Below are 45,315 nucleotides of genomic sequence, written 5' to 3'. Positions count from 1 at the left end.
AATTCGTTTCGCCACGAAGCAATTGGGTGTGTTGTTGGGCGGGGACCCGGCGTATGCACGAGGCGATAGCAGGGGACCCCTCCTTACGTCTGGGCGGTGCGGTGTCGGCGTTCGGCGTGCCACCAGCGGACGAGGAGCACCGCGCTGGCGATGAAGCCGAGCGCGGCGGGGGTGGCGGCGAGCCAGTTGACCTCGCCGGGGCTGGTGACGGCGGCGCCGACCGCAGCGTAGCCGAACGCCGTCGGCGCGGAGGCGATCACGCTGCCGACGAGGAACGGCAGGATCCGCGCGCCGGTGGTGCCGTAGCCGTAGCTGACCAGGCCGAAGCCGGAGATCGGCAGCAGCCGTACGGTGATCACCCCGAGCACGCTCTGCCGGGTGAACCAGCGATCCAGTCGGGCCAGCCGACCCCGGACGCGTTCGGCGACGAACTCCCGCCCGAGCACCCGACCGACGGTGAAGCCGATCGCCGCCGCCAGCAGGGCGGCGCCCAGCGCGTACGCGGCACCCTCCAGGGCGCCGAAGACCGCGCCCGCCGCGAGCGTGATGAAGGTGCGGGGGACCAGGGCCACCAGCAGCAGCGCACCGCCGAGGACGCCGGCGACCGGGGCGAGGCCGCCCAGCCGGTCGCCGAACTGCGGCAGTGCCGTCGGGTCGGGGTGGGGCACCAGCACCAGGGTCACCCCGAACCCGGCGATCAGGAGCAGCAGCAGACCGAACCGGACGACCGACGGCGTGGTGGCGACCGGTCGTACCGATCGCCAGTAGCGCGCGAGCCGCCGGCCGGCCGGGGTCATGCCCGGGCGGCGGCCACCGCGGCCCGGCGTTCGGCCCGCAGCCGGTCGGCCCAGGTGTCGTCGAGCGGCGGGAGCTGCTGCGCGCCGGTGGCCCAGCGCAGCAGCAGGTCGGCCAGGGCCGGGTTGCGGGCCAGCGCGGGACCGTGCGAGTACGTGCCGAGCAGTTTGCCGCGCCACGCCCCCTCGGTGGCGCCGTCGTTGCCGATCCCGGCGGTGACCCGGGCCAGCGGGGAGACCTCGGCGCCGAGACGGGTACGACCGCCGTGGTTCTCGAAGCCGGTCAGCGGGGGCAGGCCCAGCCGGGCGTCGATGTCACCGGCCAGTTCGCCGACGGCGCGGGTCTCGCCCCGGTCGGAGGAGAGGTCGAGCAGTTCGAGGCCGCGGTACTGGGTGCCCTTGGCGAAGAACGAGGTGCCCAGCAGTTGGTATCCGGCACAGACGCCGAACACCACCGAACCCTGGGCGACGGCCCGGTGCAGGCCGCCGTCGGCGAGCAGCCGCTGGGCACCGAGCGCCTGCGGACCGTCCTCGCCGCCGCCGATGAGATAGATGTCGGCGGTGGTGGGCATCTGCTGGTCGGAGCGGACCTCCAGCACCTCGATCGGGAAGCCGCGCTGCTGCGCCCGGCGGGCCAGGATCAGCATGTTGCCCCGGTCGCCGTAGGTGGACAGCAGGTCGGGGTAGATCCAGACGATGCGCAGGGTCTCAGTTGACACGGTCCAACTCCGCTCGGATGTCCTGGAAGGCGGTGTAGTTCGCGATGACCTCCAGCCGCCCCGGCGGCACCGCCCGGAGGGCGTCGTCGAACGTGCGTACGTGCTGGAACGGCACGCCGTTGACGTCCAGCCGGACCGCCAGGTCGTACGCCCGGTCGCCGGTGATGAGCACCTGACGTCCGCGCAGCGGGGCGAAGTCGACGTCGAAGAGCCAGGAGGTGTCCATCCCGTCGGGGTCGCGGGCGTTGATGGACAGCAGTGTCGGGGCGTGCTCGGCCATGTCGAACGCCTCCAGCCAACTGGCGGGGTTCTTCGCCAGCAGCAGTCGGACCAGCCGACCGTCCCGCTCGACCTGGGCGTACCGCCCGGCGACCGAGGTGACGTCGCCGAGGCGGGGGACCGCGTCGAACGGGCGTACGCCGAACTCGGCGGCCAGGGCCAGGGCGGTGGCCGCGTTGCCGATGTTGACCTTGCCGGGGAGCTGGAGCTTCACCTTGTACCAGGCGCCGGTGGGGTCCAGGACCCCTTCGTCGTCGACCGTCCACTGCGGCTGCGGCCGGCGCAGCGGGCAGCCGCTGCACCACCACTGCTCACCGGAGCGCTGGATGGTCGAGCCGCACTCGGGGCAGACCCACGAGTCGTCGTGCCAGCGCTGACCGGCGGAGAACCAGGTGACGTGCGGCGGGGTGATCCGCTGGTCGTGGGCGGCCGGCGGGGTGGCCGCCCAGACCACCATCGGGTCGTCGGCGTTGGCCACGATCCGGATGTCCGGGTGCCGGACCAGGGCCGCGCGCCAGAGCTGCGCCATCATGGCGACCTCCTTGGCCCGGTCGAGCTGGTCGCGGGAGAGGTTGAGCAGCGCCACCACGTGCGGCTCGGTCGCCTCGATCACCTGCGCGAGGTAGTGCTCGTCGACCTCCAGCACCGCGTACGGTGTGCTGCCCGCCTTGGCCAGGGCGGAGGTGTGCCCGGTGGGCATGTTGGCGCCGAAGGAGTTGGTGGCGACCCGGCCGAGCACGCCGACGGCCGCGGCGGCCAGCCGGGTGGTGGTGGTCTTGCCGTTGGTGCCGGAGACCAGCGCGATGGCCCGTCCGGCGGAGAGGTGTGCCAGCAGGTCCGGGTCGATCTTGAGGCCGATCCAGCCACCGATCACCGAGCCGTCGCCACGGCCCGCAGCCCGCGACAGGGCTGCGGCGGTCCGTGACACGGAGCTGGCCACCTTCGCCCGTAGGGGCATCTTCGCGTCCGTCACGCGAGCGAGGTTACCGGACCAGACCACCCCTCAGATCGCCGCCGACGGTGTTCCGTTCTGTCCACTTCGTCGGTGAGTGGGCCCGCAGGGGTCCGGCTAGGCCCGAGTCGATCTATGTCGGATAGCGGACCCCCTCCGGCGCCCCGCCGCCCTCCACTCCGCTCCACCCCGGCTGACGTGCGGTTTTGTGGCGCGCAACGGCGCGCCGCGCGGTCGATTCTGGTTGCGGGTGGAGGGAAGTGGAGTAGAGTGGGGCGCATTGGTGGGGCCGGGAGGGGCCCACCGGCCCGGGGGGTCAACGGCGCGCGAACGCCGTTAAGGGCGAGGGGGTTGGGCCGATGTTTCTCGGCACCCACACTCCGCGCCTGGATGACAAGGGCCGGTTGATCCTTCCGGCGAAGTTCCGGGATGAGCTGGCGGGGGGTGTCGTGATCACCAAAGGGCAGGAGCGCTGCCTCTACGTCTTTCCGACACCTGAGTTCCAGCGCATCGCGGATCAGTTGCGCGCGCAGCCGATGACGCACAAGGCGGCCCGGGCCTACAGCCGTGTCTTCTTCGCCAGCGCGCACGACGAGATACCCGACAAGCAGGGCCGGGTGACCATCCCGGCACACCTGCGCAGCTACGCGGGGCTCGACCGGGACCTGGTGGTCATCGGCGCGAGCACCCGGGTGGAGATCTGGGACAAGGTCGCCTGGGAGACCTACCTCGCCGAGAGCGAAGACGACTTCGCCGACATCGAGGAGGGGGTGCTGCCAGGCGGTCTGTAGGGCGTGGCGACGCCCGGCGTACTGCGAGATCTCCAGCCGCTTTCGAGCTCCTGGCATCCCTTCCCCGGTGCCAGGCACACGATTCGCCCGCAGGACCACGGTCCGGCGGACGAATCGAGAGCGGATGGGGATCTGGCGGTACGACGGCACGGCGTCGTCCGACGAACAGAACGCGTACACGAGACCGGTTCAACCAGTGGGGGTCGACATGGGGGAGCTACGCGGCACGCACGTGCCGGTGCTGCTCGAGCGGTGTCTCGAGCTGCTCGCCCCCGCGCTGGGTCGAGGCGGCCGTACGGTCCACGTCGACGCGACGCTCGGCCTGGCCGGGCACGCCGAGGCGGTGTTGCAGGCGCATCCGGAGACGATCCTGGTGGGCCTGGACCGGGACACCGAGGCGCTCGCACACGCCCGGGTGCGCCTGGCCCGGTTCGCCGATCGCGTCCATCTGGAACACGCGGTCTACGACGAGTTGCCCGAGGTGCTGGACCGGTTGGGCTACTCGTCCGTGGACGGTGTGCTGTTCGACCTCGGTGTCTCCTCGCTGCAACTCGACGCGCCCGACCGCGGGTTCGCGTACGCACAGGACGCGCCGCTGGACATGCGGATGGACCAGACCCGGGGGGTGACCGCCGAGGAGGTGGTCAACACCTACCCGCATCCGGATCTGGCCCGGGTGCTGCGGGTGTACGGCGAGGAGAAGTTCGCCGGACGGATCGCCTCGGCGATCATCCGGGAACGGGACCGGGGCCGGATCACCTCGTCGGCGCGACTGGCCGAGCTGGTGCGGGAGTCGATCCCGGCACCGGCCCGGCGAACCGGGGGGCACCCGGCAAAGAGAACGTTTCAGGCTTTACGGATCGAGGTAAACAGAGAACTGGCAGTGCTGGAGACGGCGCTGCCGGCCGCTCTGGACAAGCTTTCCGTCGGCGGTCGCATGGTGGTCCTCTCCTACCACTCGTTGGAGGACAGGCTCACCAAGCAGGCGCTCGCCGGCCGGGTCCGCAGTACGGGCCCGGTCGACCTCCCGGTCGAACTGCCCGGGTCGGAGCCGACGTTCCGGCTGCTCAGCCGGGGCGCGGAGCTGCCCGGGGAGAGGGAGGTCGCCGCCAACCCGCGAGCCGCATCGGTGCGGCTACGGGCGGCGGAACGGATCGACCCGCAGGCCCGGCACCAGGGGCGTACCGACCGCGAACGGTACCGGCGCCGGGTCAAGGCGATGCACCAACCGGGGACGGGGTCGACCGCGGAAACCGGAGGGGGACCGCGGCGGACGCCGGGGGACACGGACGAAGAGGGGGAGGGAATATGAATGTGAGCAAGCGCCGGGACGTCGCCGGCGTCGGGCAGCGCACACCGCGGTCGGGGGGCCGGATCGCGGCGGAGCGGACCCGAGTAGCCGGGACCGACACCCGGCGGCAGGACCGGGTGAGCCGGCTGGACGACACTCGCGCCCGGGGGGCGCGCGAGTTTCCCGTCCAGGGCACCGCCGCACTGCGACCGGTGGAGCGGGCCACTGCCGGCAAGCCGGAGCGGGCCGAGTCGCCACGGCTGCGGGTCGCCCCGCCGCCGCCGGTGCGGGTGCCCCGGGCACCGTTCGCGGCGCTCGTGGTGGTGCTCGTCGTCGGTGGGGTACTCGGCATCCTGGCCGTCAACACGAAGATCAACGAGAACGCGTTCCGGCTCGACGAGCTCCAGCAGCAGCAGGCCAAGCTCGACGTGGAGCAGCAGCAGCTGAAGAAGCAGATCGCCGAGTCGGAGTCGCCGGGCAACCTGGCCGCCCAGGCCCGCCGCCTGGGACTGGTCGAGTCGGGTGAGCTGGCGTACATCCGGCTGCCGGACGGCAAGATGATCGGCGTGCCGCAGCCGGCCGGCGGGCAGGTGTCGATCACCAGCCAGCAGGGCTCGGAGGGGTAGGCCGTGCCCTCGAGATCAGACGAACCGCGCCGGGACGCCACAGGCTCCCGGCGCGGTTCTTCCCGTAACGGGGGCGGGTCGGGCGAGCGCGGAGGTGAGCCGGGTGTCGGCGGCATCTCCGACGCCCGCGCGTACACCCCCCGGGGTCGTACCGTCCGGGACGGCGGCGGTCGGGCCGAGCAGCGGCGCAACCCGCGTACCAGCCGGACCCAGGACCCGTTCCGGCCGGCGTTGCAGGTGCTCGACGGTGGACGGTCCGCCGCGACCCGTGGCGGTGCCCGGGCGGCAGCCGCACCCCGGCGGGAGGCCACCGCAGGCCGGACCACCGTGGTCCGTACGGTCACCGACCGCACCCCACGGGCTGAGGCGCCGGCCGGCACGCCCCGGCGTCGCGTCGGCGGCCGGGAGCCGCGCCGGGGCGACCGCCCGGCCGGGCGTCGACCGGCCCGCAAGGCGCCGCGTCCACCCCGGCTCGCCGACCCGGGACGCCGACTGCGGTTGGGCACCGCGCTGGCGCTGGCCCTCTTCGTCGCCATCGGCGTGCGGCTCGTCGTGCTCCAGGCCGTCGACACTCCGGCGTACGCCGACGGCGGCATGGCCGAGCGGCTGCGGACCGTGCCGTTGCCCGCGCCGCGCGGGGCCATCCTGGACCGCGACGGCGCCGCCCTGGCGCACAGCGTCGAGGCCCGGTACGTCTACGCCGACCCGACCAAGATCGAGGACATCGCCGCGACCGCGCAGACGCTCTCCCCGCTGCTCGGCATCCCCGCCTCGGAGCTGGCCGAGAGGATGAAGCCGCGCAAGCGGATCAGCGGCGTCGACTCGCAGTTCGAGTACCTGGCCCGAGGTGTGGACGTCGGCCGGGCCCGGGAGATCATGGCGCTGAAACTGCCGGGGATCGCCGCCCATCGGGACGAGCGTCGTGAGGTCCCCGGCGGCGACCTGGCCGCCAACCTGATCGGTTTCACCAGCCTGGACATGGTCGGGTTGGAGGGTCTGGAGGCGCGCTACGACGACCTGCTGCACGGCGAGGACGGTCAGCGTGTCTTCGAGATCGGCCTGGGTGCGTTGGCCGCGCCCATCCCCGGTGGCTACAGCCGCACCACCAAGGCCAAGCCAGGCAGCTCGATCGTGCTCACCATCGACCGGGACCTGCAGTACACGGTGCAGCGGATCCTCAGCGAGCAGATGGCGGCGGTGCAGGGCAGCACGGGTGCCGCGGTGGTGCTCGACGCGCGGACCGGTGAGGTGCTGGCCCAGGCCAGCCATCCCACCTACAACGCGGCGAAACCGCAGGCGAGTGACCCCACCGACCGGGAGGACGCGGCCACCAGCTTCGTCGTCGACCCGGGTTCGGTGCACAAGGCGATCACGTTCGGGGCGGCGTTGCAGGAAGGTGTGATCACCCCGGACACCGTCTTCCCGGTCGCCAACGGAATCCGCAAGGGCGACACCTGGTTCCCCGACACCCATCGTGCCGACGGGCGTCGGATGAGCGTGGCCGGAATGATGGCCCACTCCTCCAACGTCGGCACCATCCAGATCGCCGACCAGCTCGGCCCGGAGCGGCTGCTCGACTACCAGCAGCGGTTCGGGCTCGGCAAGCCGACCGGCGTGGGGATGCCCGGCGAGGCGAGCGGTCGACTGCTGCCGGTGCAGGAGTGGAGCGAGTCGTCGCACGGCTCGGTGCCGATCGGGCACAGCGTGGACGCCACCCCGTTGCAGATGGCCGCCGCGTACGCCGCCATCGCCAACGACGGCACGTACGTGCAGCCGAGGCTGGTCAAGGAGACGATCGCGCCGGACGGGACGCGTACCCCGAACAAGGAGCCGGTGACCCGCCAGGTGCTCAGCCCGGACAACGCCGCAGCGCTGCGGACGATGATGGAGGCGGTCACCACGGTGGACAACGCCACCGGACTCGCGGCGGCGGTGCCCGGCTACCGGGTGGCGGGCAAGACCGGCACCGGGTGGCGGCTGGTCGAGGGGAAGAAACAGCCCGGCGACGTCGCCTCGTTCATCGGGATGGCGCCGGCGGACGACCCGAAGTACGTGATCGCGGTGTTCGTGCACAGCCCGAGTGGCGGCGGTGGCCGGGTCTCGGCGCCGGCGTTCAAGGAAATGATGACCTTCGCGCTGCGGCATTTCCGGGTGCCGCCGTCGGGCGACCCGGCTCCGAAGTTCACCGTATTCCCGTAACTGTCGTCATCGTCAATTCCTCGGGTCACCCGGCGCCACACCGGCGACCCGAGGAATTGACGTACGCACATCCGTCGGTGTGTTTTCGGTCTTTTCGCGGTGACCGTGCCCGGGTGCGTCGTCTTTTCGGATCGCCCCCGGCGTGAATGGTCGTCGGTGGCGGAAGCCGCCCGGAATCACCTCCCCTGCGGAGGCGGGCGGTCGCCGAGGCACCCGGCCGTCGGGTGCCCGTCCGTGCCGCCGGGCGTACGCCTACCGCGTGCACCGGCCGCGACCTGCGGTTCGACTTCGTGCGGCGGAGATTCAGGCGCGCCGTGCGGCCGGACCCGGGCGACCGGGTAGGGTCTGACGCCGTGCGCGGCAATCCTCGTCCCCGTACCGTGACCGGAATCCGGCTCGGTGACCTAGCCGCCCTGCTCACCGTGGCGCCCTCCACCAGCGCCGATCCGTTGGTGACCGGGGTGACCCACGCCAGTCAGGAGATCCGACCCGGCGACCTGTACGCGGCCCTGCCCGGCGCGCGCCGACACGGCGCGGAGTTCGCCGCCGGTGCGGCGCAGGCCGGTGCGGTCGCCGTGCTGACCGACCCGGCCGGTGCCGAGTCGGCCGCCGGCACCGGGCTGCCGGTGCTGGTGGTCGACGACCCGCGCGCGGCGTTGGGCCCGGTCGCCTCGACGATCTACGGCGACCCGACCGCGCACCTGCTGACGATCGGGGTGACCGGCACCGCCGGGAAGACCTCCACCGCCTACCTCGTGGAGTCCGGGCTGCGCGCCGCCGGCCACACCACCGGCCTGATCGGCACCGTGGAGACGCGCCTGGGTGACCTGGTGGTGGAGAGCGTGCGGACCACGCCGGAGGCCACCGACCTGCACGCGATGCTCGCCGCCGCCCGCGAGCGCGGCGTCACCGCGGTGGTCATGGAGGTCTCCAGCCACGCCCTGGCGATGGGGCGGGTCGGCGGGGTGCGGTTCAGCGTGGGTGGCTGGACCAACTTCGGCTCCGACCACCTGGACTTCCACGCCGACGCCGAGGACTACTTCGCGGCCAAGGCGCGCCTGTTCGACGGCCGCTGCGCGGTGGAGGTGCTCAACCGCGACGACCCGGCGCTGGAGCCCCTCTTCCGGCCGGCCACGGTCAGCTACTCGGCGGCCGGCGACCCGGCTGCCACCTGGTGGGCCGACGAGATCGACGGCGACGGGTACGCCCAGCGCTTCACCGCGCACGGCCCGGACGGGCTGACGCTGCCCGCCGGGGTGGCGCTGCCCGGCCGACACAACGTGGCGAACGCCCTGCTGGCCATCGCCACCCTGGTCGCCGCCGGAGTCGACTCGGTGACGGCCGCCGAGGGGGTGGCCGCCTGCGGTGGCGTACCCGGGCGTCTGGAGTCGGTGGGCGTGGCCGGCGGGGTACGCGGGGTGGTCGACTACGCGCACAAGACCGACGCCGTGGTGGCCGCGTTGGCCGCACTGCGCGAACTCAGCGCCGGCCGGCTGATCTGTGTGATCGGTGCGGGCGGCGACCGGGATCGGGGCAAGCGCCCCCTGATGGGTGCCGCTGCCGCGGAGGGAGCCGACGTGGTCGTGGTGACCGACGACAACCCGCGTACCGAGGAGCCGTCGGCGATCCGCGCCGAGGTCCTCGCCGGTGCCTACCAGGCCGGTACGGCGGCCCGGATCATCGAGGTGGCCGGGCGGCGCGCGGCGATCGACGAGGCGGTCCGGATGGCCGAACCGCAGGACGTGGTGGCGCTGTTGGGCAAGGGCCACGAACGCGGCCAGGAGATCGCCGGCGAGACGTATCCGTTCGACGACCGGACGGAGCTCGCCGACGCGCTGCGGGCCCGCTTCGGGGACCTGGCGGGTCAGCCGTGATCGCGCTCAGCCTGGCCGAGGTCGCCTCGGCCGTCGACGGGCGGCTGGTCGACGCCGACCCCGCCGCACAGGTGACCGGCAGCGTCGAGTTCGACTCGCGCAAGGTCAGCGCCGGTGGGCTCTTCGTCGCGTTCGACGGCGAGAAGGTCGACGGGCACGACTACGCGGCGGCGGCCGTGGCCGACGGTGCGGTGGCGGTGCTGGGCACCCGCGAGGTGCCCGGAGTGCCGATGATCGTGGTCACCGACGCGCTGACCGCGATGGGCCGGCTGGCCCGGGCGGTGGTCGACCGGCTGCCCGAGCTGACCGTGATCGGGCTGACCGGTTCCTCCGGCAAGACCACCACCAAGGACCTGATCGCCCAGCTCACCGCCCGCCTCGGCGAGACGGTGGCACCACCCGGCTCGTTCAACAACGAGCTGGGCCACCCGTACACGGCGTTGCAGGCCGGGCCGACGACGCGCTACCTGGTGATGGAGAAGGGCGCGCGGGGCATCGGGCACGTGCGCTACCTCTGCGAGGTGGCGCCGCCGGGCATCTCCGTGGTGCTCAACGTCGGGGTGTCGCACATCGGGGAGTTCGGCTCCCAGGAGAACATCGCCGTCGCCAAGGGCGAGCTGGTGGAGGCGCTGCCGGCCGACGGCCTGGCGGTGCTCAACGCCGACGACCCGCTGGTCGACGCGATGGCGACCCGTACGGTGGCCCGCGTGGTCCGCTACGGCGAGGCGGCGCACGCCGACATCCGGGCCGAGGACGTGACGCTGGACGAGCGCGGTCGGCCGGCGTACACCCTGGTGACGCCGGAGGGCACCGCGCCGGTGCGGCTCGGGCTCACCGGGCGGCACCAGGTCTCCAACAGCCTGGCCGCCGCGGCGGTGGCCCGGGAACTGGGCATGCCGCTGACCGAGCTGGCCATCGCGCTGGGCGCGCTCGGACTGGTCTCCACCCGTCGGATGGACGTCTTCGAACGCACCGACGGGGTGACCGTGATCGACGACTCGTACAACGCCAACCCGGCGTCGATGGCGGTGGCGCTGCGTGCGCTCGCCGGCATCGGCAGCGGGAGGCGTACCGTCGCGGTGCTCGGCTACATGGCCGAGCTGGGTGACTTCGAGACGCAGGGGCACGCCGACATGGGCCGTCTCGCGGCCGAGCTGGGCGTCGCCCGGCTGCTGGTGGTCGGTGAGGCCGCGGCGCCGATTCACCACGGGGCGACATCGGTAGGTGACTGGGGAGGAGAGTCGGTGTTGCTCACCGATCAGGCGGCGGCCGTCGAGGTGCTGCGTAGCGAGCTACGACCGGGCGATGTCGTCCTGGTGAAGGGCTCCCGGTACCGGACCTGGGAGGTGGCCGACGCGCTGCGCGTCGACGCGGCCGCAGACGGCGAGGGTGACGCTTCGTGAGAGCGGTCATCGTGGCCATCGGGGTGGCCTTCCTCGTCTCGCTGTTCTGCACCCCGATCGCGATCAAGGTGTTCACCCGGCTGAAGGCGGGTCAGCCGATCCGGGCCGAGGGCCCGCAGATGCACCAGGGCAAGAAGGGCACCCCGACCATGGGCGGGGTGGTGTTCATCCTCGCCACCGTGATCGCGTACGTGGCCGGTCACCTGGCCCTGACCACGCTGCCGGACGCGCAGATCGCCCAGGTCGAGCCGACCATCACCGCGCTGGTGCTGCTGGGCCTGATGGTCTTCTCCGGCGCGGTCGGCTTCGTCGACGACTTCCTCAAGGTGCGTAAGCGGCACAGCGGCGGGTTGAGCGCCCGGGGCAAGCTGCTCGGCCAGATCCTGGTCGGTGCGCTGTTCGGGGTCGTGGCGCTCTACTTCCCGTCCACCATGACCGACGCCAGCGGGGAGGTGACCAACACCGAGACCGTCGGCAGCACGACGCTCAGCTTCATCCGGGACATCCCGGCGCTGGACGTCACCAAGATCGGCGCGGTGGTCATCTTCATCTTCGTGGTGATGGCGGCGACCAACGGCGTCAACCTCACCGACGGCCTCGACGGCCTGGCCACCGGTGCCTCGGTGATGGTGCTCGGCGCGTACGCGGTGATCGCGTTCTGGCAGTACCGGCACTGGTGTGCCGACCCGTCGTACACCGCCAACCCGAACAACTACTGCTACGCGGTCCGGGACCCGCTGGAGATCGCGTTGATCGCCGGCGCCGCCGCCGGTGCCTGTGTCGGCTTCCTCTGGTGGAACACCTCACCGGCCCGGATCTTCATGGGCGACACCGGCGCACTCGGTCTGGGCGGCCTGATCGCCGGCATGGCGATGTCCACCCGCACGGTGCTGCTGCTCCCGATCATCGGTGGTCTGTTCGTGATCATCACGATGTCCGTGGTGATCCAGATCATCTCCTTCAAGACCACCGGCAAGCGGGTGTTCCGGATGTCGCCGCTCCAGCACCACTTCGAGCTCGCCGGCTGGAGCGAGGTCAACATCGTGGTCCGGTTCTGGATCATCGCCGGCATCGGTGTCGCCATCGCCCTGGGCCTGTTCTACAGCGACTTCCTGGCCAACATGGGCTGACCCCCACCCACCCCTCACCATCCCGTCCCCGCCCCGCCCGCCGCCCTCACCCCCGACGCCCCACGCTCACGCTCGCGATCATGGAGTTGTGGCATGGACGAATGCGGACATGCCAGACGAAAAGTCGACCACAACTCCATGATCGCGCGGGCGAAGGCGGGGTGTGGGGGGAGGGTGGGGTTGGGTTGAGTGGGTGAGACGGGTGGCGGAGAGTGGTTGGCCTGTGGCGGAATGTGGCTGAACGCAAGTTCGACACGCCGACCGGCCGGTACCGCCGGTGTCAGGTCCCCGGAGCAGCGATGATGGCGCTGTGGGGGAGGTGCGAGAAGACGACGGCGCGCGGCCGACCCGGCGGTCGTCCCGGACAGGGCCCGCCGAGGGATCGTCCGTGGCGGTCGGGACCGAGGACGCGGCGCGACCCGGCGGCACGCGCGGGGCCGGGGGCGCCAAAGCCGGGGCCGCGACGACCGGAGCGGGTACGGGTCGTACCGGCGGATCGGGTGCGGCCGGCGGGGCACCGGACGGTGGGCCGTGGCGGGGTCTGGACGCGGTGGGCGGGTTGGCCGCGCTGCGTGGTCTGTTGTCCCGGCCGCTGGCCTCCTACCACCTGCTGCTCGCCAGCGCCGGACTGCTGCTGCTGATCGGCCTGACCATGGTCTTCTCGGCCACCAGCGTGCGCGACTACGCGCAGGGCGGGAGCGCCTCGACGTCGCTGACCAGGCAGGCGATCTTCGCGGTGATCGGCATCGTGGTGTTCTGGGCCTGCCAGCGGCTGCCCGCCAGCACCTACCGGTCGCTGGGTCGCCCGGCGCTGGCCGTCTCGGTGGGACTGCTGGTGGTGCTGAACCTCCTGGAGGCGTACGGGCGGCTGACCGACGGCGAGCCCCGGATCGGCCCGCTGGAGGCCGACCTGCTCTGGCTGTACGTGTTCGGCTTCGGCCTGCAACCTTCCGAGCTGGCCAAGTTCGCCCTGGTGCTGTGGGGGGCGTACGTGCTGGCCCGCAAGGGCGCGGCGCTGGGCTGGTGGCGGGAGCTGGCGACCCCGTTGTTCCCGGTGGTGGCCCTGATGTTCGTCCTGGTCGGCTACAACGACCTGGGCAGCATGCTGTGTCTGCTGGCCCTGGTGGTCGGCCTGCTCTGGGCGGCCGGGGTGCGGTTGCGGATCTTCGCCGCGCTCGGCGCGATCGGTCTGGCCGGCATCGGCCTGTTGGTCGCGGTGGCCTCGCTCGGCGCCGGGTCCGGCGTCCGCGGTGAGGAGAACTACCGGCTGGCCCGGCTCACCGTCTTCTTCAACCCGCCGCCGCTGGACGACTGCCGCGACGCGCTCTGTTACCAGATGGTCCAGGCCCGCTACGCCATCGTCAACGGCGGCTGGTTCGGCACCGGCCTCGGCCAGGGGCGTACCAAGTGGGCCTGGCTGCCGGCGGCCGAGAACGACTTCATCTTCGCGGTCATCGCCGAGGAACTCGGCGTGGTCGGCTGCGCGGTGGTGGTGGTCCTGTTCGCCGTGCTCGCCTACACCGGCCTGCGGATCGCCCGCCGGGTGGACGACCCGTTCCGCCGCCTGGCCGCCGCCGGGGCCACCGCGTGGCTGGTCGGCCAGGCGTTCATCAACATGGGCGGCGTGATCGGCCTGCTGCCGCTGACCGGCGTGCCGCTGCCGTTCATCTCCGACGGGGGCAGCGCACTGGTCGTCACGCTCGCGGCGGTCGGCATGCTGGCCTCTTTCGCCCGGGCGGAACCCGATGCGGCCCGGGCACTGCATGCCCGTCCGCCGGCCCGGTGGGTCCGACTAGTGTGGGCTCCGTTGCCGCCGCTTCCCGGCCGGCGCCGCCGCGCGGCGCCGCCGACGGCTGCCCGTGGGTCCGTACCCCAGGCACGCAAGCGGCGCAGGGACGACCAGGCCGCACCGCGTGGCACCCGGGAGAGCCGGGGCCGTGGCGGGTCGGCGGACGAGAGGAGACGTTGATGGGTCCGCTGCGTTCGGTGGTGCTCGCAGGAGGTGGCACCGGGGGGCACATCTACCCGCTGCTCGCCTTCGCCGACTGCCTTCGCCGACACGACCCCGGCGTCCGGATCACCTGCCTCGGCACACCCAAGGGCCTGGAGAACGAGCTGATCCCGCCGGCCGGCTACGACCTGCGCAACATCCCGGCCTACCAGTTGCCCCGGTCGGTCAACCTGAACCTGGTCCGCACCCCGGGCCGGATGTGGACCGCGGCCCGCGCCGCCGGCAAGGTGATCGACGAGGTGCGCGCCGACGCGGTGGTCGGCTTCGGCGGGTACGTGTCGGTGCCGGCGTACCTGGCCGCGTGGCGGCGGGAACTGCCCATCGTGATCCACGAGGTGAACGTGCCGCCGGGGGTGGCCAACCGGCTGGGCATGAAGTTCACCAAGCACGTCGCGGTCGGCTTCCCGCACCAGCCGGCCCAGGCCGAGTCGCTGCGCGACGCGCGGGTGGTCGGAGTGCCGCTGCGCCGGGCCATCGCCGGGCTGGACCGGGCGGCCGTGCGCAACGCCGCCCGCGCCCACTTCGGGCTCCGCCCCGACCTGCCGGTGCTCTTCGTCGCCGGTGGTTCCCAGGGCGCCCGGTCGATCAACCTCGCGGTGGCCGGGGCGGCCAAGGAGTTGGCCCGCAACGGCATCCAGGTGCTGCACGTGATGGGGGCCCGCAACGAGCCGGTGCCGATCCCGACCGACCTGCCGGTGCCGTACGTGACCCTGCCGTACCTGTCCGACATGGACGCCGGGTACGCCGCCGCGGACCTGATGCTGGGCCGGGGCGGGGCGATGACCTGTGCCGAGGTGGCCGCGATCGGCCTGCCGACCATCTACGTGCCCTACCCGCACAGCAACCAGGAGCAGAAGCGCAACGCGCTGCCGGTAGTGGAGGCCGGTGGCGGGCTGCTGGTCGACGACGCCGAGCTGACCCCGGACTGGCTGGAGCGGACGGTGATCCCGCTGGTCCGCGACCCGCAGCGGCTGCACGCCATGGGTAACGCCGCCGCCGCGTACGGCCGGCGCGACGGCGACGAGGCGCTGCTGAACTTCGTCTACGAGGCGGTGAACCGGTGAGGCGACCGGACTCCCGAGCCGCGCAGTCGCGAACGAAAGGTTGGCTCAGATGACCACGTTCAGCCCGGCCGGCACGCTGACCGCCGAGGACCTGGGCCACATTCACCTGATCGGGGTGGGTGGCGTCGGGATGAGCGGTCTGGCCCGGCTCTTCCTCACCCGGGGGTTGCCGGTCTCCGGCAGCGAGTTGCGGGAGTGGCCGTCGCTGGCCGGTCTGCGGGCACTCGGCGGGACGATCCACATGACCCACGAGGCGACCAACCTGGACGGTGTGGACACCGTCGTCTACTCCTCGGCCATTCCCGCCGACCACCTGGAGATGGTCGAGGCGCGGGAGCGCGGCCTGCGGGTGCTGCACCGGTCGGAGGCGCTCGCGGCGGCGATGACCGGCCGGCGCACGGTGGCGGTGGCCGGTACGCACGGCAAGACCACCACCACCTCCATGGTGACCATGGTGCTCCAGCGGGCCGGCACCGATCCGTCCTTCGTGATCGGCGGGGAGATCTCCGAGGGCGGCTCCGGCGCGCACCACGGCACCGGTGAGCACTTCGTGGTCGAGGCGGACGAGAGCGACCGCTCGTTCCTCATCTACCGGCCGTTCGTCTCGATCATCACGAACGTCGAGGCCGACCACCTGAACACCTACGGCGACCTGGCCACCCTGGAGGCGGCCTTCGCCGAGTTCGCCCGGCTCACCGACCCGGCGGGCTACGTCATCACCTGCGCCGACGACCCGGGCGGTCGGCGGCTGGCGGCCACGCTGCGCGCCGAGGGGCGTCGGGTCTACACCTACGGCGAGGCCGACGACGCCGACCTGCGGTTGAGCGACATCGTGTCGTCGGCCCAGGGGGTGCGCTACCGGGCCCACATCGACGGCCGGTCGCTGGGTGAGTTCCGGCTGCCGGTGCCGGGCCGGCACATGGGGCTGAACAGCGCCTCGGCGGTGCTGGCGACGTACCTGCTGGAGCTGCCGCTGACGGCGGCCGAGGCCGCGCTGGCGGCCTTCCCCGGCGTCCGCCGACGGTTCGAGCGCAAGGGCGTGGTGGACGGGGTGCTCGTCTACGACGAGTACGCCTACCACCCCACCTCGATGACGCTGGCCCTGCGGACGCTGCGGGAGGTGGCCGGGGAGGGGCGGGTGATCGTCGTCTTCCAGCCCTACCGGCTCTACCGCACCCGCGACCTGCAGGCGGAGATCGCCGAGGCGCTCGCGATCGCCGACGAGCTGGTGCTGCTGGAGGTCTTCGGCCCGGGTGAGCTGCGCGGCCCGGGCGAGGGGTCGGCGGCGCTGATCGCGGCGGTGGGGCTGCCGGCGGAGCAGAAGGTCTTCGTCGACTCGTGGGAGGACGCGCCGGTGGAGGTGGCCCGTCGGGCCCGCCCCGGCGACGTGGTGGTGACCATGGGCGCCCCGCCGATCTCGCTGATGGGTGACGAGCTGCTGGTCGCGCTGACCGCGCGGGCCGCCGGTGCGCAGGTGGCGGCCGGTGGTGGCACGGCGCTCGGCGTGGACCGTACGGCGGAATGAGTCCCGGCCCGGCGCGCGGGCGCGGCACCGGTGTGGACGGCGGCGGAGGTCGCCGTCCCACCCGGCGGTGGCAACTGGTCCGGGCCGGCCGGGACGCGGTGCCCGCCTCCACCCGGCGGTTCATGGCCCGGGCCCGGCGTCGGCGGATGCGCGCCGCGCTGCCCTGGGCGGTGGCCGGTGGCGTGCTCGCCCTCGCCGGTCTGGTCGCGTGGACGCTGCTCGGCACCGGCCTGTTCGGGGTACGCGAGATGCGGGTGGAGGGCGCCGAGCTGGTCACGGCCGTGCAGGTGCGGGAGGCGGCCGGGGTGTCCGACGGCGCGCCGCTGGCCCGGGTCGACCTGGCCGAGCTGGCCGCCCGGATCGGCACCCTGCCGCCGGTGGAGCGGGCCACCGTGCACCGGGACTGGCCGGACGGGCTGGTGGTGCGGCTGACGGAGCGGACCGGCGTGGCGGTGGTGCCGCGCGATCAGCAGTTCGACGTGATCGACGCGGCCGGGGTGGCGTTCCGGACGGTGCCGCAGCGGCCGGACGGGCTGCCGCTGCTGCGCCTGGCCGCCGCCGGGCCGGACGATCCGGACACCCGGGCGGGGCTGACGGTGCTCGGCGAGCTCACTCCGCAGTTGCGCGGTGAGCTGGCGGAGGTCCGGGTCGAGGGGCTGGCCCGGATCAGCGTGCTGCTGCGCGACGACCGCACGGTCTTCTGGGGTGACGCGACACGCGGGGCGGACAAGGCCCGGGTCGCCACCGCGTTGCTCGGCGAGGAGGCCGACCGGATCGACGTCAGCGCGCCGGACGTGGTGACCTTCCGGTGAGTGGCCGATCAGGCTGTGAAGCGTCCCGCTCCACCGGCGACACGCCGGAAAGGTCCTTGGCACATCGCTCGGCTGCGCTTACGTTGCCCGGAAGAGGATCAGTGGTTGACATAACTGTAACCCTCTAGTAGAGGGTGAGGGTTTGCCTCGCGCCCTCGCTGGGTGACAGCCGAGTCGACCGCAGGTCTGGCCACGCCGAAGCCGGTCGGGGAGCAGCCAATCTCGAAGGGAAAGGACCGGAGATGACACCTCCGCACAACTACCTGGCGGTCATCAAGGTCGTCGGCATCGGGGGCGGCGGCGTCAACGCCGTCAACCGGATGATCGAGGTTGGGCTCAAGGGCGTCGAGTTCATCGCGATCAACACGGACGCGCAGGCGTTGCTGATGAGCGACGCCGACGTGAAGCTCGACGTCGGTCGCGAACTGACCCGGGGCCTCGGCGCCGGGGCCAACCCGGACGTCGGCAAGAACGCCGCCGAGGACCACCGCGACGAGATCGAGGAGGTGCTCAAGGGCGCCGACATGGTCTTCGTGACCTGCGGCGAGGGCGGTGGCACCGGCACCGGTGGCGCTCCGGTGGTGGCGAACATCGCCCGAAAGCTGGGCGCGCTGACCATCGGTGTGGTGACCCGTCCGTTCTCCTTCGAGGGCAAGCGTCGTCAGGTGCAGGCCGAGGCCGGCATCGACGAGCTGCGCAACCAGTGCGACACCCTGATCGTCATCCCCAACGACCGGCTGCTGGCCCTCGGCGACCGCAACATCAGCATGATGGACGCGTTCCGCACCGCCGACCAGGTGCTGCTCTCCGGTGTCCAGGGCATCACCGACCTGATCACCACGCCGGGTCTGATCAACCTGGACTTCGCGGACGTCAAGAGCGTGATGAGCGGCGCCGGCAGCGCGCTGATGGGCATCGGCAGCGCGCGCGGCGAGAACCGCGCCGTGGAGGCCGCCGAGGCGGCCATCTCCAGCCCGCTGCTGGAGCAGAGCATGGACGGCGCGCGCGGTGTGCTGCTCTCCATCGCGGGCGGCTCCGACCTGGGGCTGTTCGAGATCAACGACGCCGCTCAGCTGGTCACCGACGCGGCGCACCCGGACGCCAACATCATCTTCGGCGCGGTGATCGACGACGCCCTCGGTGACGAGGTGCGGGTGACCGTGATAGCCGCAGGCTTCGACGGTGGCACTCCGGCGTACAAGGCGGCCGAGCCGACGCGCAAGACGAACCAGAACCAGCCGGCGCAGCCGAGCACCCAGGCCGTGTCGTCGCCCGCCGTGCCGGCGCCGACGCAGTCGCCGCGTCGGGTGCTGTTCGACGACGTCGACGTGCCCGACTTCCTCAAGAACGGGTCCTGAGCGGCGCCGATGACCGACAGCCCCGCACTGGTGCGACCCGACCGGCGTGCCGAACTGGCCGCCGGGCTGGCCCGGGTGCGCGCCCGTATCGCCGACGCCTGTGCCGCCGCGGGCCGGGACCGCGCCGACGTGACGATGATCGCGGTGACCAAGACCTACCCGGCCGCGGACGTGGTCGCGTTGGCCGGGCTCGGCGTGACCGACGTGGGGGAGAACCGCGACCAGGAGGCGGCTCCGAAGGCCGCCGAGGTCGCCGCGGCCGGGGTCGCGCCCCGCTGGCACTTCGTCGGCCGGCTGCAACGTAACAAGGTGAAGTCGGTGCTCCGGTACGCCGACATGGTCCAGTCCGTCGACAGCGTCCGGCTGGCGTCCACGGTGGCCGCCGCGGCCGGCGGACGGGACCGCCCGTTGGAGGTGTTGGTGCAGGTCAGCATCGACGGCGACCCGTCCCGGGGCGGGGCGGTGCCGTCCTGCGCCGACCCGGATCTGGGGCTCGGTCCGGTCACCGAGGCGGTGGCCGCGGCCCAGGGCCTGCGGCTGGCCGGTCTGATGGCGGTGGCGCCGCTGGGCTGGGAGCCGGAGCGGGCGTTCGCCCGACTGGCCGACCTCGCCGCGCAGGTGCGCGCCGCGCATCCGGGCGCCACGGTGCTCTCGGCGGGCATGAGCGGCGACCTGGAGGCGGCGATCGCTCACGGCGCGACACATGTCCGCGTCGGTAGCGCGTTGCTCGGAATGCGTCCCACGCTGCGGTAGCCTGGCCGCGAGAGAAGCAAATTACATCAGTGTTGTTTGCGGGAACGGTCTTCCTCGCCACGGGGGGCGTGACGTGCAACGCGAATTGCGCGTCGGAGGATTGCCGTTCCGGTCCAGTGGGCAGGAACGGCCCACTCGCGACAGGCGACACGGCGGGGGCGTGTGCCGCACGGCGGACGGGAAGGGCGCGGGGATGGGTGCACTGCGCAAGGCGGGGGTCTGGCTCGGACTGGTCGAAGAGGACGAGGAGCGGGCCTACGACGACGGTGGCTACGACAAGGGTGGCTACCGCGAGTCGCGTTACCGGCAGAGCCGGTACGCCGAGGAGTTCGCCGACGATGACGACGACGAGGTGGAGGAGGCGCCCGCGCCGCGGCCGCGGCTCGGAGACCGGGGGCGGTTGAGCGAGCGTGCCGGAGGTCGCCTCGGCGACTCCGAGCGGCTGGAGTCGGAGCGGCCGGAGCGGGCCGAGCGGTCCAGCGTGCGGTCGATCACCCGGGCGTCCGCCGAGTCGTCCGGTGCGAACAGCTACCACACCCGGGACAACCTGGCCCTGGCGCCGCAGGTGCAGCCGCGTGAGCGGGTGATGCCCGAGGAGGAGCAGCGCTACCAGATCACCACGCTGCACCCGACCACCTACCGGGAGGCGCGGACCATCGGCGAGCACTTCCGGGACGGCGTACCCGTGATCATCAACCTCACCGAGATGGACGAGGCGGATGCCCGCCGTCTGGTGGACTTCGCCGCCGGGTTGGCGTTCGGACTGCGCGGTACGATCGAGCGCGTGACCAACCGGGTGTTCCTACTCTCGCCGGCCAACGTCCAGGTCACCGCGGAGGACAAGGCCAAGATCGCTGAGGGTGGGTTCTTCAGCCTGAGTTGACCCGCCCGACCCGAGGGACGCCACAAGCCGTGTTGTCGATCTTGCTACAGGTTCTCTACCTGATCACGTATGTCTTTCTGATCGTTCTTTTGGCCCGTTTCGTGTTGAGCGCCGTCCTGCAGTACGGGCGGCGTTGGCAACCTGGTCGCGGAGCATCGGCCGGACTGGAATCCGTGTGGAGCGTCACTGATCCCCCGCTCTGGGCGTTGAGGCGTGTGATCCCTCCGCTGCGAATTGGTACCGTGAGCATCGACCTGGCCTCCCTTGTGCTCCTGGTTATCCTGTTCGTGCTGATGAGGTTTGTGTTAGAGCCGGCGATCATCAGGACCGCCTGATGACCGACGCGCTATCGCGGCCGCAACTGACCCGAGGAGTTTCGATGCCGCTGACCCCGGCCGACGTCCATAACGTCGCCTTCAAGAAGCCGCCGATCGGCAAGCGGGGCTATGACGAGGAGGAGGTCGACGCCTTCCTGGACGAGGTCGAGCGCGAACTCGCCCGTCTGATCGAGGAGAACAACGAGCTGCGCGCCCAGGTGGAGCGCGGCGGTCGGGGTGGCGCCCCGGCCGGTCCCGGTGGCGACGCCCGCCTCGCCGCCGAGCTCAACGACGTCAAGGCGCAGCTCGACCGCGTGCAGCGGGACAAGGCCGCCGCCGAGCAGGCCGCGCGCGCGATGCAGGCCGAGCTGGAGCAGACCCGCTCCGCCGGTGGTGCGGTGCCGGGCGGCGACGGCGAGCAGCAGGCGCTGCGGGTGCTGATGATGGCCCAGCGCACGGCGGACGACCACGTCTCCGACGCGCGCCGCGAGGCCGACCAGCTGCTCTCCGAGGCCCGTTCCAAGGCCGAGGAGGTCACCCGTGAGGCGCGGGCCAAGGCCGACGCGCTGGAGCGGGATGCCCGCCAGCGGCACCAGGAGGCCATGGGCGGCCTGGACGCCAAGCGCACCGCGCTGCAGAAGCACATCGAGGAGCTCAAGCAGTTCGAGCGCGAGTACCGCACCCGGCTCAAGGCGTACCTGGAGAGCCAGCTGCGGGACCTCGACGGTCGCGGTCAGGGCCTGGAGGCCGAGATGACCCGCGGGGACGGCACCCGGGCCGCCGGCAACGGCCTGGCCGCCGCCGGGCTCGCCGGGTCCTACGGCGGCGGTCGCTCCGGCGCTCTCGAGGCCGGTCGCTGATTCGGGCCGGTGGCCGTCGTCGACACGGCGGTCGCCCGCCCTGCCTCATCGGTACGACGCGGCGGGGGTGAGCGGTGATAGTCGTCAGTCTGGCGCTCATCCTCGTCGCCGTGGTGCTGCTGGTGCTCGGTCTGGCCGGCGGCTCCAGTCCGCTGCTGGTCGTCTCGATCGGTGCCAGCCTGCTGGCTGCCGTCGCCCTGGTCACCGGCGCCCGCCAGGCCGCCACCGGTCGCGCGGCGGCCCGTGGTGACCGGGCACCGGACGACGCCACCGGCTCGGCCGTCCAGGAAAGTCCGTCGGGCATCCCGACGCAGCACGTCCCGCCGACCGTCGACACCGGCGACTCCGGGTGGCGGCAACCACCCGGTTCGCCGGTGACGGTCGAGGCGGAGGCCCCGGTCGAGGGCGCGGTGGTCGACGGGTACGACGACGAGCCGGCCGCCCAGCAGATCACGCCGGAGCAGGCCGCACGGCTGGCCCGGCTGCCGGACGAGGTCCGGGTGGTCGACGGGCGACCCCGCTATCACCTGGCCGAGTGCGTGCATCTGGTCGGGCGCGACCACGAGCCGCTGCCCGCCGCCGAGGCGGCGGAGCTCGGCTTCACACCGTGCGGGCTCTGCACCCCCGGCACCGTCCTGCTCTCCGAGTCCGGCCGCCGCTGAGCCGTGGCCGAGGTGCTCACCGTCGCCGTACGGGTGAAGCCCGGGGCGTCCCGTGCCCGGGTGGGCGGCCGGTTCGACGGTCCGCACGGTCCCGCCCTGGTGATCGCCGTCAACGCTCGGGCGGTGGACGGACGCGCCACCGAGGCGGCGCGCCGGGCGTTGGCCGAGGCGCTCGGTGTGCGGCCGGCGGCCGTGTCGCTGCGGGCGGGCGCGGCCAGCCGCGACAAACTCTTCCTGGTCGCCGACGCCGGGCCGGATCCGGTGTCGCGGTTGTCCCGGCTGCGCGACGGTGCGGACCCGCCCGGTTGACCGGCACCGCCACCCGAGTCGCGGACCACGACCTCCCGCTGACAGCCTCCATCGTCGACGGTGGACCGGGGGACGAGGACGGCGAACCGGCCGGCGACGTGGTCGCGATCTGCTAGCGTTCCCCCTGCCCCGGTAATGGCATGAATCGGGGCGGATAGGGCGTTTCGGTGCGGCAGATTGTCGGACGCCTGTACGTTCCGTATCCTTGCCAACCTCCGGAGTGCGCGGCCAGTTCGCCGCGCGCCCGTTTTGTACCTGGGGCAGCCGATGCCGGCGGCCCCTGTCCAGGCGCCGCGGATTTCCCGTGGTGCCGTGGCCGAGGGAGCGACTATGGCCAAGCCAGCCGACACCAGGACCGCAGGCCGCAAGCCAGCGCCGAAGTCCACCCGCAGTGCCGCGGAGACCGAGAAGATCCGTGCCGCGCTGGCGGCCCGCCATGACGAGTTGCGCGCCGAGTACGATCAGACGCTGAGCGAGATCACCGAGCTGCAGCGCGACCGCCTGACCGACTCGGCCGGGGACGACCAGGCCGACACCGGCACCAAGACGCTCGAGCGGGAGCAGGAGATCTCCCTCGCCAACAGCATCCTGGAACGGATCACGCAGGTCGAGCGCGCGCTGGAGCGGCTCGACGAAGGTGGTTACGGCTGGTGCGCGCGGTGCGGCAACCCCATCCCGGTGGAGCGCCTGGCCGCGTTCCCGTCGGCCACTCTCTGCGTGACCTGCAAGCAGCTGGAGGAGCGGCGCTGACGGCTGTCTCCCCGGCACTGGTGCGCGGCGGTGCGACAGCACCGCCGCGATCGTCGATGGGGAGCGAATGAGCGCAGCACCGCCCGCGGGGCCCGGCACCGCCGAGCCGGGCGCCGCCACGAAGTCGCGGCGCCGGCCGGTCACGATCCTGCTCAGCCTCGCGCTGTTCGCGGTGGCGGTCGACCTGTTCACCAAGCACCTGGCCTTGCAGGAGCTGAGCGACCGGGAGCCGGTACGCCTGCTCGGCGGCGCGCTGTACTTCTCGCTGACCCGCAACAGCGGGGCCGCGTGGAGCATGGGTTCGGACTACACCTTCATCTTCCCGGTGATCGGGCTCGGCGTCCTGGGCTGGATCGCCTGGATGGCGCGGACGCTGCGTTCGGTGCCGTGGGCGATCTCGCTCGGCCTGGTGGTCGGCGGTGTGACCGGCAACCTGATCGACCGGATCTTCCGGGCACCGGGCTGGTTCGTCGGGCACGTGGTCGACATGATCAGCGTCTTCGACCCGTACGGCCGGGTCTTCCCGATCTTCAACATCGCGGACAGCGCCCTGGTCTGCGGTGTCGTGCTCGCCGTCGGCCTGGAGTTCACCGGCCGGCAGCGCGACGGCACCCGGGCCGTCGGCGAGGAGCCGCCCGCACCGGCGGCCGGGACCGACGACGCGACGCCGCCCGGCGACGACGCCGGTCCGGGGCCCCGGGCCGAGCGACCGACGACCGACGACGGACGGCGGGAGCGGGCATGACGGCCACCTTCGCCGCCGGCGGCGACCACCGCAGCCTGCCCGTCCCCGACGGTCTCGACGGGATGCGGCTGGACCAGGCCGTCGCCCGACTGTTCGGCCTCTCCCGTACCGCCGCCGCCGCGCTCGTCGACGACGGCGCGGCGCTGGTCGACGGCGCGGTACGGCCCAACTCGCACAAGGTCCGGGCGGGCTCCTGGCTGGAGGTGACGCTGCCGCCGCCGGCCACCGCGCCGGTGGTGGTGCCGCAGGCGGTGCCGGGACTGCGGGTGGTCCACGCCGACGACGACATCGTGGTGGTGGACAAGCCGGTCGGCGTGGCGGCGCACCCGAGCCCGGGTTGGAGCGGCCCGACGGTGATCGGCGGGCTGGCCGCGATCGGGCACACCATCGCCACCAGCGGCGCGGCCGAGCGCCAGGGCGTGGTGCACCGGCTCGACGTCGGCACCACCGGCGTGATGGTGGTGGCCAAGAGCGAGCAGGCGTACAGCGTGCTGAAGCGGGCCTTCAAGTACCGCGAGGTGGAGAAGCGGTACCACGCGGTGGTGCAGGGCCACCTGGACCCGCTGCGGGGCACCGTGGACGCCCCGATCGACCGGCACCCGCACCACGACTACCGCTGGGCGGTGGTCTCCGGCGGCAAGCCCAGCATCACCCACTACGACACGATCGAGGCGTTCCCGTCGGCCAGTCTGGTCGACGTCCGGTTGGAGACCGGTCGCACCCACCAGATCCGGGTGCACTTCTCCACTCTGCGGCACCCCTGCGTCGGTGACCTGACGTACGGTGCGGACCCGACGCTCGCCGCCCGGCTCGAACTGGATCGGCAGTGGTTGCATGCCAGAGAGTTGAGCTTCCAGCACCCCCGTACGGGGGACGAGGTCCGCTTCGTCAGCGACTACCCTGACGACCTGGGACGTGCGCTGGAACTCCTCCGCGACTGACGCGCCCCACCCGTGGAGACCGACCCGACGAGGGGGCTGCCCGTGCGTGCCGGCGACCTGCTGCGGCAGTTGGACCAGCGGCTGCTGCCCCGTCTCGCCGCCGCGATGACCCGGCTCGGCCACGGGCCGACCCGGGTCCCGCTGCTCGGCTGGGTGGCGGTGCTGTCCTGCGCCGCCGTGCTGACCACCGCCGTGCTCGCCACCAACGGCCCACCGGTGCCGGACCGCACCGTCGGTGAGGTGACCCGGGTCGGGGTCTCCGACGGTGACTCCATCCCCGGCTACGAACGCACCGCCGCGGCGGACCTGGCCGCGCTGGGCGGCGCGTCCCGCACCGACGGCACGTACGCGCTGGTCTCGTTGACCGAGTACCGCACGCCGCAGTCGCTCGCGGCGGTCGTCGGCGACGTCGGCGTGGCGGTGGTCTTCGGCCGGGTGCCGCTGCCGGACCGGCAGACCGAGATCGTCCGGATCCCCGCCCAGCGGCTGCCGGAGGACGTGACCGCCGGGATGACCCGGCTGGCCGAGCGCAAGGAGCAGGAGGCGACCGACTACCGGGCCCGGGCCGCCGCGCTCGGCGGCGGTGGACCGCAGCAGCGCGAGCTGCGCGAGCTCTACGAGAGCGGCGCGCAGGTGGCGGCGGCGGAGGCCACCGCGTACCGGTCCGGTTGTGCCTGTCTCTATGCGCTGGTGGTCCGGGCCGCACCGGCGCAGTTGCGCGGCGTGGCCGCCCGGCCGGGGGTGCGGGTGGTCGACCCCGCCCCGGAGGTACGGCGGTTGGAGCGCACCGTCTTCACCCCGCCGCTGCCCGAGCAGCAGGACGTCGTCCGGCCGCCGATCGACCACGGTCACACCGCGTCCCCGATGCCGACCGCCGCGACGGGTTCGCCGACGCCGACGTCGACTCCGGAGCGCGACGCGTCGGCTTCGCCGGAGGTGACGGATTCGTCACCATCACCGGCGGTTCCCTCGTCGGTACCCCCGGTCATCCCGCGCGAGACGGCCTCCACCTCGGTGGACAGCGCCGAGCAGAGCGAAGCGAGCCCGACACCGTGACGGTTGCGGACACATCGGTACGTCGCCCGGTGTGGCCTGAATAGGGTTTCGTTCGTAGCCTGTCAGACGGAAACCAAAGCGCTGGGAGGGCGAGCCGTGGACGGCAGCGAGACCGGTTGGGGACGGCCCGCCGAACCGGCACCGCGTTGGCGGGCGCTGCTGGATCGAGCCCGCCTGGGCGGTCGCGGCGGCGACCAGCCCGCCGAGCGGCAGGCCGACGAGGAGCAGCCGCCACCGTCGCCCGATCCGCTGCCGCGCCGAGGGCCGGGTCCCGGCTACTCCGGGCGGGTGGCGCCGGTCGGACCGCCGCCGGGCGGGCAGTCGCCGATGGGACCGCCACCGGTCGGACCTCCGCCGATGGGACCTCCGCCGCCTCACCGGCAGCCGTACGGTGTGGAGCCCGGTTACCGGGCCGAGGCGAGCTACCGGGTCGAGCCGCCGCGTCCCGCCCCGACGTACCCCGGGCCGCCCGGGAGTCACCCGCCGGAGCCCGGCTATCCGGGTGATCCGGGATATCCGCCGGTGCCCGAGCAGCGTCGTCCCGAGCGCCGCCCTGAGCCGCGCCGCCCCGACCAACGGGGTGCCGACCCGAGCGAGTCGCGGTACACGTTGCTGGACAACGGCTACCGGCACGCCGCCCCGCCGGTGGAGTCGCGGTACGCGTTGCTGGACAACGGTGGTTACCAGCCGCCCTCCCCGCCGGCACCCGCGCCGCCGACGGCACCGCCCGGGCCGCCGGCCCAGGCGCCCCCGGCGGCGCCACCGGGCGCGGTCGGCGGTCGCCCGGGACGCTTCGAGTGGCGGGCGCAGAACCCCGGTGGCGACCTGGAACGGGCCGCCGCCGTGCTGCGGCGGGACCTGGGCACCCCTCGGGTGATCGCCTTCGCCAACCCCAAGGGCGGCGTGCACAAGACCACCGCGACCGTGCTGGCCGCGGCGACCGTCGGCAGCGTACGTGGGCGGGGCGTGCTGGCCTGGGACGACAACGAGTTGCGGGGCACCCTCGGGCTGCGCGCCGGCAGCGCCCGGCATGCCCGGACGATCCGGCACCTCGTCTCCGACCTGGTGCAGATCGAGATCCGCGAGGGACCGGAGCTGCTGGAGATCCTCGACGACTACCTGCGGCACGCCTCCGACGGCTCGTACGACGTGCTGGCCGGTGAGGAGAGCCCCCGGTTCGCCCAACGGCTGGACCAGTTCACCGTCAAGCGGGTGCTCGAACTGCTGCGCCGCACCCACGACGTGATCTGCGTGGACACCGGCAACAACGTGGAGAGTCCGAACTGGCGTACCGTCATGCAGGCCGCCGACCAGCTCGTGGTCACCACCGTGCCGCGCGAGGACGCCGCGTTCAGCGCCGACTGGATGCTCGACCTGCTGCACGAGGAGGGGATGGGGGAGCTGGCCGACAACGCGGTCACGCTGATCTCCTGCCCGACGCCGGGCCGGCTGCCGTTGCAGGGTGACCTGGAGCGGCACTTCGCGACCCGGACCCGGGCGGTGACCGTGGTGCCGTACGACCCGGCGCTGGAGACCGGTTCCTCGATCGAGTACCACCAACTCCAGGGCGAGACCCGGCAGGCGTGGCTGCGGGCGGCGGCGGCGATGCTGGAGCCCTTCGGCCGGTGACGCGTCCGGGCAGCTCACCACCGACGGTGGTGGCGGAGTGGCGACACCGTGCACGGCGTCCGACGGCAACTGCGAGGATCAACGGGTGAGCCCGGAGACCCCCGCCGCCGAACCGCCCGCACCGGTACCGCCGGCCGTCCCGCAGCCGCCGACCGGACCGCCGCGCCGTCCCGCCCGTACGCTGCGGGCCGGTGCCCTGACGGCGCTCGTGATGGGCCTGCTGGGTGTCCCGCTGGGGCTGCTCTGGGCGGTGCTCGCCCCGGCCACCCCGGTGGTCAAGAGTGCTCCCGGTCAGGCCGTCTACGGGCAGGCGCAGCCGGAGCAGCCGATCGCCGCCGACGGCTGGTTCAGCCTGCTCGGTCTCGGTTTCGGGGTGCTCGCCGCGCTCGTCGTCTGGCTGGTGCTGCGGCGCTACCGGGGGCCGGTCGGCCTGGTCGTCGTGGTGACCGGTGGTCTCGCCGCCGCCCTGGTCGCCTGGCAGGTGGGGCGGCGCATCGGGTTGGGCGGCTACGAGCGGCTGCTGGAGAGCGCGCCGGACGGCGCCCGGCTGGCCAAACCCGCCGACCTGCGGGCCGGCGGCATCGAGATGGTGCTCGGCGTGCTGCCGGTGCCGCACGGCAACCTGCTGCTGCCGGCGTTCGGGGCCGCGGTGGCGTACACGCTGCTGGCGGGCTGGTCCCGGTGGCCGTCGCTGCGTCCCGAGCCGGAGCCCGACCCGGCCTGGTTCGTCCCGCCGGCCGGCTATCCGGGCGGGACCGTGCCACCGCCGGTCGGCTATCCGGACGGGACTGTGCCACCGCCGCTCGGCTACCCGGGCGGGCCGGTGCCGCCGCCGGTCAGTTCGGAGCCGGCGGCGCCGTGGCCAGCTCCGCCAGCGGCACCGGCACCGCCCGCACCTGGCGCAGCAGAGCCGCCTCGCGGTTGAGCAGCGTCAGCTCGGCGCGCAGCCGGGCGGCGGTGTCGTCGATCGCCAGCAGCCGCTGCCGGTCGGCCAGGGTCAACGCCGCGGTCGCGGCCACCAGGTGGGAGAGCACCGTCGGGTCCTCGGGCAACTGCTCGCTGAGCTGCTCGGGCTCGGCCCGCATCAGCCCGAGGTACTGCCGGAACACGGCGGTGACCCGGGCCGCGAGCAACGAGGCGGCCTCGTCCGGGCCACTCGGCTCGGGCAGCCACTGCACCTCGGCCGTCAGGTACGGCGCGGAGGCGGAGTCGATCTCGGTGACCCGGAACCGTCGCTTGCCCACGGTGACGATGTCGAACCCGCCGTCGGGCAACTCGGCGACCTCCCGCAGCTCGGCGGTGCAGCCCACCTCGTGCAGCGTCACCTCGCCGGTGCCCGGGGTGACCCGGCCGGGGCCGGGAGCCACCTCCCAGCCACTGCGGATGGCCACCACACCGAACTCGCGGGGCGTACCCGGTGGCAGGTCGACCAGGTGGCGGACCAGCGCGCGGTAGCGCTCCTCGAAGATGTGCAGCGGCAGCACCAAACCGGGGAAGAGCACCGTGGTGAGCGGGAACACCGGCAGCCGTGCGGTCACGTGATCGAGCGTAGCCCCACTCGGCGCCACCGGCGTGTCCCGGCTCACCGTCCCGGACAGCGGGCGGCGTCGGTCGGCCCGTCGGCGGGCCGCCTAGACTCGCAGGGGTGTTGAACCGGATCGACCTGCGCGGTGGCGAGCCCGACCCACGCCACCTGCTGCCCCGTGCCCAGCTCGACGTGTCGGTGGCCGTCGAGCGCATCCGCCCGATCGTGGAGGCGGTCCGTGAGCATGGCTACCAGGCGGTCCGCGAGGCCAGCGAGCGGTTCGACGGGATCTCCCCGGACGTGCTGCGGGTGCCGGTCGAGGCGATCGCCGCGGCGGAGGACACCCTCGACCCGCAGGTCCGCGCCGCGCTGCTGGAGTCGATCAGCCGGGCCCGCAAGGTGCACGACGACCAGCGGCGCACCGACCACACCACCCAGGTCGTGCCGGGCGGCACGGTCACCGAACGCTGGGTGCCGGTCGACCGGGTCGGTCTCTACGTTCCCGGCGGCCTGGCGATGTACCCGTCGACCGTGGTGATGAACGTGGTGCCCGCCCAGGCGGCCGGAGTCCGGTCGCTGGTGGTGGCCTCGCCGCCACAGAAGGAGAACGGCGGGCTGCCGGACGCCCGGGTGCTGGCGGCCTGCGCGTTGCTCGGCGTCGACGAGGTCTACGCCGTCGGCGGGGCGCAGGCGGTGGCCATGTTGGCGTACGGCTGCGCGGTGGACGCCGCCGGCAGCGCGCACTGCGCTCCGGTCGACATGATCACCGGGCCGGGCAACATCTGGGTCACCGCCGCCAAGCGGCTGCTGCGGGGCGTGGTGGGCATCGACGCCGAGGCCGGTCCGACCGAGATCGCCATCCTCGCCGACGACACCGCCGACCCGGCGCACGTCGCCGCCGACCTGATCAGCCAGGCCGAGCACGACCCGCTGGCGGCGAGCGTGCTGGTCACCCCCTCGGTGGCGCTGGCCGACGCGGTGGACCGCGAACTGGCCCGGCAGGTGCCGGCCACCAAGCACGCCGACCGGGTCGGCACCGCGCTGGGCGGGGAGCAGAGCGGCGTCGTGCTCGTCGACGACCTGGCCGCCGGGCTGCGGGTGGTCGACGCGTACGCGGCGGAGCACCTGGAGATCCAGACCGTCGACGCCCGCGAGTGGGCGATGCGGGTACGCAACGCCGGGGCGATCTTCGTGGGCGCGTACTCGCCGGTGTCGCTGGGCGACTACTGCGCCGGTTCCAACCACGTGCTGCCCACCGGCGGCTGTGCCCGGCACTCCTCCGGGCTCTCGGTGCAGTCCTTCCTGCGCGGCATCCACCTGGTCGAGTACACCGAGGAGGCGCTGCGGGAGGTGGCCCCGCACGTGGTGGCGCTGGCCACCGCGGAGGACCTGCCCGCGCACGGCCAGGCGGTGTCGGCCCGATTCCCTCAGGACCCGTCATGACCGAGCTGTCCGACCTGCCGATCCGGGACGATCTGCGTGGGCTGTCGCCGTACGGCGCGCCGCAGCTCGACGTGCCGGTGCGGCTGAACACCAACGAGAACTCCTACCCGGTGCCGGAGCCGGTGGTGGAGGCGATCGGCAAGGCCGTCGCCGCCGAGCTGCGGGACCTCAACCGGTACCCGGACCGCGACGCGGTGGCGCTCCGCGCCGACCTGGCCGAGTACGTCGGCCACGGGCTCACCGGCGACGGGGTGTGGGCGGCCAACGGCTCCAACGAGATCCAGCAGCAACTCCTCCAGGCGTTCGGTGGACCGGGGCGGACCGCGCTCGGCTTCACCCCGGCGTACTCGATGCATCCGCTGCTGGCGTTGGGCACCGGCACCCGGTGGGTGCCGGCCCGGCGCGGCGTCGACTTCGGGTTGACCGCCGACGAGGCGGTGGCGCAGATCCGTGAGCACCGGCCCGACGTGGTCTTCCTCTGCTCGCCGAACAACCCCACCGGCACCGCGCTCGACCCGGCGGTGGTCACCGCCGTGCTGGACGCGGCGTCGGGCATGGTGGTGGTCGACGAGGCGTACGCGGAGTTCGCCAGGCCGGGGACGGTCAGCGCCCTGGCGGTGCTGCCCGGGCACCCTCGGCTGGTGGTGACCCGCACGATGAGCAAGGCGTTCGGGTTCGCCGGCGGGCGGCTGGGCTACCTGGCGGCCGACCCGGCCGTGGTGGCGGCGGTGCAGCTCGTACGCCTGCCGTATCACCTCTCGGCGCTCACCCAGGCCGCCGCGCGGGCGGCGCTGGCGCACCGCGAGACGCTGCTCGGCACCGTGGCGGAGATCATGCGCCAACGGGACCGGATCGTCGCCGCGCTGCGCGAGCGGGGCCTGCGGGTGGCCGACAGCGACGCCAACTTCGTGCTCTACGAGGTGGGCGGCGACCAGAGCGTGGCCTGGCGCGCGATGCTGGCGCAGGGGGTGCTGGTCCGCGACGTCGGCCTGCCCGGCTGGCTGCGGGTCACCGCCGGCACCCCGGCCGAGACCGACGCCTTCCTTGCCGCCGTGGACGAGACCCAGCGCGAGGGCCAGGCCGCCCCGCCGCGACCGAAAGGCACCACATCATGAGCCGGACCGCCCGGGTGGAGCGGATCACCAAGGAGACCAAGGTCCTGGTGGAGATCGACCTCGACGGCACCGGAGCGGTCGAGATCAGCACCGGGGTCGGCTTCTACGACCACATGCTGCACCAGATCGCCCGGCACGGCGGTTTCGACCTGACCGTGCAGACCGTGGGTGACCTGGAGATCGACGCCCACCACACGATGGAGGACACCGCGTTGGCGCTGGGCGCCGCGTTCGACCAGGCGCTGGGCGACAAGGCCGGCATCCGGCGGTACGGCTCGGCCGTCGTCCCGATGGACGAGGTGCTGGTCCGGGCCGCCGTCGACCTGTCCGGCCGGCCGTACGTGGTGCACGACGAGCCGGCGCTGGCGCCGTACATCGGGCCGGTCTACCCGACCAGCATGACCCGGCACATCTGGGAGTCGTTCGGTCAGGCGGCCCGGATCACGCTGCACGTGGACGTGCTGCGGGCGGCCCGCCCCGGCGGGCACCCGGACGCCCACCACGTGGTGGAGGCGCAGTTCAAGGCGGTCTCCCGGGCGCTGCGCGAGGCGACCGCGCTGGACCCGCGCTCCGCCGGTGCGATCCCGAGCACCAAGGGCGCGCTGTGACCGGCCGGGGCGTGACCGGGCGGGGGTGCCGCTGATGGGCGGGGTGCTGCCGACGCTGTTGCTGATCTTCGCCGGGGTGCTGGTGGGCGGGACGCTCTCGCTGCACCGGCAGGGCGCGCCCCGGGGCGCGGTGGTGGTGTGCGGGCTGCTGGCCGTGCTGGCCAGCGTCGCCGGTGTGCTGTGGCTGCTGCCGGGGGAGGGATAGTGGCCGAGGTGAGCACTCGTCCGGTCGGTGACGAGGGTGCGCCGCGCCGGGTCGTGGTGCTCGACTACGGGTCGGGCAACCTGCGCTCGGCGGAACGGGCGCTGGCCGCCGCCGGTGCCGACGTGGTGGTCACCGGAGACCTGGCCGCCGCCGCCGAGTCCGATGGTCTGGTGGTGCCCGGGGTGGGTGCCTTCGCCGCGTGCATGGCCGGCATCGAGGAGATCGGCGCGGGTCCGGTGATCGCCGAGCGGGTCGCCGCCGGTCGGCCGGTGCTGGGCATCTGCGTGGGCATGCAGATCCTCTTCGAGTCCGGTGACGAGCACGGGGTGGTCACCAAGGGGCTGGGTCTGCTGCCGGGTGGCGTCAGCCGGCTCCCCGCCGCCCGGTTGCCGCACATGGGCTGGAACACCGTGCAGGCGCCGGTGGGTTCGGTGCTCTTCGCCGGTCTGCCCGCCGACAGCCGCTTCTACTTCGTGCACTCGTACGCGGCCGGTGACGTGGCGGCGCTGACCGAGGCCGGGGCCAGGGTGACCACCGCCCACCACGACCGTGACTTCGTCGCGGCGGTGGAACGGGGTGCGCTGTCGGCCGCTCAGTTCCACCCGGAGAAGTCCGCCGACACCGGTGCCGCCCTGCTGCGCAACTGGCTGGCCACGGTGCCCGTCGGTGGCTGACCAGGGCAGGGCCCGGCGGCCGGGGACGACCGGGCGTACGCGGGGGCGCCGGTGAGCAAGGAACGGGCCCGCCGTCGCGCGGTCCGCGAGGCGGAGGCCGCCCGACGTCAGGTGGTCCGGGAACGGGCGATGGCCCGCCGGGCCCGGCGTCGAGCGCTGGTCCGCCGGTTCGTGCCCACCGTCCGCCGGGGCCGGACCGGTCGGTTGCTCCGGTACTCCCGGGGTGAACGTGCCGCGATCGTGGCGCTGACCCTGGCGGCGGTGGTCCTGATCTGGCTGCTCGTCCCCGACCTGGGGCTGCGGCTGTTGTTGATCGTGTTGTTGTTGCTCGTTCTGCCGGTGATCGTGGTGATCGCCCTGAACCGCCGTTCCTGATCTGAGAGGACCAAGATTCGTGAGCCTCACCCTGTTGCCCGCCGTGGACGTCGCCGACGGCGAGGCCGTCCGACTCGTGCAGGGCGCCGCGGGTAGCGAGACCACCTACGGCGATCCGCTGGAGGCCGCGTTGGCCTGGCAGCAGGACGGTGCCGAGTGGATCCACCTGGTCGACCTCGACGCGGCGTTCGGCCGGGGCTCCAACGCGGCGCTGCTCGCCGAGGTGGTGCGTCGGCTCGACGTACGGGTCGAACTGTCCGGCGGCATCCGGGACGACGCGTCCCTGCGGGCCGCGCTGGCCACCGGCGCCGAGCGGGTGAACATCGGCACCGCGGCGCTGGAGGACCCGGAGTGGTGCGACCGGATCTGCGGCGAGTACGGCGACCGGGTCGCGATCGGGCTGGACGTGCGGGGTCGGACCCTGGCGGCGCGCGGGTGGACCCGCGACGGCGGTGACCTGTACGAGGTGCTGGAGCGGCTGGACAAGGCCGGCGCCTCCCGGTACGTGGTCACCGACATCACCAAGGACGGCACCATGCGCGGGCCGAACCTGGACCTGCTGCGGGCGGTGTGTGGCCGCACCGACGCCCCGGTGATCGCCTCCGGGGGCGTCTCGACCCTGGACGACCTGCGGGCGCTGGCGACGCTGGAGCCGATCGGCGTGGAGGGCGTGATCGCCGGCAAGGCGCTCTACGCGGGCGCGTTCACCGTCGCCCAGGCCCTGGAGACCCTCGCCGAGCGGTAAGGAGGGGCTCTAGAACGCCTGCGGTAGAGGAAGGGTCCCCTGCTAACAACTCAGCCGGCTGGGGGCCCGGGTACGGCCGGTCAGCGCACCGGCACCGAGCGATAGGCTTTCCGGCATGACGGTGGCGGTGCGCGTGATCCCCTGTCTCGACGTGGACGCCGGTCGGGTGGTCAAGGGGGTCAACTTCCTCGACCTGCGGGACGCCGGTGACCCGGTCGAGCTGGCGGCGGCGTACGACCGGGCGGGCGCGGACGAGCTGACCTTCCTGGACGTGACCGCCTCCTCCAGCGACCGGGGCACCATGCTCGACGTGGTGCGGCGTACCGCCGAGTCGGTCTTCATCCCGCTGACCGTGGGCGGTGGCGTGCGTGCGGTGGCGGACGTGGACACGCTGCTGCGCGCCGGTGCCGACAAGGTCGGGGTGAACACCGCGGCCATCGCCCGGCCGGAGCTGATCGCCGAGATCGCGGACCGGTTCGGCCGTCAGGTGCTGGTGCTCTCGCTGGACGTGCGGCGGGCACCGTCCGGCACCACCGACAGCGGTTTCGAGGTCACCACGCACGGCGGCCGGCGGGGGACCGGGCTGGACGCGGTGTGGTGGGCCGCACGCGGCGCGGAGCTGGGTGCCGGGGAGATCCTGCTGAACTCGATGGACGCCGACGGCACCAAGGCCGGGTTCGATCTCGAACTCATCGCCGCGGTGCGCCGGGTGGTCGACGTGCCGGTGGTGGCCAGCGGTGGCGCGGGCGAGGTGGCGCACTTCCCTCCGGCGATCGGCGCGGGTGCCGACGCGGTCCTCGCGGCGAGCGTCTTCCACTTCGGCGAGCTGACCGTCACCGAGGTCAAGGACGCGTTGCGCGGCGCGGGTCACCCCGTCCGCTGACCCAAGCGGCCAGCCTCAGACGCTCAGCCCCGGTCGCTGTCCGGAGCGCTCAGCCCCGGCCGGAATGGCCCTCGGGCGAGCGGCGGGGCATCGGCACGGAACGGACCAGGTATTCCTGGACGGCAGCGGTGTGCTCGGCCTCGTCGAGGTGCCAGTCCGCGTTGCCGGGCGGGTGCCGTCGGCTGAGCACGCCCTGCACGGTGTCGACGGTGGTGGCCAGTCCGGCGCTGGGTCGGGTACGCCAGAGCCGCTCCCCGTCGGCGGTGATCCGGAACCAGCCGTCGGCGACGTCCACCAGGCCGGCGCCGAGCAGTCGACGGATCGCGCCCTCGATGTCGTGTCGTTCGGGGAGTGTCCGGTCGAGGTGGTCGGCCGTGGAGATCACGTCGGCCAGGCGTACGCCCTCGGGCCGGCGGGTTGTCGGGGAGCGCCGGTGCCTCCCCGCGCCGCTGGCGATCACCAACGAGACGAAGATCCACGCATCGGTCCGACGCCAGGCGTTCTCCCCCATGTGGAGATTCTGCCGTCAGTGCGGCGGGAAGGAAACACCACCCGACCCACTGCGACTCTGCGTCACGACGCCATCGCCGAGGGTCGATGTCGTGTGTCGGTTGGCGGTGCCGCCGGTACGCGGGGTGGCACGGTGGCGTCGTCAGGTGGCGGGCGCGGTCTCGACCGGTGCGGGTCCCGGCTCGGGGGTGTCGAAGACCGGCAGGAAGAACTGGGCGAGCGGGCCGATGGTCAGTGCGTACGCGACGGTGCCAAGGCCGACCGTCCCGCCGAGTAGCCAGCCGACGGCCAGCACGCCGATCTCGATGGCGGTGCGGACCAGGCGTAGCGACCAGCCGGGCCGGCGGGCGACGAGGCCGGTCATCAGCCCGTCGCGGGGCCCCGGCCCGAGCCGGGCGCCGAGGTAGAGGGCGGTGGCGACGCCGTTGCCGACGATGCCGGCCACCAGCAGCGCGATCCGCACCGGCAGCGGTCCGCCGGTGGGCAGCAGGGCCAGCGTCGCGTCGACGGCCAGGCCGATCACCACCACGTTGGCCACGGTGCCGATGCCGGGACGTTGCCGCAGCGGGATCCAGGTCAACAGCACCAGGGCGCCCACCAGGATGACCGTGGTGCCCATGGTCAGCCCGGTCAGCCGGGAGAGCCCCTGGTGGAACACGTCCCAGGGGTTCAGGCCCAGCTCGGAACGGATCATCAGCGCCATGCTGAAGCCGTAGAGGACGAGGCCGACGTGGAGTTGGGTCAGTCGCCGGACCGGCCGGTGGCGGAGGTTGCCAATCAGGGTCACGCATGCCACTCTAGGGGCCAATCTGGGCACGCATAGAGCCAATTTTCCGGGAGTGGCCATGGCGAGTCAGGTGCGCGGGGCGCAATTGGCCCGACTGCTCGGCCAGTGGCATGCCCTGCCCGGGCGACGGCGCAGTCCCGACTACGCCGCGCTGGCCGGCGCGGTACGCGGCCTGCTCGCCGACGGACGACTGCCGCTGGGCGTACGCCTGCCGGCGGAACGGGACCTGGCCGAGGCGTTGCGGATCAGCCGGACCACCGTCACCGCCGCGTACCGTGAACTGCGCGACAGCGGGCACCTGTCCAGCCGCCGGGGTGCGGGAAGCTGGACCCGGCTGCCCGGCACGCACCGGGTGGCGCCCAACGGGCTCTGGATCCCGCTCGACGACCGGGACATGATCGACCTGGGGGTGGCGGCGCTGGCCGCCCCACCGGAGCTGCTGCCGGCGGCCCAGGCCGCGACCGAGGACCTGCCCCGCTACCTGGGCGGGGCCGGTTATCACCCGACCGGCATCATCGAGCTGCGGGAGGCGGTGGCCCAGGGCTACACCGACCGGGGACTACCCACCTCACCCGACCAGATCATGGTCACCAACGGCACCCAGCACGCCCTGGACCTGGTGCTCCGCCTGGCCCTGGCGCCGGGCGGCGGGGTGCTGGTCGAGTCACCGAGCTACCCCAACGCGCTGGCCGCGCTGGCCGCCCGACGGGCCCGGATCACCACCCACGGCCTGGCCGCCGACGCCACCGGCTGGGACGCCGACCTGATGCTCGGCTCGCTCCGACAGGCACGCCCCCGGGTGGCCTACCTGATCCCGGACTTCCAGAACCCGACCGGGCACCTGATGGCGGCGGAGCTGCGCGAGCGGCTGGTGACCACCGCGCATGCCGTCGGCACCGACCTGGTCATCGACGAGTCCTTCGTGGACCTGCCGCTGGACGGCACCACACTGCCGCCACCGACCGCGAGTTTCGACCGCCACTCCCGGGTGGTCAGCATCGGCGGCATGAGCAAGCCCTTCTGGGGCGGTCTACGGATCGGCTGGATCAGGGCCTCCGCGCCGCAGGTGCAGCGGCTGGCCGCGGCCCGGGTCGGCGTCGACATGTCCAGTCCGGTGCTGGACCAGCTCGTCGCCGTGCACCTGCTGGCCGCCGCGCCGGGCATCGTCGCCGCCCGGCGTACGCAACTGGCGGCGCAACGGGACGCGTTGCTCGGCGCGCTGGCCGACCGGCTGCCGGAGTGGCGGGTCACCGTGCCGCGCGGCGGCGTGACGCTCTGGGCCGAACTGGACGGCCCGATCTCCAGCGCGCTGGCCCGGGCGACCGAGGAGGTCGGCGTACGCCTGGCGCCGGGACCCCGGTTCGGCCTGGACGGCACGCTGGAACGCTTCCTGCGGCTGCCCTTCACCCTGCCCGCCGCGGACCTGGTCGAGGCGGTGGGCCGGATCGCCGCGGTCCGGTACGACCTGGACCGCGCCGGCCTGCCCCGGTGGCGGGAGCCGAGCGTCATCGCCTGAGCGTGGCGCGACGGTGTCGATCCGGCTGATCGACCCCGCCTGCCGGTCGGTGCCGGGCAGACTGCCGGGGTGGACGGACTCAGGGGTGTGCGCTGGTCGCGCGGGGTGCGACCGGGTGCACCCGGGTCCCGCGCCACCCGCCTGGAGCTCTTCTACGACCTGGTCTTCGTCTTCGCCTTCATCCAGGTCACCACGCTCACCGCCGACAACTTCACGCCGCGCGGCCTGCTCCAGTGCGTGGTCGTGCTGGTGCTGCTCTGGTGGGCCTGGACCGGCTTCGCGGTGATCGGCAACCTGGTCCGTACCGACCAGGGGGTGCTGCCCTTCCTCGCGTTCGCCACCATGGGCGGGGCCCTGGTCTTCGCGCTCGCCATGCCGCAGGCATTCCGCAGCGAGGCCGGTGGGCTGTCCGGGCCGCTGGTGTTCGCGATCTGCTACTTCCTCGTCCGGGCCGTCCAGGTGGGCATCCTGGGCTGGCTGGCCCGGGGCGATCCCGAGCTGCGTCGCCGTTTCCTGGCCGCGGCGGGACGGGCGGCGGTGGTCGGCACACTGGTGCTGGCCGCCGCGCTGTTGCCGCAGCGGCTCGCCGACGAGCCGGGCGAGGTCGGGCTGCGGCTGCTGTTCTGGATCGCGGCGATCGTCGTCGAGTACGGAGCGGCAGTGGCCCTGGGCAGCAGCAACTGGACCCTGCTCTCGGCTGGGCACTGGGCCGAGCGGCACGCCCTGATCGTGCTGGTGGCGCTCGGCGAGACGATCATCGCGTTGGGGCTCGGCGCGGGCTTCGTCGTCGAGCTGCCGCTGACCTGGCTGGTGATCATCTCGGCGATGCTCGCGGTGGCGGTGGTCGCCGCGCTCTGGTGGGCGTACTTCGACACGCTGGCGCTGGCGTTGGAACAGGTGCTGCACCGCACCCGGGATCCGCGAGCGCGGTCGGCGCTGGCCCGCGACGCCTACACCTACCTGCACCTGCCGCTGGTCGCCGGCCCGATCCTGTTCGCGCTAGGGCTCAAACGGGTGCTCAGCGGTGCCGCCGAGCCGACCAGCCCGGCCGGGAGCCTGTTGCCCGGCGGGGACCTGCTGGTGTTGCACGGCGGGGTGGCGGTCTATCTGGTGACGCTGGTGGCGCTGGGCTGGCGGGTCCTGCACACGATGCGGTGGCCGACTGTCGGTGGCGTGTGCCTGCTGGTGCTGCTGGTCCCGGTCGCCGCCCAGGTGCCGGAACTGGTCGCCCTGGCGCTGCTCACCGTGGTCGTGCTGGCGGTGGCGGTGGTGCAGACGCTGACCGACGCGCCGTTGCGCCATCAGGTCCGGGACGTGGCGATGGCCGAGCAACTCGCCACCGAGGCCGAGCAGACGACCTGGCGGGGACGCCATCTGTGAGCGGGTACGCGTCGGCCCCGCACCCACGGGTGGGTGCGGGGCCGGCGACGTGCGTTCCGCTGTCGACGACGGTCAGATCTCGGCGACCGTGCCCGCGTACATCTTGTCGATCTCGGCGGAGAAGTTGCTCTCCACCCCACGCCGCTTGATCTTGAGCGACGGGGTGATCTCGCCGTCCTCGATGGTCAGGTCGCGCGGCAGGATGGTGACCTTCTTGATGGTCTCCCAGCGGTTCAGCTTGGTGTTGAGCTCGGCCACGTACCCATCGACCATGGCCTGCGCCTCCGACGAGGAGACGATCTCGGCGTACGGGCGACCCTCCAGCGGGGTGCCCGCAGCCCAGCCGGCGATGGCATCCGGGTCCAGCGTGACCAGCAGGGTGCAGAAGTTGCGGGCCTGTGCGATCACCACCGCCTGCGAGGTGTACGGGCAGGTGGCCTTGAACATGCCCTCGATGTGCGACGGCGCGATGTACTTGCCGCCGGACGTCTTGACCAGGTCCTTCTTCCGGTCGGTGATGCGCAGGTAGCCGTCGGCGTCGAGGCTGCCGATGTCGCCGGTCCGGAAGAAGCCGTCCTCGGTGAAGACGGCGGCCGTCTCCTCCGGCAGGTTGTGGTAGCCGCGCATGACCGGCCGACCCTTGATCAGGATCTCGCCGTCGCCGTCGATGCGGCACTCCAGATCGCCCATGGCCTTGCCGACCGTGCCGATCCGCAGTTCGCCGGGCGGATTGACGAAGTTGCCGGCGCTGCTCTCGGTCAGCCCGTAGCCCTCGGAGATCGGCAGGTTCGCCGCGGCGAAGAAGGTCGCGATCTCCGGGCTGAGCGGGGCGGCACCGGACACCAGCACCCGGATCCGTCCGCCGAGGCGGGCCTGGAGCTTGCTGAAGACCAGCTTCTCGGCCACCGCGTACTTGAGCTTCAGGCCGCCCGGCACCGGCTTGCCGGCCTGGTCGAGGGCGACCTTCTCCTTGCCGACGCCGACCGCCCAGGCGAAGATCTTCGCCTTCGCGCCGCCGGCGCCCTGCGCGGTGGTCACCGACTTGTTGTAGACCTTCTCGAAGACCCGGGGCGCGCCGCACATCAGCGTCGGACGGACCACCGAGAGCAGCTCGACGAGCTTGTCGACCCGCCCGTCCACGTACGTCGGCATGCCTACGTGGGTGGTGCCGCAGAGCAGTGTCTTGCCGAACGAGTGCGACAGCGGCAACCAGAGGTACTGGAGGTCGTCCTCGCGCAGCAGGCCCACCGCCTCCTGCGCCACACCCTCCCAGCACCAGCCGCCGTGCAGCAGCTCGACGCCCTTGGGTCGCCCCGTGGTGCCGGAGGTGTAGATCAGGGTGGCCAGGTGCTCGGGGCCGATGCCGGCCACGATGCGGTCGACCAGCTCCGGGTCCTCGGCGAGGCGCTGGGCGCCCTGCTCCTCCAGTTGGGCGAGGGTCAGTTGGGGCACCGCCGCCGTCGGGTCGGGCTCGCCGTCGAAGAGGACCACGTGGGTCAGCGCGGGCAGGTCCGCGCCGGCGATCTTGGCCGCCTGGGTCGGGTCCTCGGCGAACAGCACCTTGGAGGCGGAGTCGGCGAGGATGTAGGTGGCGTCCTGCGGTTCGGTCGTCGGGTAGACCGTGGTCGTCGCGCCGCTGGCGCACATGACGCCGAAGTCGGCGATCACCCAGTCGAGCCGGGTGTTCGCCAGGATCGCCACGGGGTCCTCCTGGCCGACGCCCAGGCCGTGCAGGCCGGCGGCGACCGCCTTCGCCCGGGTGGCGACCTGCGTCCAGGTCAGCCAGACCGGCGTGTTGTCCGGACCGGGGTGGGCGAAAGCGTGGCGGTCGGGGGTGGCCGCCACACGCTTGAGGAACATGTCAGGAATGGAACGGTACGGTACATCGAGAGCCATCGCTGTAGCCGCCTTCGGGGGTGGAGGCGTGACGGTCGTCACGTCGGTGTTCGTTACCGAAGGGTATTGCCTGCGCCGGGGCATCGGCTAGCCCTGACGATCATCGCCGCCCCCGTACCGGTCGATGACGCCGTCGTGTCACGCGTACCGCTCGGCGGCTCGGGACCAGTCGTAGGTGGCCCGGATCCAGTTGCGGCGGGCCGCAAGCGCCGGCCGGACCGCGTCGCCGTGACTGGCCAGCAACTCGTGCTCGGCGGCCAGGTACGCGCTCAGCCCGTCGTTGAACCGCTCCGCGGCGGCCCGTAGCGCCGTGGACTCGTCGCCGGTCTCCCCGGCCAGCACGGTGACCAGGTTGTGCGCGTCCGGGCCGTCCCGGTGCTCCTTGCCGTAGGAGAAGACGTCGTTGCACCAGCAGACCAGGTCGGCGGCGAGCAGGTCCAACTCGGCCCAGTCGGGATCGGCCCGCTGGTCGGCCGGTGGGAAACCGTCCAGAGCCAGATCGGTGAGCGTGATGCTGGGATAGACGCCGCCGGTGTGCCGGCGCATCTGGACGTACTCGTCGACAGGCGGCACCCGGCCGTGTTCGCGGTTGGCCGCCTCCCACAGCAGTGCGAGCAGGTAGCCCCGCATGGCCGAGGTGAAGTGCAGCAGCACCGCCGGGCGTTGGCGGGCCCGGACGCGCCCGCACAGGTCGGCCAGCGCGAGCCCCAGGGGCCCGGCCGTGCCGATCGCCGACTCCGTCGGCGTGCCCTGGCGGTCCAGCACGTCGAGCAGTGCGGCCACGGTCGGCGCGAGTCGGGTCGGGTCGTTGCCCAGACCGTCCTCGTCGCAGGCGTCGTCCATCACGAACAGCCAGGAGATCAGGTCGGCCAGCAGGCGCAGGCCGTCCAGCGACGCCTCCGGGCAGGCCCGTCCGGCCAACCCGGCCGCATCCGCCCGGCGTAGTCGCTGGCCGTTACTGATCAGACCCAGGTGCTGCGCCCAGTCCGTGCTCTCCCGGGCAACCTGCTCGGTGTCGTGATGCCGGGCGCCGGAGAACGGGGGCTCCCGCAGGGCCGAGACCGCAAAGCTTCGCATCGGGCTCCCTGTCGCGCCGCTTCCCCACGAGGCGGCGCGGACAGCGTACGGGAGCGGCGCGGAGGGCCGGGAGATCGGACAAATAACGTTTCGGATATTGCCGTGACCGGTTCCGCACAGACGGTTAGAAGCCCAGCTTGGCGCTGCGGAGTCGATCCGCCGACTCGGTGCCGCCCTCGACCTGCACCCGCGCCGCGCGCTGCCGGCCGCTCAGGAACAGCACCAACTCGCCCGGGGCGCCGATCAGCCCCAGCGCCTCGCCGCCCCGACCGGCGGTCACCTCGCCGAGCCCCGGCGCCCGGACGGACACCTCGGCCGGAAACCGGCGCAGGGCCATCCGGGCCAGGGTGGCGGCCCGCCGCCACAACGCCTGCTCCAGTCCGGTGGGCAGCGCGCGGGGCTGCCACTCGGGCTGGGCCCGCCGGACGTCCTCGTGGTGGATGAAGAACTCCATCGTGTTGGCCAGTTCGTCGGTGAGCGGGTTGCTCACCGGGCTCCACACCGGCGGCTGGCGTACCTGGGCGAGCAGGTCGGCCCAGTCCTGCGCGGCGATCTCGCGCCGGACCCGCTCGGCGTGGTCGCCCAGCGGCCCGATCAGGATGCCGGCGGCGGCGTCCGGCCGCCGTTCCCGCACCACCAGGTGCGCGGCCAGGTCACGGGTGGTCCAGCCCTCGTTGAGCGTCGGGGCGTCCGGACCCAGGGTCGACATCAGGTCGGTGAGCGCCTCGCGCTCCGACCGGGCGTAGCGCGGCATGTGGTGATCGTAGGCCGAGCGCGGCCGGTCCGCCCGGTTCGTGCCGGCTCGCGAGGTGACGTCGGACATATCGCCGCGGGTCGGCGGGATGGTCGCGCTGCGGTAAGGATGAGGGAGGATTGTGGTGGCTTACGGCGGGGGAGATACGTGGCGAGCGGGACTAGTCGGGAGGTGCTCGGTCGCGGGCTGGCCGTCCTCTGGCGGGCCATCCGGGAACAACCGAGGATCTTCGCGGTCGCGGTCAGCGGCAGTGTGCTGTTCGGCGTGATGGTGGTGGGCAGCGCGTTCGTGGTCGGCGCGGTGGTCGGCGACGTGGTGGTACCGGCCATCGAAAGCGGGTCGGTCGGCGTGGGCGTACTGGCCCTGGCCGCCGCCGCGCTGCTCGGGATCAGCGTGCTGCGGGTGGTCGGCATCTTCGGCCGGCGGCTCGGCGCCGGATACATGCAGTACCGCCTCCAGGCCGACTACCGACGCCGGGTCACCCGCCGCTACCTGGAACTGCCGCTGTCCTGGCACCACCGCAACGCCACCGGCACCCTGCTGTCCAACGCGAACTCGGACGTGGAGGCCGCCTGGCACCCGATCGCGCCGCTGCCGTTCGCGGTCGGCACGCTGGTGATGCTGGTCGGCGCGGTCGGATCGCTCTTCTTCACCGACTGGGCCCTGGCTCTGGTCGGGCTGGCCGTGTTCCCGGCGTTGTTCGCGCTCAACGTGGCCTACTCCCGCCGGATGGCCCCGCGTCAGGCCCGCGCGCAGCGGCTGCGTGCCGAGGTCAGTGGCATCGCGCACGAGAGCTTCGACGGCGCGCTGGTGGTCAAGACGATGGGTCGGGAGGCCCAGGAGACCGACCGGTTCGCGGCCCGCGCCGGCCAGCTACGCGATGCGTTGATCTCGGTCGGTCGACTGCGCGGCGTCTTCGACCCGATGCTGGAGACCCTGCCCAGCCTCGGCACGCTCGCCGTGCTGGTGGTCGGCGCGTACCGGTTGCAGCAGGGCGCCATCTCGGTCGCCGAGCTGGTCAGCGTCGCGTTCCTCTTCACCGTGCTGGCCTTCCCGGTGCGCGCCATCGGCTGGGTCCTCGCCGAGCTTCCGCGCAGCGTCGCCGGTTGGGACCGGGTCCGCCGGGTGCTCGACGCCACCGGCGAGATGCCGTACGGCAGCACTCGGCTGGACCCGGACGCCGAGGCGCCCGCCACGCTCTCCTTCACCGACGTCGCCTTCGCCTACGAGCCGGCCGAGGCGCACCTGCCCGGTGCCGAGGTGCTCGGCGAGGTCACCTTCACCGTGCCGGCCGGCAAGACCGTCGCCCTGGTCGGGCCGACCGGCTCCGGCAAGTCCACCGTGACGTCGCTGGCGGTGCGGTTGGTCGACCCCCGCGCCGGGACCGTACGCCTCGACGGCGTGGACGTGCGCGAACTGGCCGCCGACTCACTCGCCGGCACCGTGGCGTTGGTGGCGCAGGTGCCGTTCGTCTTCGACGACACCGTCCGGGCCAACGTCTCGCTGGACCGGGCGGGCATCGACGACGAGGCCGTGTGGGCCGCGTTGCGGCTGGCGGAGGCCGACGGGTTCGTCGCCGCGCTGCCCGACGGGCTGGACACCAGGGTCGGCGAGCGGGGCACCTCGCTCTCCGGCGGGCAGCGGCAGCGGCTCACCCTGGCCCGGGCGCTGGCCGGGCGTCCCCGCCTGCTGGTGCTCGACGACGCCACCAGCGCGGTCGACCCGCGCGTGGAGGCCGCCATCCTGGCCGGGCTGCGCTCGTCCGAGGCGGGCGGCCCGGGAGCGTCGATCCTGGTGGTGGCCTACCGCCGCGCCACCATCGCCCTCGCCGACGAGGTCATCTACCTGGAGCAGGGCCGGGTGATCGCGCGAGGCACCCACACCACGCTGCTGGCCACCGTGCCCGGCTACGCCAACCTGGTCACCGCGTACGAGCAGGCCGAGGTCGACCACGAGCGGCAACCGACGTACGACGAGGTCACCCCGCTGGCCTCCGGCCTGGAGGTGGACCGGTGAGCGCGAGGAACGCAGCGCAGCGGAGTACCGCAGTCGTGAACGGAGAGCCGGTCCGGCTGAGCGCGAGGAACGC

At 73.0% G+C, this 45,315-nt stretch carries 44 protein-coding genes; 35 read left to right on the top strand and 9 right to left on the bottom strand.

Going from position 1 to position 45,315, the window contains the following annotated elements; genetic code table 11:
* Positions 1-83 precede the first annotated feature (83 nt).
* The 3 genes from ACWDVW_RS10945 to ACWDVW_RS10935 are packed head-to-tail and all read right to left on the bottom strand — an operon-like array spanning position 84 to position 2,750.
* Complete coding sequence (locus ACWDVW_RS10945) at positions 84-851, bottom strand: TVP38/TMEM64 family protein (protein ID WP_449946818.1); 768 nt, start codon at positions 849-851, stop codon at positions 84-86.
* Positions 794-1,513 carry a type 1 glutamine amidotransferase gene (locus ACWDVW_RS10940; protein WP_396742612.1) on the bottom strand — a complete coding sequence of 240 codons (720 nt, stop codon included), beginning with the start codon at positions 1,511-1,513 and terminating at the stop codon, positions 794-796. Before ACWDVW_RS10940 ends, ACWDVW_RS10945 begins: the two co-directional genes overlap by 58 nt.
* Complete coding sequence (locus ACWDVW_RS10935) at positions 1,503-2,750, bottom strand: MurT ligase domain-containing protein (RefSeq protein WP_350696780.1); 1,248 nt, start codon at positions 2,748-2,750, stop codon at positions 1,503-1,505. Before ACWDVW_RS10935 ends, ACWDVW_RS10940 begins: the two co-directional genes overlap by 11 nt.
* A gap of 353 nt (positions 2,751-3,103) precedes the next feature.
* Here ACWDVW_RS10935 and mraZ point away from each other — a divergent pair, with 353 nt between their 5' ends.
* The 24 genes from mraZ (at position 3,104) to ACWDVW_RS10815 (ending at position 28,658) form a co-directional block, all read left to right on the top strand.
* The gene (gene mraZ / locus ACWDVW_RS10930; protein WP_396742614.1) at positions 3,104-3,535 is read left to right on the top strand and encodes a division/cell wall cluster transcriptional repressor MraZ; all 432 of its coding nucleotides are present in this window, start codon (positions 3,104-3,106) and stop codon (positions 3,533-3,535) included.
* Between the two features lie 208 nt (positions 3,536-3,743).
* Positions 3,744-4,847, top strand: a complete 1,104-nt coding sequence (gene rsmH, locus ACWDVW_RS10925; RefSeq protein ID WP_449946816.1) for a 16S rRNA (cytosine(1402)-N(4))-methyltransferase RsmH — start codon at positions 3,744-3,746, stop codon at positions 4,845-4,847.
* On the top strand, positions 4,844-5,452 hold the full coding sequence (locus ACWDVW_RS10920) for a septum formation initiator family protein (protein WP_449946794.1): 609 nt from the start codon (positions 4,844-4,846) through the stop codon (positions 5,450-5,452). Before rsmH ends, ACWDVW_RS10920 begins: the two co-directional genes overlap by 4 nt.
* A gap of 3 nt (positions 5,453-5,455) precedes the next feature.
* Positions 5,456-7,651 (top strand): peptidoglycan D,D-transpeptidase FtsI family protein, encoded by a 2,196-nt coding sequence (locus ACWDVW_RS10915; protein WP_449946793.1) that lies wholly within the window; start codon positions 5,456-5,458, stop codon positions 7,649-7,651.
* A 314-nt stretch (positions 7,652-7,965) separates the two neighbouring features.
* Positions 7,966-9,525, top strand: coding sequence for a UDP-N-acetylmuramoyl-L-alanyl-D-glutamate--2,6-diaminopimelate ligase (locus tag ACWDVW_RS10910; RefSeq protein ID WP_449946791.1), 1,560 nt, complete (start codon positions 7,966-7,968; stop codon positions 9,523-9,525).
* Positions 9,522-10,928, top strand: a complete 1,407-nt coding sequence (locus ACWDVW_RS10905; RefSeq protein WP_449946789.1) for a UDP-N-acetylmuramoyl-tripeptide--D-alanyl-D-alanine ligase — start codon at positions 9,522-9,524, stop codon at positions 10,926-10,928. Before ACWDVW_RS10910 ends, ACWDVW_RS10905 begins: the two co-directional genes overlap by 4 nt.
* A complete protein-coding gene (gene mraY / locus ACWDVW_RS10900) occupies positions 10,925-12,058 on the top strand; it encodes a phospho-N-acetylmuramoyl-pentapeptide-transferase (RefSeq protein WP_396742621.1) in 1,134 nt (377 codons plus the stop codon). The genes ACWDVW_RS10905 and mraY overlap by 4 nt, the downstream gene beginning before the upstream one ends.
* A 559-nt stretch (positions 12,059-12,617) precedes the next feature.
* The gene (locus ACWDVW_RS10895; RefSeq protein ID WP_449946814.1) at positions 12,618-14,027 is read left to right on the top strand and encodes an FtsW/RodA/SpoVE family cell cycle protein; all 1,410 of its coding nucleotides are present in this window, start codon (positions 12,618-12,620) and stop codon (positions 14,025-14,027) included.
* Positions 14,027-15,133, top strand: coding sequence for an undecaprenyldiphospho-muramoylpentapeptide beta-N-acetylglucosaminyltransferase (gene murG / locus ACWDVW_RS10890; RefSeq protein WP_449946787.1), 1,107 nt, complete (start codon positions 14,027-14,029; stop codon positions 15,131-15,133). Before ACWDVW_RS10895 ends, murG begins: the two co-directional genes overlap by 1 nt.
* A 49-nt stretch (positions 15,134-15,182) precedes the next feature.
* Positions 15,183-16,658, top strand: coding sequence for a UDP-N-acetylmuramate--L-alanine ligase (gene murC / locus ACWDVW_RS10885; RefSeq protein ID WP_449946785.1), 1,476 nt, complete (start codon positions 15,183-15,185; stop codon positions 16,656-16,658).
* A 32-nt stretch (positions 16,659-16,690) separates the two neighbouring features.
* Complete coding sequence (locus ACWDVW_RS10880; RefSeq protein ID WP_449946812.1) at positions 16,691-17,470, top strand: cell division protein FtsQ/DivIB; 780 nt, start codon at positions 16,691-16,693, stop codon at positions 17,468-17,470.
* Positions 17,471-17,712: 242 nt separating this feature from the next.
* Positions 17,713-18,828, top strand: a complete 1,116-nt coding sequence (ftsZ, locus tag ACWDVW_RS10875; protein WP_449946783.1) for a cell division protein FtsZ — start codon at positions 17,713-17,715, stop codon at positions 18,826-18,828.
* 9 nt (positions 18,829-18,837) lie between these two features.
* Positions 18,838-19,581, top strand: coding sequence for a YggS family pyridoxal phosphate-dependent enzyme (locus tag ACWDVW_RS10870; RefSeq protein WP_449946781.1), 744 nt, complete (start codon positions 18,838-18,840; stop codon positions 19,579-19,581).
* A gap of 193 nt (positions 19,582-19,774) precedes the next feature.
* Complete coding sequence (locus ACWDVW_RS10865) at positions 19,775-20,464, top strand: cell division protein SepF (RefSeq protein WP_449946779.1); 690 nt, start codon at positions 19,775-19,777, stop codon at positions 20,462-20,464.
* 29 nt (positions 20,465-20,493) lie between these two features.
* Positions 20,494-20,799 (top strand): YggT family protein, encoded by a 306-nt coding sequence (locus ACWDVW_RS10860; protein WP_111212523.1) that lies wholly within the window; start codon positions 20,494-20,496, stop codon positions 20,797-20,799.
* A 44-nt stretch (positions 20,800-20,843) separates the two neighbouring features.
* Positions 20,844-21,641 (top strand): DivIVA domain-containing protein, encoded by a 798-nt coding sequence (locus ACWDVW_RS10855; RefSeq protein WP_117227072.1) that lies wholly within the window; start codon positions 20,844-20,846, stop codon positions 21,639-21,641.
* Between the two features lie 74 nt (positions 21,642-21,715).
* Positions 21,716-22,303, top strand: coding sequence for a hypothetical protein (locus ACWDVW_RS10850; protein WP_449946776.1), 588 nt, complete (start codon positions 21,716-21,718; stop codon positions 22,301-22,303).
* Positions 22,304-22,306: 3 nt separating this feature from the next.
* The gene (locus ACWDVW_RS10845) at positions 22,307-22,612 is read left to right on the top strand and encodes a DUF167 domain-containing protein (RefSeq protein WP_396742637.1); all 306 of its coding nucleotides are present in this window, start codon (positions 22,307-22,309) and stop codon (positions 22,610-22,612) included.
* Between the two features lie 330 nt (positions 22,613-22,942).
* Positions 22,943-23,362 (top strand): TraR/DksA family transcriptional regulator, encoded by a 420-nt coding sequence (locus ACWDVW_RS10840; RefSeq protein WP_117227075.1) that lies wholly within the window; start codon positions 22,943-22,945, stop codon positions 23,360-23,362.
* 67 nt (positions 23,363-23,429) lie between these two features.
* Complete coding sequence (locus ACWDVW_RS10835) at positions 23,430-24,107, top strand: signal peptidase II (protein WP_350696382.1); 678 nt, start codon at positions 23,430-23,432, stop codon at positions 24,105-24,107.
* Positions 24,104-25,048: an RluA family pseudouridine synthase gene (locus tag ACWDVW_RS10830; RefSeq protein WP_449946774.1), complete on the top strand. Its 945-nt coding sequence runs from the start codon at positions 24,104-24,106 to the stop codon at positions 25,046-25,048. Before ACWDVW_RS10835 ends, ACWDVW_RS10830 begins: the two co-directional genes overlap by 4 nt.
* A gap of 42 nt (positions 25,049-25,090) precedes the next feature.
* Complete coding sequence (locus ACWDVW_RS10825) at positions 25,091-26,104, top strand: hypothetical protein (RefSeq protein WP_449946773.1); 1,014 nt, start codon at positions 25,091-25,093, stop codon at positions 26,102-26,104.
* A gap of 96 nt (positions 26,105-26,200) precedes the next feature.
* Positions 26,201-27,733, top strand: a complete 1,533-nt coding sequence (locus ACWDVW_RS10820; RefSeq protein ID WP_449946771.1) for a MinD/ParA family ATP-binding protein — start codon at positions 26,201-26,203, stop codon at positions 27,731-27,733.
* Positions 27,734-27,818: 85 nt separating this feature from the next.
* Positions 27,819-28,658, top strand: a complete 840-nt coding sequence (locus ACWDVW_RS10815; protein WP_449946769.1) for a DUF2567 domain-containing protein — start codon at positions 27,819-27,821, stop codon at positions 28,656-28,658.
* Here ACWDVW_RS10815 and ACWDVW_RS10810 read toward each other — a convergent pair.
* Positions 28,570-29,271, bottom strand: a complete 702-nt coding sequence (locus ACWDVW_RS10810; protein ID WP_449946767.1) for an LON peptidase substrate-binding domain-containing protein — start codon at positions 29,269-29,271, stop codon at positions 28,570-28,572. The genes ACWDVW_RS10815 and ACWDVW_RS10810 overlap by 89 nt on opposite strands.
* A gap of 107 nt (positions 29,272-29,378) precedes the next feature.
* Between ACWDVW_RS10810 and hisD the strand changes: the two genes are divergently transcribed.
* The 8 genes from hisD (at position 29,379) to hisF (ending at position 35,306) form a co-directional block, all read left to right on the top strand.
* Positions 29,379-30,701, top strand: a complete 1,323-nt coding sequence (gene hisD, locus ACWDVW_RS10805; protein WP_449946765.1) for a histidinol dehydrogenase — start codon at positions 29,379-29,381, stop codon at positions 30,699-30,701.
* Positions 30,698-31,816 (top strand): histidinol-phosphate transaminase, encoded by a 1,119-nt coding sequence (locus tag ACWDVW_RS10800; RefSeq protein ID WP_449946764.1) that lies wholly within the window; start codon positions 30,698-30,700, stop codon positions 31,814-31,816. Before hisD ends, ACWDVW_RS10800 begins: the two co-directional genes overlap by 4 nt.
* A complete protein-coding gene (gene hisB / locus ACWDVW_RS10795; RefSeq protein ID WP_396693010.1) occupies positions 31,813-32,424 on the top strand; it encodes an imidazoleglycerol-phosphate dehydratase HisB in 612 nt (203 codons plus the stop codon). Before ACWDVW_RS10800 ends, hisB begins: the two co-directional genes overlap by 4 nt.
* Positions 32,425-32,458: 34 nt before the next feature.
* Positions 32,459-32,629: a hypothetical protein gene (locus tag ACWDVW_RS10790; RefSeq protein ID WP_350696398.1), complete on the top strand. Its 171-nt coding sequence runs from the start codon at positions 32,459-32,461 to the stop codon at positions 32,627-32,629.
* Between the two features lie 8 nt (positions 32,630-32,637).
* Positions 32,638-33,303 carry an imidazole glycerol phosphate synthase subunit HisH gene (gene hisH, locus ACWDVW_RS10785; protein WP_449946761.1) on the top strand — a complete coding sequence of 222 codons (666 nt, stop codon included), beginning with the start codon at positions 32,638-32,640 and terminating at the stop codon, positions 33,301-33,303.
* A 51-nt stretch (positions 33,304-33,354) separates the two neighbouring features.
* On the top strand, positions 33,355-33,678 hold the full coding sequence (locus ACWDVW_RS10780; RefSeq protein ID WP_131052746.1) for a hypothetical protein: 324 nt from the start codon (positions 33,355-33,357) through the stop codon (positions 33,676-33,678).
* Positions 33,679-33,697: 19 nt separating this feature from the next.
* Positions 33,698-34,423 (top strand): bifunctional 1-(5-phosphoribosyl)-5-((5-phosphoribosylamino)methylideneamino)imidazole-4-carboxamide isomerase/phosphoribosylanthranilate isomerase PriA, encoded by a 726-nt coding sequence (gene priA / locus ACWDVW_RS10775; protein WP_350696399.1) that lies wholly within the window; start codon positions 33,698-33,700, stop codon positions 34,421-34,423.
* A 115-nt stretch (positions 34,424-34,538) separates the two neighbouring features.
* Positions 34,539-35,306: an imidazole glycerol phosphate synthase subunit HisF gene (gene hisF / locus ACWDVW_RS10770; protein WP_449946760.1), complete on the top strand. Its 768-nt coding sequence runs from the start codon at positions 34,539-34,541 to the stop codon at positions 35,304-35,306.
* 49 nt (positions 35,307-35,355) lie between these two features.
* On the opposite strand, the gene ACWDVW_RS10765 is transcribed toward hisF, so the two are convergent.
* Together ACWDVW_RS10765 and yczE are read right to left on the bottom strand one after the other, a co-directional pair.
* Complete coding sequence (locus ACWDVW_RS10765; RefSeq protein ID WP_350696402.1) at positions 35,356-35,817, bottom strand: hypothetical protein; 462 nt, start codon at positions 35,815-35,817, stop codon at positions 35,356-35,358.
* Between the two features lie 141 nt (positions 35,818-35,958).
* Complete coding sequence (gene yczE, locus ACWDVW_RS10760; RefSeq protein ID WP_449946759.1) at positions 35,959-36,603, bottom strand: membrane protein YczE; 645 nt, start codon at positions 36,601-36,603, stop codon at positions 35,959-35,961.
* Between the two features lie 58 nt (positions 36,604-36,661).
* On the opposite strand from yczE, the gene yczR reads away from it, so the two are divergent.
* On the top strand, positions 36,662-38,119 hold the full coding sequence (gene yczR / locus ACWDVW_RS10755; RefSeq protein ID WP_449946758.1) for a MocR-like transcription factor YczR: 1,458 nt from the start codon (positions 36,662-36,664) through the stop codon (positions 38,117-38,119).
* A 69-nt stretch (positions 38,120-38,188) separates the two neighbouring features.
* Positions 38,189-39,499 (top strand): low temperature requirement protein A, encoded by a 1,311-nt coding sequence (locus ACWDVW_RS10750; RefSeq protein WP_449946757.1) that lies wholly within the window; start codon positions 38,189-38,191, stop codon positions 39,497-39,499.
* Positions 39,500-39,571: 72 nt separating this feature from the next.
* Here ACWDVW_RS10750 and ACWDVW_RS10745 read toward each other — a convergent pair whose 3' ends face one another.
* The 3 genes from ACWDVW_RS10745 to ACWDVW_RS10735 all read right to left on the bottom strand — a co-directional run bounded on the left by ACWDVW_RS10745 (position 39,572) and on the right by ACWDVW_RS10735 (position 43,226).
* Positions 39,572-41,395 carry an AMP-dependent synthetase/ligase gene (locus ACWDVW_RS10745; RefSeq protein ID WP_449946755.1) on the bottom strand — a complete coding sequence of 608 codons (1,824 nt, stop codon included), beginning with the start codon at positions 41,393-41,395 and terminating at the stop codon, positions 39,572-39,574.
* A 138-nt stretch (positions 41,396-41,533) separates the two neighbouring features.
* On the bottom strand, positions 41,534-42,472 hold the full coding sequence (locus ACWDVW_RS10740; RefSeq protein WP_449946753.1) for a terpene synthase family protein: 939 nt from the start codon (positions 42,470-42,472) through the stop codon (positions 41,534-41,536).
* 124 nt (positions 42,473-42,596) lie between these two features.
* A complete protein-coding gene (locus ACWDVW_RS10735) occupies positions 42,597-43,226 on the bottom strand; it encodes a TIGR03085 family metal-binding protein (RefSeq protein ID WP_449946751.1) in 630 nt (209 codons plus the stop codon).
* Positions 43,227-43,373: 147 nt separating this feature from the next.
* Here ACWDVW_RS10735 and ACWDVW_RS10730 point away from each other — a divergent pair, with 147 nt between their 5' ends.
* Positions 43,374-45,242, top strand: a complete 1,869-nt coding sequence (locus tag ACWDVW_RS10730; protein WP_449946749.1) for an ABC transporter ATP-binding protein — start codon at positions 43,374-43,376, stop codon at positions 45,240-45,242.
* The last annotated feature ends 73 nt before the right edge of the window (positions 45,243-45,315 follow it).

Source organism: Micromonospora sp. NPDC003241, from assembly GCF_053589795.1.
This window is presented reverse-complemented; position numbering and strand designations above follow the sequence as displayed.

What these genes read in the sequence shown, in the direction of transcription:
- rsmH (WP_449946816.1), top strand. Translation starts at nt 3,744, where the DNA reads ATGGGGGAGCTACGCGGCACGCACGTGCCGGTGCTGCTCGAGCGGTGT.
- mraZ (WP_396742614.1), top strand. Translation starts at nt 3,104, where the DNA reads ATGTTTCTCGGCACCCACACTCCGCGCCTGGATGACAAGGGCCGGTTG.
- ACWDVW_RS10830 (WP_449946774.1), top strand. Translation starts at nt 24,104, where the DNA reads ATGACGGCCACCTTCGCCGCCGGCGGCGACCACCGCAGCCTGCCCGTC.
- ACWDVW_RS10855 (WP_117227072.1), top strand. Translation starts at nt 20,844, where the DNA reads ATGCCGCTGACCCCGGCCGACGTCCATAACGTCGCCTTCAAGAAGCCG.
- ACWDVW_RS10745 (WP_449946755.1), bottom strand. Translation starts at nt 41,395, where the DNA reads ATGGCTCTCGATGTACCGTACCGTTCCATTCCTGACATGTTCCTCAAG.
- ACWDVW_RS10765 (WP_350696402.1), bottom strand. Translation starts at nt 35,817, where the DNA reads ATGGGGGAGAACGCCTGGCGTCGGACCGATGCGTGGATCTTCGTCTCG.
- ACWDVW_RS10840 (WP_117227075.1), top strand. Translation starts at nt 22,943, where the DNA reads ATGGCCAAGCCAGCCGACACCAGGACCGCAGGCCGCAAGCCAGCGCCG.
- hisB (WP_396693010.1), top strand. Translation starts at nt 31,813, where the DNA reads ATGAGCCGGACCGCCCGGGTGGAGCGGATCACCAAGGAGACCAAGGTC.
- murG (WP_449946787.1), top strand. Translation starts at nt 14,027, where the DNA reads ATGGGTCCGCTGCGTTCGGTGGTGCTCGCAGGAGGTGGCACCGGGGGG.
- ACWDVW_RS10865 (WP_449946779.1), top strand. Translation starts at nt 19,775, where the DNA reads ATGGGTGCACTGCGCAAGGCGGGGGTCTGGCTCGGACTGGTCGAAGAG.
- ACWDVW_RS10870 (WP_449946781.1), top strand. Translation starts at nt 18,838, where the DNA reads ATGACCGACAGCCCCGCACTGGTGCGACCCGACCGGCGTGCCGAACTG.
- murC (WP_449946785.1), top strand. Translation starts at nt 15,183, where the DNA reads ATGACCACGTTCAGCCCGGCCGGCACGCTGACCGCCGAGGACCTGGGC.
- ACWDVW_RS10735 (WP_449946751.1), bottom strand. Translation starts at nt 43,226, where the DNA reads ATGCCGCGCTACGCCCGGTCGGAGCGCGAGGCGCTCACCGACCTGATG.
- ftsZ (WP_449946783.1), top strand. Translation starts at nt 17,713, where the DNA reads ATGACACCTCCGCACAACTACCTGGCGGTCATCAAGGTCGTCGGCATC.
- ACWDVW_RS10800 (WP_449946764.1), top strand. Translation starts at nt 30,698, where the DNA reads ATGACCGAGCTGTCCGACCTGCCGATCCGGGACGATCTGCGTGGGCTG.
- yczR (WP_449946758.1), top strand. Translation starts at nt 36,662, where the DNA reads ATGGCGAGTCAGGTGCGCGGGGCGCAATTGGCCCGACTGCTCGGCCAG.
- ACWDVW_RS10740 (WP_449946753.1), bottom strand. Translation starts at nt 42,472, where the DNA reads ATGCGAAGCTTTGCGGTCTCGGCCCTGCGGGAGCCCCCGTTCTCCGGC.
- ACWDVW_RS10835 (WP_350696382.1), top strand. Translation starts at nt 23,430, where the DNA reads ATGAGCGCAGCACCGCCCGCGGGGCCCGGCACCGCCGAGCCGGGCGCC.
- hisF (WP_449946760.1), top strand. Translation starts at nt 34,539, where the DNA reads ATGACGGTGGCGGTGCGCGTGATCCCCTGTCTCGACGTGGACGCCGGT.
- ACWDVW_RS10790 (WP_350696398.1), top strand. Translation starts at nt 32,459, where the DNA reads ATGGGCGGGGTGCTGCCGACGCTGTTGCTGATCTTCGCCGGGGTGCTG.
- ACWDVW_RS10935 (WP_350696780.1), bottom strand. Translation starts at nt 2,750, where the DNA reads ATGCCCCTACGGGCGAAGGTGGCCAGCTCCGTGTCACGGACCGCCGCA.
- ACWDVW_RS10920 (WP_449946794.1), top strand. Translation starts at nt 4,844, where the DNA reads ATGAATGTGAGCAAGCGCCGGGACGTCGCCGGCGTCGGGCAGCGCACA.